This is a genomic window from Bradyrhizobium sp. Leo170 (genome assembly GCF_004296405.1).
Classification (GTDB): Bacteria; Pseudomonadota; Alphaproteobacteria; order Rhizobiales; family Xanthobacteraceae; genus Bradyrhizobium.
Window position 1 is genome coordinate 1 of sequence record NZ_PSRR01000018.1, and the last position, 50946, is coordinate 50946.

49 protein-coding genes, 1 tRNA gene, 1 pseudogene and 1 riboswitch are annotated in these 50946 nt (G+C 64.2%); of the genes and pseudogenes, 23 read left to right on the forward strand and 28 right to left on the reverse strand.

Annotation, left to right across the window (positions count from 1 at the left end; translation table 11 throughout):
* Window positions 1-165: 165 nt before the first annotated feature.
* A complete protein-coding gene (locus CWO89_RS05555; RefSeq protein WP_130577639.1) occupies window positions 166-1164 on the forward strand; it encodes an Hsp33 family molecular chaperone in 999 nt (332 codons plus the stop codon).
* A gap of 136 nt (window positions 1165-1300) precedes the next feature.
* Here the strand turns inward: CWO89_RS05555 and apaG are convergent, their stop codons facing one another.
* Complete coding sequence (apaG, locus tag CWO89_RS05560) at window positions 1301-1693, reverse strand: Co2+/Mg2+ efflux facilitator ApaG/CorD (protein ID WP_130577640.1); 393 nt, start codon at window positions 1691-1693, stop codon at window positions 1301-1303.
* Between the two features lie 228 nt (window positions 1694-1921).
* On the opposite strand from apaG, the gene CWO89_RS05565 reads away from it, so the two are divergent.
* From CWO89_RS05565 to CWO89_RS05575, 3 genes are read left to right on the forward strand one after another with little or no spacing between them, the layout of a single operon-like run.
* Window positions 1922-3172, forward strand: a complete 1251-nt coding sequence (locus tag CWO89_RS05565; RefSeq protein WP_130577641.1) for an OpgC domain-containing protein — start codon at window positions 1922-1924, stop codon at window positions 3170-3172.
* Window positions 3169-3927: an SGNH/GDSL hydrolase family protein gene (locus tag CWO89_RS05570; protein WP_130577642.1), complete on the forward strand. Its 759-nt coding sequence runs from the start codon at window positions 3169-3171 to the stop codon at window positions 3925-3927. Before CWO89_RS05565 ends, CWO89_RS05570 begins: the two co-directional genes overlap by 4 nt.
* 15 nt (window positions 3928-3942) lie before the next feature.
* Window positions 3943-4959: an SGNH/GDSL hydrolase family protein gene (locus CWO89_RS05575; protein ID WP_130577643.1), complete on the forward strand. Its 1017-nt coding sequence runs from the start codon at window positions 3943-3945 to the stop codon at window positions 4957-4959.
* A gap of 80 nt (window positions 4960-5039) precedes the next feature.
* On the opposite strand, the gene CWO89_RS05580 is transcribed toward CWO89_RS05575, so the two are convergent.
* On the reverse strand, window positions 5040-6233 hold the full coding sequence (locus CWO89_RS05580; RefSeq protein ID WP_130577644.1) for an O-succinylhomoserine sulfhydrylase: 1194 nt from the start codon (window positions 6231-6233) through the stop codon (window positions 5040-5042).
* 64 nt (window positions 6234-6297) lie between these two features.
* Window positions 6298-6377, reverse strand: a riboswitch (SAM riboswitch).
* A 108-nt stretch (window positions 6378-6485) separates the two neighbouring features.
* On the opposite strand from CWO89_RS05580, the gene CWO89_RS05585 reads away from it, so the two are divergent.
* A complete protein-coding gene (locus CWO89_RS05585) occupies window positions 6486-7592 on the forward strand; it encodes a 2'-deoxycytidine 5'-triphosphate deaminase (protein WP_130577645.1) in 1107 nt (368 codons plus the stop codon).
* Between the two features lie 91 nt (window positions 7593-7683).
* Here CWO89_RS05585 and CWO89_RS05590 read toward each other — a convergent pair whose 3' ends face one another.
* Window positions 7684-8424, reverse strand: a complete 741-nt coding sequence (locus CWO89_RS05590) for an SDR family NAD(P)-dependent oxidoreductase (protein WP_130577646.1) — start codon at window positions 8422-8424, stop codon at window positions 7684-7686.
* A gap of 102 nt (window positions 8425-8526) precedes the next feature.
* On the opposite strand from CWO89_RS05590, the gene CWO89_RS05595 reads away from it, so the two are divergent.
* On the forward strand, window positions 8527-9138 hold the full coding sequence (locus CWO89_RS05595; protein ID WP_130577647.1) for a TetR/AcrR family transcriptional regulator: 612 nt from the start codon (window positions 8527-8529) through the stop codon (window positions 9136-9138).
* 38 nt (window positions 9139-9176) lie between these two features.
* Here the strand turns inward: CWO89_RS05595 and CWO89_RS05600 are convergent, their stop codons facing one another.
* Window positions 9177-9410: a hypothetical protein gene (locus CWO89_RS05600; protein WP_130577648.1), complete on the reverse strand. Its 234-nt coding sequence runs from the start codon at window positions 9408-9410 to the stop codon at window positions 9177-9179.
* 473 nt (window positions 9411-9883) lie between these two features.
* Here CWO89_RS05600 and CWO89_RS05605 point away from each other — a divergent pair, with 473 nt between their 5' ends.
* Window positions 9884-11329, forward strand: coding sequence for an MATE family efflux transporter (locus tag CWO89_RS05605; protein ID WP_130577649.1), 1446 nt, complete (start codon window positions 9884-9886; stop codon window positions 11327-11329).
* A 28-nt stretch (window positions 11330-11357) separates the two neighbouring features.
* Here CWO89_RS05605 and CWO89_RS05610 read toward each other — a convergent pair whose 3' ends face one another.
* From CWO89_RS05610 to CWO89_RS05625, 4 genes are all read right to left on the reverse strand, one after another.
* On the reverse strand, window positions 11358-11888 hold the full coding sequence (locus CWO89_RS05610; protein WP_130577650.1) for a hypothetical protein: 531 nt from the start codon (window positions 11886-11888) through the stop codon (window positions 11358-11360).
* On the reverse strand, window positions 11888-12289 hold the full coding sequence (locus CWO89_RS05615; RefSeq protein ID WP_130577651.1) for an SRPBCC family protein: 402 nt from the start codon (window positions 12287-12289) through the stop codon (window positions 11888-11890). Before CWO89_RS05615 ends, CWO89_RS05610 begins: the two co-directional genes overlap by 1 nt.
* Before the next feature lie 60 nt (window positions 12290-12349).
* Window positions 12350-12709, reverse strand: coding sequence for a VOC family protein (locus tag CWO89_RS05620; RefSeq protein ID WP_130577652.1), 360 nt, complete (start codon window positions 12707-12709; stop codon window positions 12350-12352).
* 61 nt (window positions 12710-12770) lie between these two features.
* Window positions 12771-13610 carry a helix-turn-helix transcriptional regulator gene (locus CWO89_RS05625; RefSeq protein ID WP_130577653.1) on the reverse strand — a complete coding sequence of 280 codons (840 nt, stop codon included), beginning with the start codon at window positions 13608-13610 and terminating at the stop codon, window positions 12771-12773.
* A gap of 144 nt (window positions 13611-13754) precedes the next feature.
* Between CWO89_RS05625 and CWO89_RS05630 the strand changes: the two genes are divergently transcribed.
* A tRNA-Gly gene (locus CWO89_RS05630) sits at window positions 13755-13828 on the forward strand.
* A 10-nt stretch (window positions 13829-13838) separates the two neighbouring features.
* Here the strand turns inward: CWO89_RS05630 and amaB are convergent.
* The 4 genes from amaB to CWO89_RS49075 all read right to left on the reverse strand — a co-directional run bounded on the left by amaB (window position 13839) and on the right by CWO89_RS49075 (window position 17668).
* Window positions 13839-15371: an L-piperidine-6-carboxylate dehydrogenase gene (amaB, locus tag CWO89_RS05635; protein ID WP_130577654.1), complete on the reverse strand. Its 1533-nt coding sequence runs from the start codon at window positions 15369-15371 to the stop codon at window positions 13839-13841.
* Window positions 15372-15614: 243 nt separating this feature from the next.
* Entirely contained in the window at window positions 15615-16673 is a 1059-nt protein-coding gene (locus CWO89_RS05645) for a class I SAM-dependent methyltransferase (protein ID WP_130577655.1), read from the reverse strand.
* Between the two features lie 279 nt (window positions 16674-16952).
* Window positions 16953-17318: a nuclear transport factor 2 family protein gene (locus CWO89_RS05650; protein ID WP_130577656.1), complete on the reverse strand. Its 366-nt coding sequence runs from the start codon at window positions 17316-17318 to the stop codon at window positions 16953-16955.
* Between the two features lie 185 nt (window positions 17319-17503).
* Complete coding sequence (locus CWO89_RS49075; protein WP_130577680.1) at window positions 17504-17668, reverse strand: ChaB family protein; 165 nt, start codon at window positions 17666-17668, stop codon at window positions 17504-17506.
* A gap of 96 nt (window positions 17669-17764) precedes the next feature.
* Between CWO89_RS49075 and CWO89_RS05660 the strand changes: the two genes are divergently transcribed.
* Complete coding sequence (locus tag CWO89_RS05660; protein WP_245475752.1) at window positions 17765-18919, forward strand: alpha/beta fold hydrolase; 1155 nt, start codon at window positions 17765-17767, stop codon at window positions 18917-18919.
* Window positions 18920-18946: 27 nt separating this feature from the next.
* Here CWO89_RS05660 and CWO89_RS05665 read toward each other — a convergent pair whose 3' ends face one another.
* The 3 genes from CWO89_RS05665 to CWO89_RS05675 all read right to left on the reverse strand — a co-directional run bounded on the left by CWO89_RS05665 (window position 18947) and on the right by CWO89_RS05675 (window position 21017).
* Entirely contained in the window at window positions 18947-19138 is a 192-nt protein-coding gene (locus CWO89_RS05665; protein ID WP_130577657.1) for a hypothetical protein, read from the reverse strand.
* A gap of 39 nt (window positions 19139-19177) precedes the next feature.
* On the reverse strand, window positions 19178-19852 hold the full coding sequence (locus tag CWO89_RS05670) for a helix-turn-helix domain-containing protein (protein WP_207234407.1): 675 nt from the start codon (window positions 19850-19852) through the stop codon (window positions 19178-19180).
* A 328-nt stretch (window positions 19853-20180) separates the two neighbouring features.
* Entirely contained in the window at window positions 20181-21017 is an 837-nt protein-coding gene (locus CWO89_RS05675; RefSeq protein ID WP_130577658.1) for a universal stress protein, read from the reverse strand.
* Between the two features lie 178 nt (window positions 21018-21195).
* On the opposite strand from CWO89_RS05675, the gene CWO89_RS05680 reads away from it, so the two are divergent.
* Together CWO89_RS05680 and glk are read left to right on the forward strand one after the other, a co-directional pair.
* Window positions 21196-21651 carry a CBS domain-containing protein gene (locus CWO89_RS05680; RefSeq protein WP_130577659.1) on the forward strand — a complete coding sequence of 152 codons (456 nt, stop codon included), beginning with the start codon at window positions 21196-21198 and terminating at the stop codon, window positions 21649-21651.
* A 196-nt stretch (window positions 21652-21847) separates the two neighbouring features.
* Window positions 21848-22816, forward strand: a complete 969-nt coding sequence (gene glk, locus CWO89_RS05685; RefSeq protein WP_130577660.1) for a glucokinase — start codon at window positions 21848-21850, stop codon at window positions 22814-22816.
* A gap of 98 nt (window positions 22817-22914) precedes the next feature.
* On the opposite strand, the gene CWO89_RS05690 is transcribed toward glk, so the two are convergent.
* The gene (locus tag CWO89_RS05690) at window positions 22915-23265 is read right to left on the reverse strand and encodes a RidA family protein (RefSeq protein WP_130577661.1); all 351 of its coding nucleotides are present in this window, start codon (window positions 23263-23265) and stop codon (window positions 22915-22917) included.
* Window positions 23266-23475: 210 nt separating this feature from the next.
* Complete coding sequence (locus CWO89_RS05695) at window positions 23476-25134, reverse strand: FAD-binding dehydrogenase (protein WP_130577662.1); 1659 nt, start codon at window positions 25132-25134, stop codon at window positions 23476-23478.
* A gap of 278 nt (window positions 25135-25412) precedes the next feature.
* Between CWO89_RS05695 and CWO89_RS05700 the strand changes: the two genes are divergently transcribed.
* The 5 genes from CWO89_RS05700 (at window position 25413) to CWO89_RS05715 (ending at window position 29751) form a co-directional block, all read left to right on the forward strand.
* The gene (locus CWO89_RS05700; protein WP_130577663.1) at window positions 25413-25877 is read left to right on the forward strand and encodes a hypothetical protein; all 465 of its coding nucleotides are present in this window, start codon (window positions 25413-25415) and stop codon (window positions 25875-25877) included.
* A 225-nt stretch (window positions 25878-26102) separates the two neighbouring features.
* Window positions 26103-26267, forward strand: a complete 165-nt coding sequence (locus CWO89_RS45710) for a hypothetical protein (RefSeq protein ID WP_245475753.1) — start codon at window positions 26103-26105, stop codon at window positions 26265-26267.
* A 99-nt stretch (window positions 26268-26366) separates the two neighbouring features.
* Window positions 26367-26957 carry an SCO family protein gene (locus tag CWO89_RS05705; RefSeq protein WP_130577664.1) on the forward strand — a complete coding sequence of 197 codons (591 nt, stop codon included), beginning with the start codon at window positions 26367-26369 and terminating at the stop codon, window positions 26955-26957.
* Window positions 26958-27079: 122 nt separating this feature from the next.
* Window positions 27080-27952, forward strand: coding sequence for an ABC transporter substrate-binding protein (locus CWO89_RS05710; RefSeq protein ID WP_130577683.1), 873 nt, complete (start codon window positions 27080-27082; stop codon window positions 27950-27952).
* Window positions 27953-28110: 158 nt separating this feature from the next.
* Window positions 28111-29751: a lysine--tRNA ligase gene (locus CWO89_RS05715; RefSeq protein ID WP_130577665.1), complete on the forward strand. Its 1641-nt coding sequence runs from the start codon at window positions 28111-28113 to the stop codon at window positions 29749-29751.
* A gap of 109 nt (window positions 29752-29860) precedes the next feature.
* On the opposite strand, the gene CWO89_RS05720 is transcribed toward CWO89_RS05715, so the two are convergent.
* Both CWO89_RS05720 and CWO89_RS05725 read right to left on the reverse strand, forming a co-directional pair.
* Window positions 29861-30616: a carbonic anhydrase gene (locus CWO89_RS05720; protein ID WP_130577666.1), complete on the reverse strand. Its 756-nt coding sequence runs from the start codon at window positions 30614-30616 to the stop codon at window positions 29861-29863.
* A gap of 288 nt (window positions 30617-30904) precedes the next feature.
* Window positions 30905-31843 (reverse strand): 2-dehydropantoate 2-reductase, encoded by a 939-nt coding sequence (locus tag CWO89_RS05725; RefSeq protein WP_130577667.1) that lies wholly within the window; start codon window positions 31841-31843, stop codon window positions 30905-30907.
* Between the two features lie 368 nt (window positions 31844-32211).
* Here CWO89_RS05725 and CWO89_RS05730 point away from each other — a divergent pair, with 368 nt between their 5' ends.
* Window positions 32212-32994 carry a class II aldolase/adducin family protein gene (locus CWO89_RS05730; RefSeq protein ID WP_245475754.1) on the forward strand — a complete coding sequence of 261 codons (783 nt, stop codon included), beginning with the start codon at window positions 32212-32214 and terminating at the stop codon, window positions 32992-32994.
* Window positions 32995-33169: 175 nt separating this feature from the next.
* On the opposite strand, the gene CWO89_RS05735 is transcribed toward CWO89_RS05730, so the two are convergent.
* The 4 genes from CWO89_RS05735 to CWO89_RS05745 form a co-directional block, all read right to left on the reverse strand.
* On the reverse strand, window positions 33170-34381 hold the full coding sequence (locus CWO89_RS05735; protein ID WP_130577669.1) for an NAD(P)/FAD-dependent oxidoreductase: 1212 nt from the start codon (window positions 34379-34381) through the stop codon (window positions 33170-33172).
* Between the two features lie 341 nt (window positions 34382-34722).
* Window positions 34723-35757, reverse strand: coding sequence for a Spy/CpxP family protein refolding chaperone (locus tag CWO89_RS05740; protein ID WP_349644863.1), 1035 nt, complete (start codon window positions 35755-35757; stop codon window positions 34723-34725).
* Window positions 35744-36016: a hypothetical protein gene (locus CWO89_RS49080; RefSeq protein ID WP_349644864.1), complete on the reverse strand. Its 273-nt coding sequence runs from the start codon at window positions 36014-36016 to the stop codon at window positions 35744-35746. Before CWO89_RS49080 ends, CWO89_RS05740 begins: the two co-directional genes overlap by 14 nt.
* 706 nt (window positions 36017-36722) lie before the next feature.
* Window positions 36723-37379: a S24 family peptidase gene (locus CWO89_RS05745; protein WP_207234408.1), complete on the reverse strand. Its 657-nt coding sequence runs from the start codon at window positions 37377-37379 to the stop codon at window positions 36723-36725.
* A 183-nt stretch (window positions 37380-37562) separates the two neighbouring features.
* Here CWO89_RS05745 and CWO89_RS05750 point away from each other — a divergent pair, with 183 nt between their 5' ends.
* Both CWO89_RS05750 and CWO89_RS05755 read left to right on the forward strand, forming a co-directional pair.
* Window positions 37563-37907: a DUF952 domain-containing protein gene (locus CWO89_RS05750; RefSeq protein ID WP_130577670.1), complete on the forward strand. Its 345-nt coding sequence runs from the start codon at window positions 37563-37565 to the stop codon at window positions 37905-37907.
* Window positions 37904-39001 (forward strand): quinone-dependent dihydroorotate dehydrogenase, encoded by a 1098-nt coding sequence (locus tag CWO89_RS05755; protein ID WP_130577671.1) that lies wholly within the window; start codon window positions 37904-37906, stop codon window positions 38999-39001. The genes CWO89_RS05750 and CWO89_RS05755 overlap by 4 nt, the downstream gene beginning before the upstream one ends.
* Before the next feature lie 91 nt (window positions 39002-39092).
* Here CWO89_RS05755 and CWO89_RS05760 read toward each other — a convergent pair whose 3' ends face one another.
* The 5 genes from CWO89_RS05760 to CWO89_RS05780 all read right to left on the reverse strand — a co-directional run bounded on the left by CWO89_RS05760 (window position 39093) and on the right by CWO89_RS05780 (window position 44282).
* Window positions 39093-40430, reverse strand: a complete 1338-nt coding sequence (locus CWO89_RS05760) for an MATE family efflux transporter (RefSeq protein WP_130577672.1) — start codon at window positions 40428-40430, stop codon at window positions 39093-39095.
* A gap of 3 nt (window positions 40431-40433) precedes the next feature.
* Window positions 40434-41168 (reverse strand): MBL fold metallo-hydrolase, encoded by a 735-nt coding sequence (locus tag CWO89_RS05765; RefSeq protein WP_130577673.1) that lies wholly within the window; start codon window positions 41166-41168, stop codon window positions 40434-40436.
* An 18-nt stretch (window positions 41169-41186) separates the two neighbouring features.
* On the reverse strand, window positions 41187-41492 hold the full coding sequence (locus CWO89_RS05770; protein WP_165421018.1) for a DUF6460 domain-containing protein: 306 nt from the start codon (window positions 41490-41492) through the stop codon (window positions 41187-41189).
* Window positions 41493-41592: 100 nt separating this feature from the next.
* Window positions 41593-43245, reverse strand: a complete 1653-nt coding sequence (locus CWO89_RS05775) for an ATP-dependent DNA ligase (RefSeq protein ID WP_130577675.1) — start codon at window positions 43243-43245, stop codon at window positions 41593-41595.
* Entirely contained in the window at window positions 43242-44282 is a 1041-nt protein-coding gene (locus CWO89_RS05780) for a ligase-associated DNA damage response exonuclease (RefSeq protein WP_130577676.1), read from the reverse strand. The genes CWO89_RS05775 and CWO89_RS05780 overlap by 4 nt, the downstream gene beginning before the upstream one ends.
* A gap of 135 nt (window positions 44283-44417) precedes the next feature.
* Between CWO89_RS05780 and CWO89_RS05785 the strand changes: the two genes are divergently transcribed.
* From CWO89_RS05785 to pdeM, 4 genes and pseudogenes are all read left to right on the forward strand, one after another.
* Window positions 44418-45344, forward strand: a complete 927-nt coding sequence (locus tag CWO89_RS05785) for a class I SAM-dependent DNA methyltransferase (RefSeq protein WP_130577677.1) — start codon at window positions 44418-44420, stop codon at window positions 45342-45344.
* Between the two features lie 239 nt (window positions 45345-45583).
* A complete protein-coding gene (locus tag CWO89_RS05790) occupies window positions 45584-46810 on the forward strand; it encodes an ABC transporter substrate-binding protein (protein WP_130577678.1) in 1227 nt (408 codons plus the stop codon).
* Window positions 46811-47030: 220 nt separating this feature from the next.
* Window positions 47031-49726, forward strand: a pseudogene (locus CWO89_RS46835) (ligase-associated DNA damage response DEXH box helicase).
* 134 nt (window positions 49727-49860) lie between these two features.
* A complete protein-coding gene (gene pdeM / locus CWO89_RS05800; protein ID WP_245475755.1) occupies window positions 49861-50559 on the forward strand; it encodes a ligase-associated DNA damage response endonuclease PdeM in 699 nt (232 codons plus the stop codon).
* Window positions 50560-50946: the final 387 nt, after the last annotated feature.

Consider the following 50946-nt stretch of genomic DNA (forward strand, 5'->3'; position numbering starts at 1 on the left):
CCACCCCATCAACCACAGGCTTTCGTGGTGGGCTCCGCTGCAACCGCTTGCTCGTGCCACGACCGTAGCCTGTGGTTATGGATTCCTGCTTTCGCAGGGACGACAAACAAAACGACGAATGTGAACCCCTTTCGTTTCGCCTCTCAAGACCCCAGATAGAGCGCCATGGTTTCACAATCCCCCGACATCAAGATCACGGAAACGCCGACCCGCGCGCCATCGGCCGTGCCGGTCGACGACGCGGTGTTGCCGTTCGAGATCGATGCACTCGATCTGCGTGGGCGGCTGACGCGGCTCGGTCCCACCCTCGACGACATCCTGCACAAGCACGATTATCCGCCTCCCGTCGGCAAATTGCTCGGTGAGGCGATCGTGCTGACGACGCTGCTCGGTTCATCCCTGAAGTTCGATGGCCGTTTCATCCTGCAGACCCGGACCGATGGCCCGGTCTCGTTCCTGATCGTCGATTTCAAGGCGCCCGATCGGCTGCGGGCCTATGCGCGCTACGATGCGACGCGGCTGCACGACGGGCTCGATTCCGGCGCGCTGCTCGGCAAGGGCCATCTCGCGATGACCATCGACCAGGGGCCGGACATGAGCCGCTACCAGGGCCTGGTCGCGCTCCATGGCGGCAGCCTCGAAGACGCAGCCCATGAGTATTTCCTGCGCTCGGAGCAGATCCCGACGCGCGTGCGCCTTGCGGTCGGCGAGGAATGGCGCGGCGGCGACGGCGGCAAGGTTCGCTGGCGCGCCGGCGGCATGCTGCTGCAGTTCCTGCCGAAGGCGCCGGAGCGCGCGCGGCAGGCTGATCTGCATCCCGGCGATGCGCCCGAAGGCACCGCCGCCCATGAGGTTCCGGAAGACGATGCCTGGGTCGAGGGGCAGTCGCTGATCGGAACGGTCGAGGACGTCGAACTGCTCGACCCTGATCTGTCGGGCGAGCGGCTATTGTATCGCCTGTTCCACGAACGCGGCGTGCGTGTGTTCGCGCCGCTGCCGCTGCGCGCGCAATGCTCCTGCTCGCGCGAGGCGGTGTCCTCGATGCTGAAAAGCTTTACGGCGAAGGATCGCGCCGACATGGTCAAGGACGGCAAGGTCGTCGTCACCTGCGAGTTCTGCTCGTCGGTCTACGAATTCACGCCGCAAGAAGCGGGCGTGGAGTAGGGCTATCGAACTTAGAATTGTAGGGTGGGCAAAGCGTAGCGTGCCCACCATCGCGAGCGGGATCTGGATGGTGGGCACGGCGCGAAGACGCGCCTTTGCCCACCCTACGATTTCCCCGTGAGGGCACACGCGCTCGTCAATTCAACACTCTCTTCCCGTCCGGGCTGTCGAGCGAAAATGTCGGCACGTCGATCTCGAACCGTTCGCCGCTTTCGCTCACCATCTGGTAGCGCCCGCTCATGATGCCGGAGGCGGTCGGCAGCGGCACGCCGGAGGTGTATTCGAAGCGCTCGCCCGGCGCGAGCACCGGCTGCTCGCCGACCACGCCCTCGCCGCGCACTTCCTGCTGGCGGCCGGTGGCGTCGGTGATGATCCAGTGTCGGGTGCGCAGTTGCACTGTCTCCGTGCCGGAATTGGTGATGACGATGGTGTAGGACCAGAAATATTGCCGGTTCTCGATCGACGAACGTTCCGGCAGGAAGTTCGGCTCGACGGTGACTTCGATGTCGCGGGTGACGGCGCGGTACACGTTTCAGTCTCCTTAAGTCGCATCATAGCCAATAAGTCCGTCGGAACCAATCGTTGGGCCGGGTGACGAAAGTTTGCTCAGCTAGTGTTTTTCATCGCCGTTTGACCATAGTTCCGCTCTAAAGGCGCGAGCATCCGCGTCAATTCCGTATCTTGTCCGCAAGCGGTGGGCGGATATTATCTTTTTCGAGTCGGGGCGGCGCAAAACTTCGCACGGTCATGGTGCCCGATGACGTCGATTGCCGATCCAATTTCCGGAACGCAGCTTGCCGACGCCAAGGATGCAAGCGGAGCGGTCGCCGCCGCGCCCGCGATCACGATGCCGGCGACCTCCGAGCGCGAATTGCGGCTGGATTTGTTCCGCGGGCTCGCGCTGTGGCTGATCTTCATCGACCATTTGCCGACGAACATCCTGACCTGGCTCACGATCCGCAACTACGGCTTCTCCGACGCGACCGAGATCTTCATCTTCATCTCCGGCTACACCGCGGCCTTCGTCTATGGCCGCGCAATGCTTCAGGCCGGCTTTGTGGTGGCGACCGCGCGCATCCTGCGCCGCGTCTGGCAGATCTATGTCGCCCACGTGTTCCTGTTCACGATCTTTCTTGCGGAAATCTCCTACGTCGCCACCCGCTTCGAGAACCCGCTCTACACCGAAGAGATGGGGATCATGGATTTCCTCAAGCAGCCCGATGTCACCATCGTGCAGGCGCTGCTGTTGCGCTTCCGTCCCGTCAACATGGACGTGCTGCCGCTCTACATCGTGCTGATGCTGTTCCTGCCCTTGATCCTGTGGCTGATGAAATGGCGGACCGACGTGACGCTGGCGCTCTCGGCCGGCCTCTACGTCCTGACCTGGCATTTCGATCTCTATCTCAGCGCCTATCCGAACGGCGTCTGGGCGTTCAATCCGTTCGCCTGGCAATTATTGTTCGTGTTCGGCGCCTGGTGCGCGCTCGGCGGCGCAAGAAGGATGTCGCGTATCCTGGCCTCCCCGATCACGCTCTGGATCTGCATCGCCTATCTGTTCGCGGCGTTCCTGGTCACGCTGTCCTGGTATCTGCCGCAGCTCGGCCACATCGTGCCGCGCCGCATCGAGCAGTGGATGTACCCGATCAACAAGACCGATCTGGACGTATTGCGCTTTGCCCATTTCCTGGCGCTGGCGGCCATTACCGTCCGCGTCCTGCCCCGGGATTGGCCGGGCCTGAAATCCCCGTGGCTGCGACCTTTGATCCTCTGCGGCCAGCACTCCCTTGAGATATTCTGCCTTGGCGTGTTCCTGGCATTTGCCGGGCACTTCATCTTGGCCGAGGTGTCCGGCAGCGCCGGGATGCACTTCCTGGTCAGCGTCACTGGGATTGTCATCATGTGCGCCATGGCGTGGGTGATTTCGTGGTACAAACACTCCGCCGACAAAGGCGCCGCGCGATACAAGAGCGCCGGCGGCAATGCCGACCTGGCGGGAGGGGCGGTATGAAGTCTGGCTTATGGACTGTGCTGGGCCTGACATTGCTGGCCGGTTCTCTGTCCGCGGCCCCGGCACGCGCCGGCGATCCCGAGCAGATTTGCGACGTCCCGGCCAATCTGCTGTCCACCGAAAGCTCGTTGTCCAAGGTGGCCGAGGCGGTGAGGAGCGGCCAGCCCCTGAACGTGCTCGTGGTCGGCAGCCGTTCCTCCACCATTTCCTCCTTCGAGGCCAGCGCCTACCCGGCAAAGTTGCAGGCGGCGCTCAAGGAAAGCCTGCCCAGCACCACCGTTAACCTGTCCGTGGAAGCACAGTCCGCCAAGACCGCGGAGGATATGGCGGCCGGCTTTGTTAAGCTGGTGGAAGCAAAACGGCCTACTTTAGTGGTCTGGCAGACGGGAACCGTCGATGCTATCCGGTCGATCGATCCTGACGATTTTCGTAATGCCCTCGATGCGGGGATTACTGCGTTGCAACAGGCGGGAACCAATGTGGTCCTGGTCAATCTTCAGTACAGCCCCCGCACCGAAAGCATGATTTCCGGCTCACCATACCTAGATAATATGCGGGTGTCGGCGCAAGAACATGATGTCCCGCTGTTTGATCGTTTCGCCATCATGCATCACTGGAACGATGCCGGTGATTTCGACCTGTTCAGCTCCGCCCACGGCGTGGAACTGGCCAAGCGGGTGCATGCCTGTCTCGGCCGCGCGCTGTCGAAATTCGTGATCGACGCGGCCCACCTCGGACCGGCGCAGCAGAACTAAAGGGAACCAGCGTTAATGAGGACCTACCGCCCTTTTTGTCGAAGCGCATGGCTGGTCGCAGCCGCTGTCGCGGCAGCCGTGCTCGCGACCTCGCCGCTGCGCGCGCAAGTTGCGCAAGGCGACCAGCATGCGACGCTTTCTGAGGGCGCGAAATCCCACCCCTCATCCGACAAATCGGGACCATCCACGCCGGCCATCCTGTCCGGTGCTACGGGTGCCACCGAGGCCGATGCCGCCAAGAAGGGCATCGCCGGCAAGGCGATCGACAAGGTGAAGGAGGTCGCGAAGTCGGCCAGCGACATCTTCCGCCGTGTGCCCTGCCTGCCGCCGAAGGGCGTGTCGAAGACGATGGGCTCGCTGCCCCACGTCGCGAGCAAGCTTGCCGCGGGCCAGCCGGTCACGATCATCGCGTTCGGCTCGTCCTCGACCCAGGGCTATGGCTCGTCGGCGCCGGAATTCACCTATCCGAACCGCCTCGCGGCGCAACTGCACCGGCAATATCCCGGCGCCGACATCCGTGTCGTCAACCGCGGCAGGGGCGGCGAAGACGCGCCCGAAATGATGCGGCGCCTGCAGACCGAGGTGATCGATGCGCATCCGGACCTCGTGATCTGGCAGGTCGGCACCAATGCGGTATTGCGCGACCTCGACCCGAGCGAGACCGAAAAGATGGTCGAGGATGGCGTGGCGCGCATCCAGACGGCCGGCGCGGACGTCGTGCTGGTCGATCCCCAATACTCGCCGCGCGTCACCGAGCGCGCCGCCAGCGCCAACAAAATGATCCGGCTGCTCAACCACATCGCCGAGCTCCGCCATGTCAGCATCTTCCCGCGCTTTGAGGTGATGCGTGAATGGCACGAGAAGCAGTCGATCCCGATCGACAGCTTCGTGATCGCCGACGGCCTGCACATGAATGATTGGGGCTATGCCTGCTTCGCCCAGTTGCTCGGCGACGACATCATCAAGTCGGTCGGCCAGATCAAGCTCGGCGTCAACGTGCCGGCGGATGTGCGGACGTACAGGCCGATGTAAGCTGAAAGCGAATGGCGAGTGGCGAATAGCGAATGGGGCTTGACCCTACTCGCTACTCCCTATTCGCCATTCGCCTTGGATCACACCGTCTCCAGCGCCTCGACAAAATCCTCGATCAGATCATCGGCGTGCTCGAGGCCGGCGGAGAAGCGGATGAAGCCTTCGCTGATGCCGAGCTCGGCGCGCGCGTCCGGCCCTAGGCGCTGATGCGTCGTGGTGGCGGGATGGGTGACGAGGCTCTTGGCATCGCCGAGATTGTTGGAGATGCGCGAGATCTTGAGCCCGTTGAGGCAGCGGAATGCGCCGGCCTTGCCGCCTTTGACCTCGAACCCGATCAGCGTCGATCCCGACCGCATCTGCTTCTTCACGGTGGCCGCCTGCGGATGATCGGCGCGGCCGGGATAGATCAGTCGCGTGATCTTCGGATGACTTGCCAGTACGTCCGCGATCTTCGCCGCCGTCTCGGTCTGCGCGCGGACACGCACCGCCAGTGTCTCCAGCCCCTTCAGCAGCACCCAGGCGTTGAACGGCGACATCGACGGTCCGGTCTGGCGCAGGAAGTTATGGATGTGCTCGGTGATGAAAGCCTCGGAGGAAAGGATGATGCCGCCCAGGCAGCGTCCCTGGCCGTCGATATGCTTGGTCGCAGAATAGACCACGACGTCGGCGCCGAGCGACAGCGGGCTCTGCCAGATCGGGGTCGCGAACACATTGTCGACGATCAATCGCGCGCCGCCCTGATGCGCGATTTCCGCGATGGCGCCGATGTCGAGCACGTCGAGCGTCGGATTGGTCGGGCTTTCGAGGAAACACGTCTTCGTGTTCGGCCGGATCGCCTTTTTCCATTGGTCGAGGTCTAGCCCGTCGACCAGCGTCGACTGGATGCCGTAGCGCGGCAAGAGATCCTCCACCACGTAGCGGCACGAGCCGAACATCGCCTTGGAGGCCACCACGTGATCGCCGGCCTTCAGCGGCGCGAGGATCGCGGTCGTCACCGCCGCCATGCCGGTCGCGGTCGCGCGCGCAGCTTCCGCGCCTTCGAGCTCGATCATGCGGCGCTCGAACATGGACACGTCGGGGTTGGAGAACCGCGAATAGAGGAAGCCGGGATCCTCGCCCTTGAACCGCGCCTCGCATTCCTCGGCGGTCGCGTAGACGAACCCTTGGGTCAGGAATATTGCCTCGGACGTCTCGCCGAATTGTGAGCGTAGCGTGCCGGAATGAACCAGCCGGGTTTCGGGGCGGTAGCGGGCGGATGATTTGGACTCGGACATAGGACCTCCAACGTGACCATCCTTTCGAAAATGGTCACAAAAAAACCGGCCTAAAGGGCCGGGATCGCTGAGGTCCCCGGCCTGTTTAGCGACTTATTTAACGTGGCTGCAAGCCGGCCGGCTCAAATCACCACGGGATAAGTCATGCTGATATTCGTTCCCGCTCTTTCCGTCAAGGCGGGCATCGGCTAACCGGTAAAATCCATTTTTTGGGCCTTTTGTGGCTCTAAGCCGTCTTGAGGGACCGCGTCCGTGTCGTTCGTGCTGCAAGACGATGCCAATGGGATCCTGCCCGACCGCATGATCGCGGCGATGGCGGATGCAGGCCTGATCCTGCCGGTCTATCCCTTTGTCGAGAGCCAGATCCAGCCCGCGAGCCTCGATCTTCGCCTCGGCGACATCGCCTATCGCGTGCGCGCGAGCTTTCTCCCCGGTCCCGGCGCCACCGTTGCCGAGCGCATCGATGAGTTGAAGCTGCACGAGATCGATCTCGCCGACGACGCGGTGCTGGAGACAAATTGCGTCTACATCGTGCCGCTGCTCGAGAGCCTCGCGTTGCCGCCGGAGATCATCGCGGCCGCGAACCCCAAGAGCTCGACCGGACGGCTCGACGTCTTCACCCGCGTGATCGCCGATGGCACGCGTCGTTTCGACGTGATCGGTGCCGGCTATCACGGCCCGCTCTATGCCGAGATCAGCCCCAAGACGTTTCCGATCCTGGTGCGCGAGGGCTCGCGGCTGTCCCAGGTGCGCTTCCGCACCGGCGATGCCGTCCTCACCGCCGACGAGCTCGACGCGCTGCACAACGCCGAACGCCTGGTCGATATCGACGATGCCGATCTCACCGATGGCGTCGCGGTTTCGGTCGATCTCTCGGGCGAGAATTCCGGCGGCTTCGTCGGCTATCGCGCCAAACGCCATACCGGCGTGGTCGACGTCGATCGCCGCGGCGGTTATCCGGTCGATGATTTCTGGGAGCCGATCCGCGCGCGCCCCGACGGCAGCCTGATCCTCGATCCCGGCGAGTTCTATATCCTCGCGTCGAAGGAAGCTGTGCAGGTGCCGCCGGACTACGCCGCCGAGATGGTGCCGTTCGATCCTTTGGTCGGCGAATTCCGCGTGCACTATGCCGGCTTCTTCGATCCCGGCTTCGGCTATGCCGGCGCCGGCGGGCAGGGCGCGCGCGCCGTGCTGGAAGTGCGCTCGCGCGAGGTGCCGTTCATCCTCGAGCACGGCCAGATCGTCGGCCGCCTGGTCTATGAGAAGATGCTGGCCCGGCCCGATGCAATGTACGGCCAGCGCATCGGCTCGAACTACCAGGCCCAGGGCCTGAAGCTCTCCAAGCATTTCAGGGTGTGATCAAGCGCACTCACCTGGAGCGCGCTGCGAGGATCATGACAAAGGCCGGGGCGCTACGCCCCGGCCAGCATGGTGCACGAAGTCCAGCCGTTCACGCGTTGGCGCCGCCGTCGATGGTGAACTCCGCGCCATTGATCGAGCGCGCCTCCGGGCCCGCCACGAATGCGACCAGCGCTGCGACGTCGTCGGCCTTGCCGTAGCGGGGGATCGCCATCCGCGCCAGCTGGAAGGCCGCCTGTTCGCCTTCAGCGGGATTCATGTCGGTGTCGGTCGAGCCCGGATGAACGATGTTGACGGTGATGCCGCGGCTGCCGAGATCGCGCGCCAGGCCCTTTGTCCAGGCGATCAGCGCCGATTTGCTCATCGAGTACAGGCTCAGGCCGGGACCCGGCACCTGGGTCGCGAGATTGCTGCCGATCGAGATGATGCGGCCGCCTTCGCCCATATGCGCTGCCGCGGCCTGCGATCCGACCACCACCGCCCGGACGTTGACCGCAAGCGTCGCATCGATGTCTTCAAGGCTCAGTTGGTCGATCGGTCCGGTCCTGAGGATGCCGGCATTGTTGACGAGAATATCGAGCCCGCCGAATGCCTTGGCGGCCTGATCCACGGCCGCCTTGACCGCGGCGGCATCGGCGCTGTCGGCCTTGATCGCAAGTCCCCGCCGGCCCAAGCGTTCGATCTCGGCCACCACCGCCTGCGCCTTGTCGGCCGAACGTTCATAGGTGATTGCAACATTGGCGCCATCGGCGGCGAGCCGCCTTGCAATCGCAGCGCCAATCCCGCGGCTTGCGCCCGTCACCAACGCCCGCTTTCCCTGCAATGCGCTCATGATCCATCTCCATTTATGTGTCGATCGATACAGAAATAGGTCCGTTGCGCTGGGACGTCAAGCGCATTAATTTAGTGAACGACACAGAAATCGGGTGGACGGATGGTGGAACGAGGTCGCCCCAGGGGCTTTGACAAGGATGCTGCGCTCGTACGCGCCATGGAGGTGTTTTGGGTCAAGGGCTACGAAGGGGCCTCGATGGCTGATCTCACCACGGCGATGGGGATCGCTTCGCCAAGCCTCTATGCAGCCTTCGGCTGCAAGGAAGAATTGTTCCGGCAAGCGCTGCAATTGTACGGCGCGACCCAGGGGCCGGAGATATGGGGTGGCATCGCTCGCGCGCCTACCGCTTATGAGGCCGTGGAAAGCTATCTTATGCAGACGGCGAAGGCGTTCACGCGACGGAACCGGCCGCCGGGATGCCTGGTGGTGCTGTCGGCGCTGCATACGACTGAGCAGTCCGAAACGGTGCGGCGCGAGCTGATCGCGATGCGCGCGAAGAATGTCGAGGATTTACGGCAGCGCCTGCAGGAGGGCGTGGCATCAGGCGAGATATCAGCAAGTGCCGATCTCGCGGCGATCGCGCGATACTACGTCACCGTGCAACAGGGCATGTCGATCCAGGCACGCGACGGCGCGACACGGCGGGAGCTGGAACGCGTCGCGCGCGCGGCGCTCGCCGCATGGGAGCCTCTGACCAGCGCGCCCGGCTGAGCCTCAGAGCGTTGCCGCTGTTCTTGTGGTCCTGCGACCTACTTCGCGAGCAGTTCGGTCAGGTCGGTCGAGCTCGAACAGCGCAGCTCATCGATTTGCCGGGCCAGCAGCAACGCGCTCGCCCTCAGCGCCTCCAGCTTTGAAGCCTCGGGATGCTGTTTTTCAAGTTCGGTGATTCGCTCATTGAACCCGGCCAGCTCATGCTGAAGCCGCTCGATCTCTGCCGTGGCGCCTGTGGACACCACTGGCGCAGATAGTCTGGTCGCCCGCATAACCATCTCCCCAAGTATGGTCGAGGCTTCGTGGACCGAATTCGTGGCGGCACGGAGAAGCTTTTTTGGCGAGGATGCGACTGCCGCGAGTAATGTTTGCGTTCGCGTGCAGCAAAGCCACAGTAGGAACCTAGGCTGACCGTGCGCTTCGCCACGGTCGTTGCGGTATTCCGTCGGCGCGAATTTCGTGCGAGTCAAAGCGGCCAACCTCGCAGCAACCGGAACGGGAGCGGACATGCCGGCAGGCAGGCCTGCGCCAGCGTGCCGATCGGCTTGGTCGAGGGGCTGGTGACGGGCCGTGGCCGCACATCCCGGTGCATCTAAAGCCTGCGGGCTGTGCCAGGGCGCGATTCGTCCGGGCGATCGGCCAATCGCGCAGGGGGCCCCTGCGCCGGACGCACGTGGAATTGATCGCCGCCGTGATAGGGAAACACCCGCGCCGCGGCATTCAGACCGCGGGCGTCGGAGTGGAAATGCCCGATATTGCGGTTGCCGAAATACCTGTCGACGAGGAAGAGCGCCCGCTGCCGCCGCCGGTGACGGCGCCGGCCCGCAACCGCCTGCTCGACGGGCCGATCCTGCGCACGCTGCTGTGGCTTGCCTGGCCGAACGTGATCGCGCTCTCGGCCGGCACCTGCGTGGTGATCGCGGAGACCTCCTATATCGGCCGGCTTGGCGTGGAATCGCTGGCCGCGATGGCGCTAGTGTTTCCCTGCGTGATCCTGACCATGACGATGTCCGGCGGCGCCATGGGCGGCGGAGTGGCCTCCGCGATCGCGCGGGCGCTCGGCGCCGGCGAGGTCGAGCGCGCCTCCACGCTCGCGGCCCATGCGCTTCTGATCGGCATCACCTTCGGGCTCGTCTTCATGCTGGGCATGCTGATCTTCGGCCCGCATCTGTTGGAATTGCTCGGCGGCCGCGGCAACGTGCTGGCGCAGGCGATCGCCTACAGCCAGATCTTCTTCGGCGGCGCCGTGCTGCCGTGGCTGATGAACACCATGGCGGGCGTATTGCGCGGCACCGGCAACATGAAACTGCCGTCGACCATGATCCTTTCGTCCGCGATCTGGCAGATCATTTTGGGCGGCACACTGGGCCTCGGGCTCGGGCCTATCCCGCAATTCGGCATGCGCGGCGTCGCGGCGGGCTCGCTGATCGCCTATTCGATCAGTATTGCCGTGATGGGCTGGTACCTGTTTTCCGGCCGCGCCCGCGTGGTGCCGAAGCTCAGGGGATTGCGCGTCCAATGGGCGATGTTCATCGATATCCTAAGGGTCGGCGCCATCGCCTGCTTCTCGCCGCTGCAGTCGGTTCTGACGATCAGCATCTTCACCCACATGCTGGCGAATTTCGGCACCGCGATCCTGGCCGGCTATGGCATCGGCGCGCGGCTCGAATTCATGCTGACGTCGCTCGCGTTCGCGACCGGCATCGCCTCAGTGCCGATGATCGGCATGGCCGTCGGCGCCGACCGCATCGCGCGGGCGCGGCGGATCGCCTGGACCGCGGGCACGGTGTCGTTCGTCTCGGTCGGTACGATCGGCACCTTCCTCGCCATCTTCCCCGACCTGTGGGTCAACATCTTCACCGATGATCCCGCCGTGCGCCTGGCCAGCCATCAATATCTGTCGACGGCGGCGCCGATGTACGCCTTCATCGGGCTGGCGATGTCGATGTTTTTCTCCTCGCAAGGCGCGGCGAAGGTGCTGGGCCCGGTACTGGCGCAGACCGCGCGCCTTGCCTTCATCGCTGCCGGCGGCTGGTGGCTGTCGACGCATGAGGCGACCGCGCAGAACTTCTTCATGCTCGCCGCCGCCTCGATGGTCGTGCTCGGCGTGCTCTCATGCGCAAGCGTGGTGCTGACGCGCTGGGGGCCAAAGCGCGCACCGATTGCGAAGGTAAGTCCCGCGCTGTCCTGACGCCCCGTCGTGCCTTCCGTGAGAAAGATCACGGAGAGGGCACGCGCCGAGCCGTGAACTCCACGTTGACACGCCATGTCGCGCCCTGGTCGGCGGAGACTTCGCCGCGCCAGAGAAAGGAATTTGGCGTGATCTCAGAAAAGCCCCACCGCACCAGCCGTCCGTCCGGCCGCGTGCCCAACTGCACGATGTCGGCGCCCTCGGCGCGGCCGATCATCTGCAGGAAGGTGCGCGTGACCGGATCGGTCCACTGTATCAGCCAGGCGTCGAGCTCTCCATCGTAGACCCTGAGCGTGGTGCCGTAGGAATTGGCGTTGGCGGTGGCATCGGCCTCGCGCAACTCGCCGCGCGGCGGCACGATCCAGACATCCTGGATCGCGCGGCCTTCGAGCGCCCAGCCGAAGTGCCATTCGCCCTTTCGCTCTCGCCTGGTGCCGTCCTCGGCAATGTGGGTGACATCGAGATCCCAGGAGCCGACGAAGCGGCCATAGAGATCCATTTTGCCGGCGCGGTCGGCTGCAGCACCGTCCGCGCCGAGCGCTTCGAGGAACGGGTTCATCACGCCGCTTCCCGCCCGAGCTTGTTCTGCATTGCGCCGACGCCAAGATCCATCTGGGAGGAGATGTAGGGCGCGATCTCGTTCGGCAGCACATCGGCGATCCACGTCACGCGGCTGCGGCAGTCGCCGTCGGCGAACGCCTGGATGGATGCGCTGTGCTGCTTCAGCCGCTCGCTGACGACGGCATAGACCAGCCGCCGCCGTGCGTCGTCGCAGTCGACCAGCAATTCACGCGCCACCGTGCCGTTGGAGAAGGTGACGATACGCGCGTCGCCGTCGAGCTTGGTGTCGAGCACGAAGCCCGGCACCAGCCGCGTATGCAGCGCGCCGAAATCGCGCAAGGCATCCCAGACCTGGTCGGGATGCGCGTCGATGATGAATTCCTTGTGGATGGAAGCCATGGGGTGAGTCCTTCTTGAAAGCCTTTGAATGACGGCAGTCGCAATGATGAAGATGGCGTCTCACGTACACACCGCCTCGACATTGTTGCCGTCGGGGTCGATCAGAAACGCCGCGTAATAGGTCGGGCTGTAATCCTTGCGATGGCCGGCTGCGCCGTTGTCGCGGCAACCGGCTTTCAATCCTTCGCTGTGGAATGTCTTGATCGCGTCGTGGTCCGGCGCGCGGAATGCGACATGGGCGCCGCCATTGCTCTGGCCCTTGTGCAGATGCAGCCACAGCGCCGGCTCGCCCTTCGGGCCGAAGCCGGCGCCACTGTCATCGCGCGAGCACAGGACATAGCCGAGCGGGGCGAGCGCTGCGGTGTAGAAACGCACGCTGGCGTCGAGATCGCCGACGCGCAGGCCGATATGGTCATACATGATTGTTCTCCAGTGCTAGTCTAGGGCGCGCCTGACGACGCGCGGGACTGGAGGAGGTTAGCTAGTGCAGCGCCAGCCGTTCTTGGAAAATCTTGCGGTCGCCGCGCGACGCTTTTCGGAACGCATGCGGTGAGACGCCGGCGGCGCGGTGGAACGTGCGCACGAAATTGGAGAGATCGCCGAAACCGACGTCGTAGGAGATCTCGGTGATCGGGCTGTCGTCGTCGGCCAGTCGCCGCGCCGCGTGGCGCAGCCGCGAGCGCACGAGATATTGATGCGGCGTCACGCCGAGGACTTCCGAGAACAGCCTGAGGAAATGGAACGTGCTGATGCCGGCCTGATCCGCCGCATCATCCAGCCCGATATCCCGCTGTGAGTGTGCATCGATCCACAGCGCCGCCTCGACCGCGCGGCGGCGATCGCGTAAGGCGGCCGTCACCGGCCTCGCCGCGCGTCCCGAGACCATCTCGATGAAGCGGCTGGCCAGGAGATGGCCGGCCTCGTCGAGGCCGATGTCGCTGTTGCCATCTGCTGCCGTTTGCGCGAGCTCGCCCAGCACCATCAATTCCGGCAGCGGCGGCACCGATCCGATCTGCCAGACCGCGCGGCTGTCGCCGATCGCCTGCACCAGCTCCGGATGCAGGTAGAACGACAGGCATTCGTCGCCGCCGACATGGTCATGGGTGCAGGTATATTCGTCGCCGGGATGGCCGACCAGGATCGCGCCGGTCACCAGCTCATGGAAACGGCCGCGGCAATGGCAGCCGAAGCTGCCCTTGCGGACGTAGGAAATCGAATGCGCATCATATTGTTCGGCAAACGGTTTCTCGCCGGGCACCGCGGTGCAGCGGAACTCGTTCACGGTAATGCGCTCACGCTGCAACAGCGGCCTTCGGATCATGCCTTAAGACTTAGCGATGCGCCCGCGGCGGCGCAACGCCCCAAGCAGCACATCCGGAATCCTGACGTTTTCCGTTAAGGAGAACGCGAGAGGCGACTTGGCGAAAGCCTCGGTCTCGGCTAATCAGGAGCGGCAACGCGATCCGCGGGCGTAGTTCAATGGTAGAACGGCAGCTTCCCAAGCTGCATACGAGGGTTCGATTCCCTTCGCCCGCTCCAGCCCTTTGCGTCACCCGACGTCGAATTTGACGCCCTGCGCCAACGGCAGTTCGCGCGAATAGTTGATGGTGTTGGTCGCCTGTCTCATGTAGCCGCGCCACGCGTCGGATCCGGATTCGCGGCCGCCGCCGGTTTCCTTTTCGCCGCCGAACGCGCCGCCGATTTCGGCGCCTGATGGGCCGATATTGACGTTGGCGATGCCGCAATCCGAGCCGACCGCGGAGATGAAGGTCTCGGCCTCGCGGATGTCGGTCGTGAAGATCGATGATGCGAGCCCCTGAGGCACCGCATTGTGGCTGGCGATCGCCTCGGCAAGATCGTGGTAGCGCATCACGTACAGGATCGGCGCAAACGTCTCGCGCGGCACTGGCCCCGTTTGGGACGGCATCTCGACCAAAGCGGGGGCGACGTAATAGGCGCCAGAGGATTGATGGTCCACGCGGGTCCCGCCATGCACCTTGCCGCCGAGCGAGGTGGCTTCATCCAGCGCGCGGCCCATCGCCTCGAAGGCGGCCGCATCGATCAGCGGGCCGACCAAAGTGAGCGGCTCGCGCGGGTCGCCGATCGTCACGGAACGATAGACGCGGCTGAGCCTCGAGACGAAATCATCGGCGATATCTTCGTGCACGAACAGGCGGCGCAGCGAGGTGCAGCGCTGTCCGGCGGTACCCATCGCGGAAAACGCGATGCTGCGCAAGGCAAGATCCTGATCGGCGGACGGCGTGACGATCGCGGCGTTGTTGCCGCCGAGCTCGAGAATGGCGCGGCCAAAGCGCGCGGCGACGCGCGGGCCCACCTGCTTGCCCATCCGCGTCGATCCGGTGGCCGACAGGATGGCAACTTCGGGGTGATCGACCAGGACTTCGCCGACCGTGCGGTCGCCCTGCACGAGTTCGGCCAGACCCTGCGGCGCGTCACCGAAACGTGCAAGCGCGCGTTCGACGATCGCCTGCACCGCGCACGCAGTCAGCGGCGTTTTCTCCGAAGGCTTCCACACCACAGCGTTGCCGCACACCAGCGCAAGCGCTGCATTCCAGCACCACACGGCAACCGGAAAGTTGAACGCCGTGATGATGCCGCACACGCCGGCCGGATGCCAGGTCTCCATCATCCGATGACCGGGGCGTTCGGATGCGATCGTCAATCCATAAAGCTGGCGCGACAGGCCGACGGCGAAGTCGCAGATGTCGATCATCTCCTGCACCTCTCCGAGCCCTTCGGAGAGAATCTTGCCAGCCTCGATCGTCACCAGCCGCCCGAGCAGTTCTTTCGAGCTGCGCAATTCCTCGCCGAGCAGGCGGACCAGTTCGCCCCGGCGCGGGGCGGGGACGGTTCGCCATGTCAGGAACGCAGTCCGCGCGCGAGCAATCGCTGCGCGCGTGTCGTCGTCGCTTCCGGGCTTGAGACGCCCGATGACCTTGCCGTCGATCGGCGAGCGGGCGATCAGACTGCCGTCGGCGACGAAGGCCGGCAGAGCCCCCAGCTTCGTCAGGAGATCGATGGCTTCGTTGGCAACAGTGGAGCTTGGCGTGGAGGTGCTCATGGCGGATGTCCTCGGATCAGCGGTCGCGCATGCAAGCGCCCGCTCGATTTGCTATAGCGTTTTCGAGCGAAGTGGACACCGGTTCGCGTGAAGAAAACGCGTCAAAACAAGAATCTAGAGCTTCGGTTCTGATTCAATCAGAACCGAAAATGCTCTAGCAAGTCTCGCAAGCACTCGTCCGCGTCAAGTCCACCCGCCGCCACGCGAAGAATCTTCGCGCGGCGGCGCTCAGTGCCGGGGGTGTTATGGCCGTGCTTCCAGGATCAGGTTGAACGGCGTTTCGGTGGCGCGCCGGAACCGGGTGAAGCCGGCCTCGCGGGCAATCTCGCGAAGCCTGGCCTCGCCGGCCTGCGCGCCCAGGGCGAGCCCGACCTCCTGGTCCAGGGAGGCCGGCGTGCAGACCATGGTCGAAGCCGCATAGTAGACCCGCCCGATCGGATTGAGATTATCCTCCAGCCGGTCGTTGGCGAAGGGCTCGACCAGCATGCAGGTGCCGTCCTTGGCCATGGTGCTGCGGGTATGCTTGAGCGCGCCGACCGGGTCGCCCATGTCGTGCAGGCAGTCGAAGAAGCACACGAGATCGTAGCCGTTTGCCGGAAAAGTCTTCGCGGTGTGGGTCTCGAACGTCATGCGATCGGACAGTCCCGCATCCCGCGTCAGCTCGCGCGCGGCCTGGATCGAGCCCTCGTGATAGTCGAACCCGAAGAATTTGGATTTCGGGAACGCCTCCGCCATCAGCCGGGTCGATATGCCGTGTCCGCAACCGACATCGGCGACCTTCGCGCCCCGCTTCAGCTTGTCGACGACGCCCTCCAGCGCCGGCAGCCATTCCTGCACCAAATGATGCTTGTAGCCGGTGCGGAAGAAGCGCGCCGTTCCGCAGAACAGGCATTCGCTGCGCTTGTTCCAGCCGACGCCCTTGCCGGTCTTGAATGCGTCGGAGATCTTCGGCTCGTCGAGGAATGTCGCCGCCACGAGGTTGCCGACCGCGCCCAGGAAAACCGGGCTCTCGTCGTCCGCCAGCGCCATGGCCTGCTCCGGCAGCATCGAGAACTTTCCGGATTTGGTGTCATATTCGACGTAGCCGGAGGCCGCTTGCGCCGACAACCACTCGCGCACATAGCGCTCCGCGGTGCCTGTCGCTTTCGCCAGCTCTGCGGAGTTCATCGGTCCCTTCTCGGCCAACGCCTTGTAGAGGCCGAGCCTGTCGCCGATCAGCATCAGCGACGCGTTCATCGCGGCGCCGATGTCACCAATCATCTTGCCCATGAAAGAGTTCAGGCGGTCATTATCAACTTCCATGATATGCCTCCATCGAAATTGTCTTTCGCCAAAATGTCACGTCGACGCTGCGGAAGCGGACCTTGCAGGACGCAAGACCGCTCCATCGCAGCGCCTGGATGATGGTAAGGCCGTTTCGGTGTGGGGAGCGAGGCGTTACGCCTCACGACAGCGAGATCGCCGTCACAAGCGCGCGAGCGGTAACGCGAACTTGCTCTGCTCTCTTCTTTCATCGCGGCAGTGCATGGCAGCGAGGCTGACGGATGTTACGTCAGCAACACCGCCATGCACCGCGTCGTATCACGCGCCCTGCGGCACCTGGTCGAGGAAACCGGTGATGCTCTTGATGCGGCCGTCCTTCAGCACCGCGAAGTCCGTGCCCTTGATCGGGCTGTCGGTGCCATCGGGACCGAGGCCCCAGGAAAAGCGGAGATGGTCGCCGAAACCGTTGGGTTCGCCGATCAGTTTGAACTTGAACGCCGGAAATTTTTCCTGGACGCCTGATATCAGCGCATCGACGCCTTCGTGGCCGTCGCCGCTCATCAGCGGATCGACATAGCGTGCGTCGGCGGTCCAGTTCTCGGCCAGCATCTCGCGGCGCCGGCTCGGCGTGCGCTCGTTCCACAGTTCGACATAGCGGCTTGCGATGGTGTTGTGGTCGGTCATCTTGCTCTCCTTCGCGTATCGCCGAATGGATCGGCTGCTGCGGACTATCGGATTTTGGCGTGAGCTGATCGATTACCTCCGAGGTCATCGCCAGCAGCTTGGAAATCTGCGGTGGTGCGCGAAACCGGATCACGTGCCTGTCGTTGGTTTCGCGCTGGAGCAGTTCGAACAAAACTCTTCGAGTTCTAGATTCCGGGTCTCTGGATCCAATGATCGCCGACCTTCGCATAGGATCGCTTCACCGCCGCCGAGGCGGTCCGGTGTGCGATCTCCTCTTGCCTGATGTCGCCCGCTTGGGCCGGCGCCGCAATTCCTTGTGCGGGTGCGTTCCTCGCCGAAATGGAGCTAATATAGCAGTCCTGCGTTTCGTTGGTGCTTGATCGAGGTCAAACCTTTCGCCGATGCCTGTCCGACCATGGCGCCGGCGAGCAAAAGGGGGAGTGAGCTTGGGCGAGAAGAACAGACCACCGGAAGAGAAGCCGAGCGCCGACACTGATTGGGCGGTGCAGACGCTGCTATGGCCAATGGCGGCCACGCGATTGGCGCTGGAGGCCTATCTGCATTGGTTCGCTGGTCGCGAGCCCACGCCGTCCGAGCCGGAGAGCGAGACTCCGCTATCCTGGACCATGCCGAACGTGATCGCGCTGCAGCTCGCCTCGATGCGGCTGCGGGATTTTTCGCGCAAGGCGACGGGCCAGCCGCTTCTGATCTGCGCTCCCTTTTCGCTGCACGAGGCCTTGGTCGCTGATTTCGCACCTGGCCATAGCCTGGTGCAGGCGCTGCTGCAGGGCGGCATGGATCGCATCTATGTCACCGACTGGTGCTCGGCGACATCAGAGATGCGCCATTTGTCGATCGACAGCTATCTCGCCGACCTCAACGTGGCGGTCGATGACATCGGCGCACCGGTCGATCTCATCGGCTTGTGCCAGGGCGGGTGGCTGTCGCTGGTCTATGCCGCCCGTTTTCCACACAAGGTGCGACGGCTCGTGCTCGCCGGTGCGCCGGTCGACGTCTCCGTGCCCTCAGATCTGTCGCGGATGGTGGCAAGTATGCCAAAGCAAGCGTTCGACGAGCTGGTGCACCAGGGAGAGGGCATCATAAGCGGCAAGCATACGCTTCGCTTCTGGAGCATGCCGCTTACCCTCCATGACGTCGAAGCGACCTTGCAGCGGGATGTCGGCGATGGATCGGAGCAGGGCGCGGCCCTGCTGGCGCGCTTCGAGCGCTGGGATCGCAAGCTGCTGGATTTGCCGGGAACCTTTTATCTCGAGGCGACCAACTGGATCTTCCGCGAGAACCGGATCGCCGAGGGACGCTTCGTCGCGCTCGGTCGCCAGATCGATCTCGCCGAGGTGACGGTTCCGGTCTTTCTGCTGGCAGCAGAGAAGGACATTGTCGTGCCGCTCGAGCAGGCACTCGCCACGGCGCGCCTGCTCGGCACGCCGCCGCATTGGCTGGAACAGGCCTCCGAGCCGTGCGGTCACCTCGGTCTTTTCATGGGGCGCGAGAGCTTGGGCCGTTCGTGGCACCGGATCATCCGCTGGCTCCAGGCGGGTGGTGACGATGTTGCGCAGCCAAGGCCCAGGATCAGGGCGTGAGACGAAAGCCTTCAGCGGGAAGTCGCGTTATCTCAACTCGGCCACGGTGAGTGGGCGCGTCGCATTGGACACGGCAATATGCTGAACGGTGGGCTGCCGGCGCGAAGCTTCAGTTTGGTCGCTGCTTCGGCCGTGAACCGCCAGCAGCATGATCGCGACCGCGGCGGCAACACCAAGCGCAATGATCTTGCGATGGGTGCCACGATCCGCGCTGATCAATGGATGGTTCATGGCACATCTCGGTCAATTCTATCCTGGTCAGGCGTTCAGGCGGTTCAGCGCGGCGCGGTTCCGCAATTCGATCCGGCGCGAGGTCGCCAGCGCGATGGCGCCGGACTGCTCCAACTGGGTGAAGGTGCGTGACACGGTCTCGATGGTGAGGCCGAGGTAATCGGCAATGTCCTGGCGCGACATCGCAAGTTCGATCGATGTCGTGCTGGCGGTGCGGCGGGCGATATCGAGCAGGAATCCCGCGACCCGCTCCCCGGCGGTCTTGATCAGGAGCAGCATGTGATTGCGGAAGCGCTGCAGTTCACGCGTGGTGGCATCCCAAAGCTGCTGCGCGAGATCCTTCTCGCGCTCGGCACGCAGCATCACCGCGCTGCGCTTGACGATCAGGACCTGCGCCCCGTTCACAGCCTCGGCGGAAGACGAGTGCGTCTCGCCCGCCTCAAAGCCGAAGATGTCGCCCGGCAGATAAAACCCACCGATCTGGCGCCTGCCGTCCTCCAGCATCTTGTAGGTGCGGACAGTACCTGACACCACCTGATAGAGATATTCGGCCTCGTCACCTTCGCCGTAGATCTCGACATTGCGTGCGTATTGAAAGGGCGTGCCCATCAGCGCAAGCGGACCCTGCATGGCCGGGCTTCCGAGACGGTGCGGCGTGCTCGCGGCCTGGCGGAGGACGGGGCGGGAAGCGTCGGTGTGCATGGCGGGCTCCTTCAAATCATCTGATGGAACCAGAGTGCCTGCTTGCACCGCGCCTGAAAATTCGGAGTCCTTCCCTAAGGAAGATTACGGAGGGTAGGTCTCCCGAGATGTCGTAGCCCGGGTGGAGCGCAGCGTAACCCGGGACGGTGCGCGCTGGGGCCACACAAGGCCCCGGATTGCGCTGCGCTCCATCCGGGCTACGTACGGTCGCAGAAACTGCGTCATTGCGAGCGCAGCGAAGCAATCCATGCCTCCGCGCGCGGAACCATGGATTGCTTCGCTGCGCTCGCAATGACGGGCGTTAGGACGGAGGACGCTGCCCTAAAGCTCAATGCGACATCAGCGTCGGCACCGTCATGCACTGGAGCATCTCGCGGGTGACGCCGCCGAGCAGGCGTTCCTGCAGCCGCGAATGCCCGTAGCCGCCCATCACCAGCAGGTCGAGGCTTTCGTCGGCCGCAACGGACAGGATGGTGGGCTGGATTTCGGAGTGCGCGGCCGGGAAGGCCACGATCTTGGCCGGCAGCCCAAGCCGCGCCAAATGCTCAACGAGGCGCTGCGGGCTCGCTTCGTCCGGAATCGCCCCTGGATTGCCGATGGAAATGATGGTGAGCGCGTCAGCGTGCCGCAGCAGCGGCATGGCATCCCGCAGCGCGCGGCCGGCGAGGCGGCTTCCGTCCCAGCAAATCCCGATACGCCGCGCGGTAAACGCGCCGCGGAAGGTATAGGGCATGAACAATACCGGGCCGCCTGACTGGAACAGGATTTCCTGCGGCATGTCGTTGTCGAACGTATCGCGTTCGGGTTCCGGCTGCAGGACGACGGTGAGATCATGCAGCCGAGCGCTGGCGCCGGCGATCGCTAGCGCCTCACGCGGTGTCGCGCTCATCGTGCGGCAGGTATACGATATCCCTGCGTGCTTCGCCTCGACCTCGAAAACGCGCATCGCGGCCTCTGCGCGCTCGAGTGCGCGCTGCCGGGTCTCTTCGACGATCATGGCGACCGCAGCGCCGCCTGCCGCGGCGATCGGAACATTGGCGGTCTCGTAGGCGACGGACAGCGCGTCGAGGTGAGCGCCGTACGCCATGGTCAGCAGCACGGCACCGTCAATCACCGGCCGCGCGGGACGTTCGGAAGGGATAAGCACCAGCAGGTTCTTGAACATCGTCATTCTCCCCCACAATTGGTGGCGATCGGCACAAATTGCACATCGCTATAAGAGCACAACGGCCGATCGACGTATTGATCCAGGTCAGTGGGCGCCGTCGTCATTTTGACGCATATCAAGGCCCGGCCCGCTTCCCAGTGCACGCTACCGGACCCGAGCCTGTTGGAGAGAAACAATGCTGGCAACGGATGTCATGCGAACCTGGTTCGCCACCATAAAGCCGAACGCGCCGCTGCTCGATGCCGTCCACCTGCTCCTGGAAACCAGTCAGCGTGGCTTGCCTGTGATCGACGACGATGGATCTTTGGTCGGCATCATCTCCGAGGGCGATTTCCTGCACCGTCAGGAGCTTGGCGTGACCGGCCCTGCCGGGTTCTTGCTGGAATGGCTGCTCGGACGAGCCGAGGGACAACACATGCACGAGCAGACGCAGGCGCTGCGGGTCGACGCCGTCATGACGCAGAATCCCGTGTGCGTGGATGAAACGGCAACCGTCGACGATATCGTCACGCGAATGGACGCACATCAGATCTCGCAGGTGCTGGTGGTCCGCGACGGCAAGCCCATCGGAATCGTTGGCCGTACGCAGTTGCTCATCGCGCTCGAACGCTGTTTGAGCCGACAACACTGACGAAAGCGCGGCCGCGGCCATACGCAGCATTCCAGCCTGGTTAATGTTGATCAACCCATGCAGCGGCCGATTCCCAAAGCTGCCGCTCGGTGATACTTGGATATCATCGCCGCCAACCGGCGGACGCGGATCGGAACCGGCAAACGACTGATGGACGCATCCGCGCACCGACCGCAGCTTGACAGGAACGGAGGCAATGACCGGGATCAGCCAAGCATTGCTCGCCGATATCGGCGGCACCAATGCGCGTTTCGCGCTCGTCAGGGGTCGTCAGATCGGCCCCATCGAACATGTCAAGGTCGCCGACTATCCGACCTCGGCGGAGGCGATCGCCGCCTTCCTTGCCCGCCACGCGACGGGCGGCGTTGCCACTGCGGCGATCTTCGGCATCGCGGGCCCGATCGAGAACAACCGCGTGGTGCTGACCAACAGCCCGTGGATGTTCGATGCGGCCAGCCTGCGCCAACAATTCGCCTTCGCGGCCGCGCATTTCCTCAATGATTTCGAGGCGCTGGCCTGGTCGCTGCCGGCTCTGGGAGCTTCCGACCTGGTGTCGCTCGGCAGCCCCACTCCGGTCGCCGGCGCTCCCATGCTCGTGGTTGGGCCGGGGACCGGCTTTGGCGCGTCCTGTCTGGTTCCGTCGAGCAAGCCGCCCGTGGCGATCATCACCGAAGCCGGCCATGCCACCTTGCCGGCGACTTCGGAACGGGAGGAGCGGGTGATCGATCACCTGCGTGGGCGCTTCGGCCACGTTTCGATTGAACGTGCGCTATCCGGGTCCGGCCTCACCCACCTCTATGACGCCTTGAACGCCATCGACGGCGCCGGCGCGCCCGCGCGCGATGCGGCCTCGATCACGCAGGCCGCGCTTGACGGGAGCTGCGCGACGAGCCGGGCGGCGCTCGACATGTTCTGCGCGATGCTCGGCATGGTCTGCGGCAATCTGGCGCTGACCTTCGGCGCCCGCGGCGGCGTCTATATCGCCGGCGGCATCGTGCCTCGTTTCGTCGATCATCTGGCGGGATCGGATTTTGGTCCGTGCTTCACCAGCAAGGGGCGGTTCGATTCCTATCTGCGGGAGATTCCAGTCCATGTCATCACCCGGCCCGATGTGACTTTTGTCGGGCTCAAGGCGTTCTTCGAGACGAACGTCATGGCCGCATAGGCTGCCTCGACAATGGAAGTCGCTCGATCAGGCTCAACGAAGTGCGCGATGCCGGCCGCACGTAACGATCGGCATCGCCATTCTCGTGCAATGGGCGCTTACTTCGCCGCGGTCACCATGATCTCGACAGTGTATTGGGGCGCCGCCAGCTTGGCCTCGACGGTAGCGCGCGCCGGCGTGTTGCCTGGCGACACCCAACGGTCCCACACCGCGTTCATCTCGCCGAACGTCTTCATGTCGGTGATGTAGATCGTCGTCGTCAGCAGTTTCGATTTGTCGGTGCCGGCCTTTGCCAGATGGCCGTCGATGATCGAGAGGATCTCCTCCGTCTGCTTCGTCACGCTTTCACCGGCCGTCTTGTTGGCGACGATGCCGGCCAGATACACCGTGTTGCCATGCACGACGACCTGGCTCATCCGCGGCCCGGTTTCAAAACGCTGAATGGTCATATTGTTCTCCCGTTGATTGGCGGTGACTACCTAGCGCAGCGGTCAAGCTCTGGCGAGTCGTCTCTTATGGTCTCTTGTAGCCCGGATGGAGCCAACGGGTCGCGCGAATGCGCGCCCGATGACAGGCTCCGCGTAATCCGGGGCAACTCGATGTGTGGATCGAAGAATCCCGGATTGCGCTTCGCTCCATCCGGACTACGGGACTGCGATTTATCGCACGGCTTTCGCCGCGGCGCGTCCCGCGTTTCGTCCGGAGAACAGGCAGCCGCCCAGAAAGGTCCCCTCCAGCGAGCGATAGCCGTGCATGCCGCCGCCGCCGAAGCCAGCGGCTTCGCCGACGGCGTAGAGTCCCCTGATGATCTCGCCGTCACTCCCGAACACCCGCGCATCGAGATCGGTCTCGAATCCGCCGAGCGTCTTGCGGGTCAGGATGTTGAGCTTCACCGCGATCAGCGGTCCATGCGCGGGATCGAGGATGCGATGCGGCGCGGCGGTGCGGATCAGGCGGTCGCCGATATATTTGCGCGCATTGTGCAGGTTCATCACCTGCGCGTCCTTGACGTAAGCGTTTGCGATCTCGCGGTCGCGCGCCTCGATCTGCGTTCGGATGTGATCGAGCTTCAAAAGGTTCTCGCCGGAAAGCTGGTTCATCGCCGCGATGAGATCCTCGAGCCTGTCGCGCACGATGAAGTCGACGCCGTTTGTCTTGAACGCTTCCACCGGCGCCGGCGCGCCCTTGTTGGCGGCGCGCTTGATCGTCATGCGCCAGCTCTTGCCGGTGAGGTCCGGGTTCTGCTCGGAGCCCGAGAGCGCGAACTCCTTCTTGATGATGCTCTGGGTCAGGATGAACCAGGAATAATCATGGCCGGTGCTCATGATGTATTGCAGTTGCCCGAGCGTGTCGGAGCCGGGAAACAGCGGTGCCGGCAGCCGCCGTCCGGTCGCATCGAACCACATCGATGATGGCCCGGGCAGGATGCGGATGCCGTGCTTCGGCCAGATTGGTGACCAGTTCTGGATGCCCTCGACGTAGTGCCACATCCGGTCGCGGTTGATCAGCCGCGCGCCGCTCGCCTCGGTGATCCCGATCATGCGGCCGTCGACATGTTCGGGCACGCCGGAGATCATGTGCTTCGGCGGCTCGCCCAATCGCTTCGGCCAGTTCTGCCGCACGAGGTCATGATTGCCGCCGATGCCGCCGGACGCCACGATCACCGCTTGCGCGCGCAGCGAGAATTCGCCGACCACATTGCGTGACGAACTCTTGCCGCGCTCCACGTCGGTCGGCTCGAGGATCGCGCCGGTGACGCCGTCGATCGCGCCGTTCGTCACTTGTAGCGCATCGACACGATGGCGGAATTTGAAGATCAGCCGGCCGCTCTTCTCGGCCTCGCGCGCGCGGCGCGCGAACGGCTCGACGATGCCGGGCCCGGTGCCCCAGGTGACGTGAAAGCGCGGCACTGAATTGCCGTGGCCCATTGCGTCATAGCCGCCGCGCTCGGCCCAGCCGACGATCGGAAACAATCGATGGCCCATCGCGCGCAGCCAGTCGCGCTTCTCGGTGGCGGCGAAAGCGACGTAAGCTTCCGCCCAGCGCCGCGGCCAATGGTCTTCATCGCGATCGAAGCCCGCCGTTCCCATCCAGTCCTGCAGCGCGAGCTCGTGAGAGTCCTTGATGCCGAGCCGGCGCTGCTCCGGCGAATCGACCAGGAACAATCCGCCGAACGACCAGAACGCCTGGCCACCGAGCGATTGTTCGCCTTCCTGCTCGACCACGATGACGCGTTTTCCCGCATCGGTAATCTCTGTGGCGGCAACAAGGCCTGCCAAACCTGCGCCGACCACAATGACGTCTACATCCTCAGCCATTTCTTTCCTCCCCCGAGTTCCCTGTGAATGAGACCTGTGCGTACGCGCGCGGTCAACGGCGAATCGGGCTCGCTTGTGGCGGCTGTTCCGCGAGGACACGGTAAGGTTGTTCCAGTATGGGATCTTTCATCCGCAAACTGCAGCGTGCGCGCAACACTCGATTTGAATTTGTTTTGACCGACCCGTGACGGCTGGACAAAAATCCGGCCTCGCAACACGCTGGCCGAAGTCTTGCATCACTGAAAACCAACAGATTCGATATTCGACTGGGGCAGGCCATGAAGTTGATGACGGGGTTGCTCGCGGCGGTACTCCTGCTGGCGGGCATGGGGGTTTCGCATGCGGTGGTACGGATCGCCGACGATCGGGGCGGCAGGATCGGCACTTACGTCGACAGATATCAAGGCCTTCGCAGTTCCGGCGAAACCGTCATCATCGACGGCCTCTGCGCGTCGGCCTGCACCATCGTGCTCGGCGCGGTTCCCCATAGTCGGATCTGCGTCACCTCGCATGCCAATCTCGGTTTCCACGCCGCCTGGGATTTCGGCGCCAACGGCCGCGCCATCACCAATCCCGAAGCGACCCAGATGCTGTACTCGATGTACCCGGCTTCGATCCGCCGCTGGATCGCCTCGCGCGGCGGCCTCACCCCGCGGATGATCTTCCTGCGCGGCAAGGCCCTGCAGGCCATGTTCCGGCCCTGCTACCTCGACGCCCAGGCCTCCGCGAACCGATCGCGCTAGGGGCGCGGTCGTCCTCTGCCTCATGGCCGGGCTTGACCCGGCCATCCACGTTTTTGATGTGAAGGAAGACGTGGATGCCCGGGTCAAGCCCGGGCATGACGAGTGGCGATAGCTCCGTAATTCCCTCCGCACGATGTGACGGCGCGCCGCAGCATTGCGCTTGCCGGGCGGCGGAACCGAGCTTATTTCAATGAGATGGTTCAGCCGGTTTCCGCCTCGCATGGAATGACCGCGTCTGCCTCGGCACAGGGCAAGGTGGCGTCCGCCATTGCCTGGGGCGCTGCGGGCTTGGGCGCGCTCATGGTGCTGGGCGCGGGCGCGCTCTGGTTCCATTACGGCACGGCGGTGTTCTTCGAGACCATCGCGGCCGGCGTGTCGGCTTGTTTCTGAGCATGACCCGGACCCGGAGGGCTGCGCCAGCGCAAAGTGGGCACCGGTTTTCCCGGTAAGGTGATGCTCAAACAATAAACGGCCGAAAGGATTTTTTTCATGGATCGGACCTCCCGCCCGCTTGTGATCGTGGCCGCCTTCGCCGGCAGCCTGGCGGTCGGGCTATTGCTGTTGTTCTGGACCATGGGCGGCCTGCGCAGCATGACCGCGCCGTCGGCGATCGGCGGCCCATTCCAGCTCACCGACCAGGCCGGCCAGACCGTCACCGACAAGAGCCTGAAGGGCAAGCCGACCCTGATCTTCTTCGGCTTCACCCATTGCCCCGACGTCTGCCCGACCTCGCTGTTCGAGATTTCCGAAGTGCTGCGGGCGATGGGCCAGGACGCCGACAGAGTGAACGCCTATTTCGTCTCGGTCGATCCGGAGCGCGACACCGCGGCGGCGATGAAGGATTATCTCTCCAGCTTCGACCCGCATTTGAAGGGCCTCACCGGCGCCCCTGATGCCATCGCCAAGGTGCTGTCGTCCTACCGCGTCTATGCCAAGAAGGTCCCGCTGAAAGACGGCGACTATACCATGGACCACACCGCGCTGATCTATCTGATGGATCGCGACGGCAAGTTCGTCTCCCCCTTCAACCTCAAGCGCACGCCGGAAGAGGCCGCGGCCGACCTCAAGCGCTATCTTTGAATTGCCACTAGGCCCTCGCATCATGCCCCGGATGGTCTATAAGGCCGTCCAATTCCGCAACATTGCCCGGCCAAATGTCCGATCAGACCGCCCCGCTCGACATCTCCCGTGCTATCCGCGCCATGGCCGGATGGCTCGTCGTAGCGGCTTTGGCTGTCTGTAGCGGCGCGGCGAATGCACAAACCCCACAGCAGCAAACTCCGCCGCCGAAGCCGCCTGTCGAGGCGGCGCCGCAGGCCGTGCCCGGCTTCTGGGATCCGCGGCGGCGGCCGGAGCGGCCGGACCTGTCGCGCATCACTGTGATCCGGTTCCTGACTGAGACCGATTATCCGCCGTTCAACTTCACCGGTCCGGACGGCAATCCGGCCGGCTTCAACGTCGACCTGGCGCGGGCGATCTGCGAGGAGATCAAGGTCACCTGCACCATCCAGATGCGCCGTTTCGAGACGTTGGTGGATGCGCTCGCCACCAACCGGGGGGATGCCATCATCGCCTCGATGGCGGTGACGCCGCAATTGCGCACAAGGGTCGATTTCTCCGATCCCTATTACCGCGCGCCGGCCCGCTTCGCGTCGCGGCGCGACGCCGTGCTGCCGGAAGTGCGGCCGGAATATCTCGAAGGCAAGAAGGTCGGCGTCATCGGCGGCACTGCGCATGAAGCCTATCTGAAGGCGATGTTCACCGACGCCGAGCTCCACGCCTACCCCAATGACGATGCGCTCAGGCAAGCGCTTCGCCGCGGCGAGGTCGATTTCATCTTCGGCGACGCGATCGCGCTCGCGTTCTGGATCAACGGCACGGATTCGGCCGAATGCTGCGCCTTCTCCGGCGGCCCGTTCGTCGAGAGCCGCTTCTTCGGCGAGGGCATCGGCATTGCTGTCCGCAAGGGCAACGACCTGCTCCGGCAGGCGTTGAACTGGGCCCTGTTCCGGCTCTGGGAAAAAGGCCGCTACACCGACCTGTGGCTGCGCTATTTTTCCGTCAGCCCGTTCTAGCGGCTGAAAACACACCGCTTCTCGTCATTGCGAGGAGCGAAGCGACGAAGCAATCCACTGTCTCAGCAAGCGGAGAAATGGATTGCTTCGCTTCGCTCGCAATGACGATTATGCTATCAAACCGGCCGTTTTCCTTATCTCGGAGAAAGTTCGTTTAAATGTCCGTGACCGACCTTGCCGCAAGCCCGAGCGATCTGCGTGCGCTCGCCGAACAATCCAATGCCTGGCCGTTCGAGCAGGCGAAAGCGATTGTCGCGCGGCTGAAAAAAAATCCGAAGGACGAGGTGCTGTTCGAGACCGGCTACGGCCCGTCCGGCCTGCCCCATATCGGGACCTTCGGCGAGGTCGCGCGCACCACCATGGTGCGCCACGCCTTCCGCGTGCTCACCGAGGACAAGATCAAGACGCGCCTGCTCGCCTTCTCCGACGACATGGATGGCCTGCGCAAGGTGCCGGACAATGTCCCGAACAAGGAGCTGCTGGAGCAGCACATCGGCATGCCGCTGACGAAGGTGCCCGATCCCTTCGGCACGCATCCGAGCTTCGGCGAGCACAATAATGCGCGGCTGCGCGCTTTCCTCGATCAGTTCGGCTTCGATTACGAATTCGCCAGCTCGACCGACTACTACACCTCGGGCCGCTTCGATGCCGCGCTGCTGCGGATGCTGGAGCGGATCGAGAAGGTGATGGCGATCATGCTGCCCTCCTTGCGCGAGGAGCGCGCCGCGAGCTATTCGCCGTTCCTCCCGATCTGCCCGCGCACCGGGCTCGTGCTCTATGTGCCGGTCACGGCGCACGACGCCAAGGCCGGCACCATCTCCTATGAAGACCCCGAGACCAAGGAGAGCGTCACGGTCCCCGTCACCGGTGGGCGCTGCAAATTGCAGTGGAAGCCGGACTGGGCGATGCGCTGGTATGCGCTCGGCGTCGACTATGAGATGGCCGGCAAGGACCTGATCGATTCGGTGAAGCTGTCGGGCAAGATCTGCACCGCGCTCGGCGGCACGCCCCCGGAAGGCTTCAACTACGAGCTGTTCCTCGACGAGAAGGGCCAGAAGATCTCGAAGTCGAAGGGCAACGGCCTGACCATCGACGAATGGCTGCGCTACGCCTCGCCGGAATCGCTGTCGCTGTTCATGTACCGCGAGCCCAAGGCGGCCAAGCGGCTTTACTTCGACGTGATCCCGCGCAATGTCGACGAATACCAGCAGTTCGTCGACGCCTTCCCGCGCCAGGAAGGCCGGCAGCAATTGCAGAATCCGGTCTGGCACATCCACTCCGGCCATCCGCCGAAGGTGGACATGCCCGTCACCTTCCAGCTTCTCTTGACGCTGGTGTCGTCGTCGAATGCGGAGAATGCCGAGACGTTGTGGGGCTTCATCGGCCGCTATCGCCCGGGCGTGACGCCCGAGAGCCATCCAAAACTGGATGCGATGGTCGGCTATGCCATCAACTACTACCGCGACTTCGTCGCGCCCTCGAAGCAATTCCGCGAACCGACCGAGAGCGAGCGTGCGGCGTTGCAGGACCTGCGTGATGCGCTGTCCAACATGCCGGCGGACTCGACCGCGGAGGACATCCAGAACGTGGTCTACGAGATCGGCCGCCGCGAGCCGTTCCTCGATCCCGTGAAGAAGGGCAAGGACGGCCGCCCCGGCGTCTCGCTCGACTGGTTCAACATGCTCTACCAGGTCCTGCTCGGCCAGGAGAAAGGCCCGCGCTTCGGCTCCTTCGTCGCGGTCTACGGCATCCAGAACGCCGTCGACATGATCGACGGCGCATTGGCGCGCTCGTCGTAGAATGGCACGCCTGCCGTAGCCCGGGTGGAGCGAAGCGCAACCCGGGGACCTTCACGGGCCGCAACTTCTTCTGTCCCGGATTACGCTTCGCTCCATCCGGGCTACGGACTCAGCTCGACTGCAGCACGTAGCGGCGATTGTCGTTCTGTACCGGGCGCGCGTTCATCGGATAGAGCTTGGCGAAGGCCGCGACATCGGCGGCCGCGACCTGGATCGGGTCGGTCAGCACCAGCCATTCGACAACTTCCGAGCAGGGCGGCGTCGTCAACGAGCCGGGGTAGCGGTAATAGCCGAGCTTCGCCGGCAACAGCGCGTTCGGATTGATGCTGCTATCCGCTTTCACCGCCGGCCCTTCCTTCGTGGGCATGGTGGCGACGATCTTGCCGAAGGTCGCATTCGCCTTGCCTTCCTTCATCAGCACGCCGATCACCGCCAGCGCGCCGGAATCGGCGCGATGGACGAAATGCGCTTCCATCGGAAAATTCTTGCCGCCGACCAGATGTTCGCTCGGCCGGTGGAAATGAACCTGCACCAGCTTGTAGGTGGTGTCGCCGAGCTTGAGCGTAGAGCCCTCGGCAAAATTGAGCTGAATGGTGTGCCCGTTGTTGACGATGGTGTCGGCGGTCTTGCCCCAGGCAAGCTTCAGCGCCGCCAACTGCGATTTGATGGTTGAAGTAATATTGATCGGCGATTGCTGCGATCCAAGGGCGCACGCCTTGCTGCCGGTGTCCAGCTCGCCCCACTTGCCGGGCCCTGCCTCTCCCTCATAACCCCAGTGTCCGCCTTCCGCGGCAACGCCGGTGGCCGTGCAGAGCGGACAAACGGCAAGTCCGGCCAGTGCTTTCAATAAATGTCGACGGTCCAAGTGAGCCCCCAAGGGTTTGAAGAAGGGCTCTGCAATATCCGATTCCAGGTAAACGTGAGGTTGCAAATGATGGCGCGGCAATGACAGCCGAAATCGTAGGGGTGGGCAAAGCGCAGCGTGCCCACCATCACGAGCGATGCAAGAAGAGGTGGGCACGCTTCGCTTTGCCCACCCTACAACTCGCTGCAGTAGTAGTCCGGGTGAAGCGAAGCGCAACCCGGGGACCCCTGCACCAGATGACGTCGGCTGTCCCGGATTGCGCTGCGCTTCATCCGGGCTACGATAACTTCACCGGGTCATCGGCGCATCACGCAATCCATCGCTGGTCGCGCGCAACAGCGTCAGCAGGAGGCCGTTAAGCGGCGTCGCCACGCCCTGTCGTTCGCCCGCCGCGACGATCGCGCCGGTGAGCGCGTCGGCTTCGAACGGCCGGCCGGCGAGGCGATCGAAATACATCGAGGTGCCGGCGTCGGGTGGATAGGTGAGCAGCGTCGCCAGCGTTCGCTCGGCTTCGTCCGCATCCAGGCGTGCGCCATCGGCGCGCCCGACGGCAACGGCCTCTTCGAGGATGGCAAGGCACAGCGTCTTGACGTCTTCGCGTCGGAACACCGCCTGCCGCAGCAACGTCAGCGCAGTGATCGGATTGGCGACCGCGTTGATCAGGAGCTTTCGCCAGGCGCGCGTGGCGAAATCCTCGCTGCGTAGCACCCGCATATCCGTTCCTTCGAGCAGAGCTTCGAACGCTCGCCCGTCCGCATCGTCCGCGACCGTGAACTCATAGTCGCCGGCACGCCGGAAGCGAACGCGGTCCACCGCCAATCGCTCGCCATTGTAATAGACGAGAGTAGGAACGATGGTCGCGGGCCCGGCCAGCGGCGCCAGCCGCTCCTTGTGCCCGATGCCGTTTTGCAGGACCGCGACCCGCGTGCCGGCGCCGCAGAGTTTTGCAAGCCACGGCGCGCTTGAAGGCGTGTCCTGCGCCTTGGTGCAGAACAACACCCAGTCCACCGGGTTGGCCTGCTGCGGATCAGTCAGGGCGCGAAGCGGAACATCGATTGTGCCTTCCGCGCGCTCGACCACGAGACGATCGAGCGGCCGCCTGACGCAGGCGATCACATCGTGCCGGTCGGCCGCGCGCAACAGGCCGGCGATGATGCCGCCGATGCTTCCGAGGCCGACGATGGCAATGGTCTTGCGATCGGGGTTTCTTTCAGTGCCAGCAGTCATCCGAGACAGATCTCCTCATCCTCACTGTAGGGCGAACGTCGCCGGCTTTGCCAACGCAAACTGTGTCTTGCCGCGTTGTTCTATCGAAAACATGCTGCCAACTGCCGCCAATACACCGCGCGCGTCCCGCGAAATCGGGATGAATCGCGTAGGGTTGGCAAAGCGCAGCGTGCCCACCCTCAAGAGCGGTGCAAGAAGAGGTGGGCACGCTACGCATTGCCCACCCTACTGCTTCGCATCGCGCAGCCCGTCGCGCCCTGCGAAATCGGGATAGTTGGTGCACGGTAATTTCAAGCGGAGCGACGGCGATTTGAGCTAGACTGCGCCAATAACAAGCCGCCAGCAGAGGGGCGCAAGGGAGGATCAACATGCAGTTCAGGGTTTCACCGGACACGCTCACCGATCAAGGCGCCGCAGAGTGGCAGGCGCGCGTCGATCTTGCCGCCGCGCACCGGCTCGCTTTCATCCAGGGCTTCAGCGAAGGCATCTTCAACCATCTGACCTTCGTGGTGCCCGGCCGCAGCGATCGCTACTACCAGATTCCGTTCGGCACGCACTGGTCGGAGGTCACCGCTTCCTGCTTCATGGAAGTCGGCATCGACGATGCCGAGATCAAGCGCGGCGAGGGTGAGGTCGAGCGCTCCTGTTTTTGCATCCACGCCCCGATCCACAAGGCGCTGCCGCAGGCGAAGGCGGTGTTCCACACCCACATGCCGTTTGCCAGCGCGCTGACGCGGCTCGAGGATCCCCGCATCAAGGAGATCGGGCAGACCGAAGTCGGCATGGCCGGCGAGATCGCCTATGACGATGAATATACCGGCCCGGCGCTCGATCCGGCCGAAGGCGCGCGGCTCGCGAAGGTGATCGGCGACAAGACGATCCTGTTCATGGCCAATCATGGCATCTCGACCGTCGGCGCGACCGTCGCGGAGGCCTATGACCGGCTCTATTACATCGAGCGCGCAGCGCAGGTGCAGATCTACGCGATGTGGACCGGACAGCTATTGAAGAAGCTGCCTGCTCCCGTGGTCGAAAAGACCATGCGCGATATCGGCGGTAGCAGTCTCTACAAGGGCCCAAGCCCGGCGCAGCGCCACTTCGATGCGCTGAAGCGCATGCTGGACCGCAAGGAGCCGGACTACGCGACGTAGTTTTGTTCGCGCCTGCATCTAGCCGTCATTGCGAGGAGCGAAGCGACGAAGCAATCCATGTTTCCGCAAGTGGAGGCATGGATTGCTTCGCGGAGCCTGTCATCGGGCGGCGCTACGCGCCGACCCGTTGGCTCGCAATGACGGCATCATCGCGCGATGCGTCCGAGTCCGAGGCTTACGATCGCACGGCCGGCGGCGCCTGCAGTGTTGGCGCCGCAGCCGCGAGAATCTCCGCACGATCACCTGTCCGTGGCGGATAGATCCGCACGTGATTGATGGTCTGCTTGGTCAATTTGGCGGCGGCCCCGCTGGTGCGCACCTGGCGATCCCATCCTTCCGTGTACAAGGCCCCCCATGCGCCGAGATCGAGCACGGTGACATACCAATCGATATGTAGCGGCAGCATCGTCCGCCCGAACAGGTCGGCGACGACATTGTGGCCTGCGAAGCGGCCCATCGGCCGGGCGAACTGGCAGGACATCACGGAGCAGTGGACGCCGTCCACGAAACTGCAAGCCACGTCGCCGGCGGCAAAGACATTCGTTGCACCAGTTGCGCGCATGAATTGATCGACGATGACGCGACCATATCGGTCCCGTTCGACATCCAGCGTCTCAGCCAGCGGACTTGCGCGCATGCCCGCGCACCACACGACTGTTTGTGTGGGAATGATCTCCCCCGAACTGAGCGTGATGGCATTTGCGTCGAGCGCGGCAACCGTCACGCCCAGCCGCGTTTCGACGCCGAGCGCCGAGAGCGCCTCATTGATGACCGGGCGGGCGTTATCGCCGATCGTGACGCCAACCGCGGGATTGGGGTCGATGAGGATGATGCGTCGATCGCCGGTGATGGCGGCGCGATCGAGCTTGCTCGGCATCTCGGTTGCGACTTCAATCCCGGTGAAACCGGCGCCGACCACGACCACCGTGGAGCGCGCTTCCGATGGCGCCGCTGCGCCGAGCGCTGCGAGGTGTGCGTCGAGCCGGACGGCAGCCGCATAGGTGTCCACGTCGAAGCTGTTGGCGGCGAGGCCCGGAATCGCCGGACGCGCCAGTTCGCTGCCAAGCGCCAATACCAGCCGATCGTAAGTCAAAACCTCCGGGCCGTCGCGCGTTATAACGCTCACCTGCTGTTTGACCGCATCGATCGCTTGCACCTCGGCAACCCCATGAGCGACGCCGATAGGGTCCAGCACCTCGGCAAGCGGGATCGCCGCCTTGGTCAGGTCGACTTCATAATTGCGAACGCGAATGTTGTGATAGGGATTGCGGTCGATCACGAGGATCTCGACCTCGGCCATCCGGCCGATCTCATCGCGCTTGCGCGCAGCGCCGATGGCAGCCCAGAGGCCGGCGAATCCCGCACCGATGACAATAATGCGCGCCATTTCCTCTCCGAGCGCCCTCGCTTCTCCGAGCTCCGTCAGTGAGCTTGTCCTGAACCGACGCGGCAATCAAGCCGGGCGAGCCGGCGCATTTCACGTACTCGCGCATGATCCGGAAAAGTGGAGACCGGTTTTCCCTCGCGACAAACGCGAAGCGTTTGCGCGGAGATCATGCTCAAACAAAAAGCTAGAGCGAGATGATGATTCGAAGAAAAATCATCACGCTCTAGCGCACGCTCGCATGTCCAGCCCAGCTATTCCGCTTCTTAACGGACGACTAGCAAATGCGACAGGGGATGCGAAGTGCTGCCTTAGCCGATCAGCGCCGCTTGACGATGGAAAAATCACACCCCCTGCTTCTTCGGCCCGAGCCCCTCGAACTGCGTCTTCTGCTCGTCACTCAGGTACCAATAGAAATCGTCGACCGCGTCGTTCACGCTTCCGATCGCCTCTCGCATTGCTTCCAACCGCGCCTTTGCGGCCTTAAGGCGGGCCGGCGGGGTGAGCGCGTCCTTTGGCGGACATGCGCTTAAGGCTTCCATGGTGCCCATCGTGGTGTCCTGCACCAATTCGAGCGCGGCGCGTTGGGTATCGTTCAGTTTCAGGCTGGCGGCGATGTCGTCGAGGGGCCATTGCTGGGCGACGAGCTGGCGGTATTGCTTTTCGGCCTGTTGCTCGTCCTGCGGTTCGCGGCTCGCCTGGCAGGCGGCGTCCTGCATCTCCTTCAGCTTCGCGGCCGCAGCGTTAGCGCGGCGGTCGCGTTGGGGCGCGTTGAGCCGCGCCTTCTGCTCATCGCTCAGGAGATCGTAGAACTTTTGGAATGCCGGCTGAACGGCCTCAACTCCGCTCAGCATCGCGTTGACGCGGCTCTGCATGGCCGCGAGCCGTTCCAGCGCGGTGGTTGCGGCCTGTGCTGGACAGGAGGCGCGGATGGTGTCGCCGGCGGAAGTCCAGGCGCTCGCGAGCTCGTCGAAGGCTGTGCGTTGCGCCTCGTTCGCCGCGACCACCCGGCCGATCCGCTCGAGGGCAACGCCGGTCGTCTCGGCGGTGTCGCCGCCACAGAGCTCCTCCTGCACGGAGGGCGCTTTGCGATGCCGCCTCCCGGCGGGGCGCTCGGCCGCAAACGCTGAGAGATCGCTCGCAGCGTAAGGCGAGAAGATCGCGGCGTAGAGATCGCCGTAGCCATAGGCCCAGAAGCCGCTGCCATCACTGAGAAGCGCGTAGTCATAGAGATCGCTATAGGCGAACGGCCAGAACAGCGGACCGACCCAGCCGTATGAACCGTCGGCGTGCTGCCACCAGCCTTGCGCAGCTCGGCCGCCCTGCCAGCCGGCCAGCGCCGCGACGGCAGTGAGCTGCGCGCGCTCACTCGGGCGCATCGACTCGGCGGCGGAGCGAAGATCTTGCGGTCTGAAGATCTTGCGGTCTTAAGGCAGCCATTCGGACGCGGCTGTGGCGCGCCGCCATGCGTGCGCGCCGGAGACCTGCGACCGACATCATGCCGGCCATCGCGAAGCGCGCGACACCGACGGGGCCGCCAACGCGCAGGCGGAGGCCCGCCTCGGCCGCGCTCGGCAGCGCTCCCAGAACGACCAGGGCAAGGCCGGCCGCAGCCATTCCAAGGCGGGACTTTGGCATGATCTCTCCCTTGGCTTCCCTCCTCAGCGGCCAGGCCGCATCGCGTCACAAATATGACTCGGAGCGAAACCGAAAGTTCCCCCCGCGGTCGTTTTCATTCGGGTGAATCTGCGGTCAGGTGACGATGTCAAACCGCTGAGGTTACATCGTGGCGCTTTTTTTTAACGGATATCTTCTTAGAGCGTGATGATTTTTCTTCGAATCGTCATCCCGCTCTATCTTTTTGTTTGAGCATGATCTCCGCGCAAACGCTTCGCGTTTGTCGCGAGGGAAAACCGGTTTCCACTTTTCCGGATCATGCTCTAGAGATCGCTGATGCATTTTACGCGCGTCGACGCGAGGGACGTTTCATCCAAAATCGATCGCGGACGTCCGTAGTGGCAATGAAAAGCTACGCTGAAGCAGAGAAGTCCAGAGACCACCTTTCGCGAGATTTTTAGGGTTATTCGATTTTCGACTTTTGCAACAATATCCCTTCTATAGCGGCACAAGACGGGAAATCGCCTGATGTCTGGGTCGGGTCATTTGCTACGAGGGCGAGCCACCGGCAGACGCGGCTATGGCCACTATCTCGCCGAAAGCGGAAGCAAATCTAGTGCATTGGCGGATCCGTTACGGATATGATTCAAGCTTCGAAGTCGTAGCCCTCGAAACCTGGTTCGAGGTATCAAGCATGTGCGGAGCGGTATCTTCGCCCGCGCTGCCCTCACTGCCTCACCCACACGATCCGCGCGATCCAGGCCACATCCTCGGCTGCGAGCGTGCGATCCGGCTCCGCCGGATTGAACGACTGCAATTCGAGCGTCTTTGCCGTGCGGCGTTTGCACTCCTTCACCAGCATCTCACCGTCCTTCGTCCGCAGCACCACGCGGTCACCGCGGCGGATCGGGGTTGAGGGCGACACCAGGATGATGTCGCCCTCGCGGAAAACCGGCCGCAGCGTATCGCCGGAGATTTCGAGCGCGTAGGCGTGCTCGTCCGGGATCGTCGGCAGCGCCACCTCGTCCCAGCCTTTGCCGGTCGGAAAGCCGTTGTCGTCGAAAGCATCGCTTGCCGCCGCCTCGGCGAGGCCGATCAGCGGCACCGAGGGGCCGCCGCGGCCGCCGCCATCGCCGATCAACTGCACGAAGGCGTCGATGGACACATTGGTCGCGGCGAGCGCCTTGGCGACCGATTCGGTCGATGGCCAGCGCTCGCGGCCGTCGGCGGTGATGCGTTTGGACTTGTTGAAGGTCGTGGGGTCCAGCCCGGCGCGCCGGGCAAGCCCGGACGGCGACATTCCGGCGCGCTCCGCAAGCCGGTCCAGCGCGGCCCAGACCTGGCCGTGGGTGAGCAGGCGCGATTGCTTGGGCGGTCTGACCATCGGAATTCCGCCGTTCGGATTTAGGAATTATTGCCGGAACCCGCGGCTTTCCGCAAATGTCCCCAATCGGCCCTGCTGTGGCGCTTGAGTTGCGCCACGGGCGTCGATACGTTCCCTCACTGACCCGACCAGTTTCGGGAAAACCCCAACAGACTCAAGCGACAAGCAGGGGACACCGGAAAGGTGCGCACGATCTATAAAATCAGCCCTGCCTCGGCCTGGCGCGAGGCCGAGCGGGCCGGGGTGTATCGGGGTAGTGCCGACGATCTGCGCGACGGTTTCATCCACTTCTCCACCGCATCCCAACTCGCCGGGACCGCGCGGAAGCACTTTTTCGGTCAGACCGGCCTGTTCCTGATCGCGGTTGACGCTGATGCACTTGGTGACACCCTCCGCTGGGAGCCTTCCCGTAACGATGAATTGTTTCCGCATCTCTATGGCGAGCTCGATCTCGGTGCGGTCACCGCGGTCTACGACCTGCCGGCACGCGCCGACGGCACCCATGTGATCCCGGAGCAGCTCCCGTGATCCGCGCCTTCGATGCCGTCTCGCTGCCGCTGCTGCGCTGGCTCGATCCGGAGGACGCCCACCGGCTGGCGATCCAGGGCCTGCGCTTCCTGCCGCCGATCCGCCAGCGGCTGGATGACCCGAAGCTCGCGGTGCGAGCGTTCGGCTTGAATTTTCCCAATCCGATCGGCATGGCCGCGGGCTTCGACAAGAACGCGGAGGCGCCCGATGCGCTGCTCAAGCTCGGCTTCGGCTTTGTCGAGATTGGCTCGGTGACGCCGCTGCCGCAGGCCGGCAATGCCAGGCCGCGGCTGTTCCGGCTCGAGCGGGATGAGGCCGTCATCAACCGCATGGGCTTCAACAATGACGGCGCGGCGGTGGTGCTGCGGCGGCTCGCCAGCCGCGCGCATCTTTCCGGCATCGTCGGCGTCAATGTCGGCGCCAACAAGGATTCGCCTGATCGTACCGCCGACTATGTGAAGCTGATCGAGACCTTTGCGCCGGTCGCGAGCTACTTCACCATCAACGTGTCCTCGCCGAACACGCCGGGCTTGCGCAATCTGCAGCAATCGGCGGCGCTCGACGACCTCCTGGCGCGGGTCATCGATACCCGCGAGCGGGTGCGGAAGAATGCCGGCGACTCGCCGGTGCTCTTGAAGATCGCGCCGGATCTGAGCCTCGCCGAGCTCGACGACGTCGTCCACATTGCGCGCTCGCGGCGCGTCGACGGCATGATCGTCGCCAACACCACGCTGGCGCGGCCCTCGATCTTGCGCGAGCAGGCCCGCGCGAAAGAGCAGGGCGGTCTCTCAGGCCGGCCGCTGTTCCGCCTGTCGACGCGGATGGTGGCGGAGACCTACGTGCGCGCGGAGGGTGCGTTTCCTCTGATCGGCGTCGGCGGCATCGATTCCGGCGGCGCCGCGCTGACAAAAATCCGCGCCGGCGCCAGCCTGATCCAGCTTTACTCCGCGCTGGTCTATAAGGGCCTCGGTCTCGTCGACGACATCAAGCGCGATCTCTCCTCGACGCTCCTGCGCACCGGCCGCGACTCGCTGTCCGAAATCGTCGGCGCTGATGCCGCGACCATCACGGCCGAGGACTGGCCGGTGCGGTAGAGTCTTCGTAGCCCGGATGGAGCGAAGCGCAATCCGGGAAGCCGCTCTCCGCAACACTGAAGGCCCCGGATTGCGCTGCGCTCCATCCGGGCTACGGCATCTCCGGCTTGAGAAATGACGCCCTGAACAGCGCCGGATAGCGCAGCGCTTCCAATCCGCCGCGCGCGGCGTAGTGCACCAGCAGCGCGGTCCACAGCCCGGCATTGCCGAAGGGGCGCAGCAGGAACCAAGCGGCGAGGAAGATCACGAGCGACAGCACCATCAGATTGCGCATGTCGCGCGCCCAGGTCGCGCCGATATAGACGCCGTCATAGGCGAAGGCGAACACCGCCAGCAGCGGCGACAGGATCACGAACAGCAGGAACGCGCGTGCAGCCTGCCGCACCTCCGTGTTCGCGGTCATGATATCGATCAGCGCCGGCCCGAACAGCGCGAACGCCGCCATCACCGCGAGCGCGAACACAAAGCCCCAGACAATGACCAGCCGGACCGCACCGGCAAACGCATAGCGGTCGCGCGCGCCATAGGCGCGGCCGCAAAGCTGCTCGGCGGCATTGGCGAGGCCGTCGAGGAAGAAGGCGCTGACCAGCAGGAAATTGTTCAACACCGCATTCGCCGCCAGCGTGACGTCGCCGGCGCGGGCGCCTTGCGCGGTGAAGAACAAAAACGCCGTGATCAGCGCTGCGGTGCGGATCATGATGTCGCGGTTGACCGCGAGCATCCGCATCAGTTTTTCGCGCGCAAACAGCGTGCCGGGCGGGATGTCGAGCTGTCCGCCGGTGAGATGCCGCGCGATGAGGATGCCGAGCACCAGCCCGGCCGCTTCCGCGATCACAGCGGCGACCGCCGCGCCGGCGATGCCGAGATTGAACACCAGCACCAGCAGCATGGTCGCCGCCATGTTGACGACGTTGATCGCGATCTGCGTCGACAGCGCCAACGTCGCCCGCGCCTGGCCGATCAGCCAGCCGAGCACGACGTAATTGGCGAGCGCGAGCGGCGCCGACCAGATGCGGATCAGGAAATAGGTCTTCGCGGCTGCCGTCACGCCCTCGCTGCCGCCCATCGCGCTGAGCAGGATCGCCGAGAGCGGCACCTGCAGCACGATCAGCGCGGCGCCGATGACTGCCGCGACGATGAAGCCGCGCACCAGGATCGCACGCAGTTCCTGCGTCTCGCCGGCGCCGAGCGACTGGGCGGTGAAGGCGACCGTGCTCATGCGCAGGAATGCGAACAGCCAGAACATGCAGTCGAACAGCACGGAGGCCATCGCGACCCCACCGAGCAGCGCCGCGTCATCCAATCGTCCGATCGCGGTGGTGGAGACGATCCCGATCAGCGGCGTCGTCAGGTTCGCGATCATCGCGGGACCCGCGATGGCGAACACCTGCCTGCTCGTGACCTCGGCGGATGGGTTTGGTGCGTGCATCTGCTAGAACACCACCACCATGCCGTCGCTGGCAGTGGTGTAGGGCAGCTCGTCCACGCGGCCGAGCATATCATCGCTCATATGGGTCAGCACCAGCCGCTTGGCGCCGATCTCGGGCAGATGCGATTCCAGCGTCGTCAGGCTGAGATGGTTCTTGACGATCTTGTCGTAGGTATAGGCTTCCGCGATGAACAGGTCGGCGTTGCGCGCCGCCGGGATCAGCGCCTCCGTCCATTCGGTGTCGGCGCTGTAGGCGATGACGCGGCCCTCGGCCTCGATGCGAAGGCTAAGGAACGGCCCGCCGGATTCGCCGTGCACCACCGGATAGGGCGTCACCTTCACCGCGCCGAAGCTGCGGCTTTGTTCCGGCACCAGCGGTACGACGGAGAGATCGAAGCGCTGCTTTGTCTTCGACGAATGCTCGAACAGCGCTTCCATCACCTGTGGCAGCCGCGTCTCGATACCCTCAGGCCCCGCGATCACAAGCGGCCGGCTGCGTCGCGAGAACTGCGCATCGAGCAGGAAGAACGGCAGGCCGGCGAAATGATCGCCGTGGAAATGCGTGATCAGGATCAGATCGATCTCATCGCGCGCGATCTCGAGCCGCTTCATGGCCGGCAGCGAGGACGCGCCGCAATCGATCAGGAAATTGACGCTTCTGCCGGTGACGTGGAAGCAGGTGTTCGCGCGGCCGCCGGAGCCGAAGGCGTCACCGCAGCCGACAAATCGCAGTTGCATCGCCCCGGTCCGCGACAGCTAGCGGCCGCGCGGCGTGCCGAACAGCCGCGACAACAGCCAGACCGGGATCACGATCACGGCGCCAAGCAGGAAATAGCGCCACAGCCAGTTGATGGTGTCGAACCCCAGGTCCCACAGCCGCTGGAACAGCAGGCGGATGCTGTGGATGATGTTCCAGGGATCGAATCCAACAGCCGCGAGCACCACGCCGACCAGGATCGACAAGAGGATCAGCCGGAAGGCGACCGACAGCGGCGAGCCGCCGAGAAAGCGGTACAAACCGTCATTCTGGCTGGCCGGCAAGTCACGGACGTCGTCAGGCATTGCTGTCTCCTCGCGGGTCTGCATCCGCATTATAGGCAAGGCGGAGCACATGGGGAACCCGCGCCGCGCCGTCAATGCTTATCATACATGCCTGGAACCTTTAATTTGCCGTCACACTCTTCAGCATCCGCTCCAGCGTCTCCAGCCGGTCGGCCTCGCGCGGCGGCTTGTCCCAGCGCAATCGGTTGATGCGCGGAAAGCGCATCGCGACGCCGGATTTGTGACGTGGTGAGCGCTGCAGACCCTCGAACGCGACTTCCAGCACCAGCCCCTGGTCCGGCTCGTGCACGACGTGGCGGACGGGTCCGAATTTCTCGGTGGTGTTGCGGCGGACGAAGCGGTCGATCTGCAACAATTCCTCATCTGTAAAGCCGAAATAGGCCTTGCCGACCGGCACCAGCTCGTCGCCAGCATCGCCATTGGTCCAGACGCCGAAGGTATAATCAGAATAATAGGACGAGCGCTTGCCGTGGCCGCGCTGCGCATACATCAGGACCGCGTCGATGATGTGCGGATCGCGCTTCCACTTCCACCATTGCCCCTTCGGCCGGCCCGGCAGATAGGGCGCATCGCGCCGTTTCAGCATCACGCCCTCGACCGCTTCCGCATCGAGCCCCGCGCCGGCGCCGGCCGGATCAGCGCGCGCCGCGGTCAGCGCGGGCCAATCGGCGAAGGGGACGGTCGGCGACAGGTCGATGCGCGGATCGGCGAGCTTCTTGATGAAGCTTTCCAGATGCGCGCGGCGTTCCTCGAACGGCAGTTCGCGCAGATCGTTCTCGTCGTCGCCGAGCAGATCATAGGCGCGCAGATGGATCGGATAATCCTTGATCAGTTTCGGCGACACGACTTTGCGGTTCAGCCGCTGCTGCAGCACGTTGAAGGTCTGCACCCGCCCGTCGCGCAGCACCAGCAGCTCGCCATCGATCGCGCCAGGCAGATGCAGCGAGGGCAGCAAATCCGGAAAGCTCTTGGTGATGTCTTCGCCGGTCCGCGAATAGAGCCGCGCCTGCAAGTGCCCGCGCTCGTCGCGGCCGGAGACCGCCTGCACGCGGATGCCGTCCCACTTCCATTCGGCGATGAAATCGGCCGGATCGAGATTCACAAAATCCGCATCCTCGATCGCATGCGCCAGCATCACCGGGCGGAACGGCGCCGGGTCGCGGTTGACAGGTTTTTCGGCCCGGCCCTCCAGCCAGGCGAACAGATCGAGATAGGGCGGCGCCAGCCCCGGCCACATCAATTCGATCTCGTGCGGGTCTTTCTCGCCAAGTGCCGCGGCCGCGGTCTTCGCCAGCCGCGCCGAAATCCCGATCCGCATCGCGCCGGTGACGAGCTTTAGCAGCGCCCAGCGTCCGGTCTCGTCGAGTTCGTCCAGCCAGCGCGCAAGCTGCGTCGGCAGTTCGGTCTTGCCGAGCGTGCGCAGCCGGGTGACGACCTCGGTCAGTGTCGGGGGCGGGGGATTATTGTGGCCCGCCAGCGCCACTTTCGGCCACATCAGCGCCACCGTTTCCGAAAGGTCGCCGACGTAGTCATAGGAGAATCCGAACAGCACCGGATCGGTGCGCTCCATGATCAGGTCGCGGATCAGGCCCGGCTTGGCGTGTTTGAACGACAGCGCGCCGGTGAGCGCCGCCAGCGCATAGCCGCGGTCGGGATCTTCGGTGTCGCGCAGATAGGCCGTGAGCAGTTTGAGTTTATTGTTGCGGCCGGGCTCATAGGCGAGGCGATCCAGCAGTTCGGCGAAACGGTTCATGCCCCGCCTTCCTCGCCCTCGAGCACGGCCTCGGTCTCCTCCTCGTCGCCATAGCCGACGAGGTCGAGCGGACGCGCGGCAAGACCCTTGGTCTTGCACCAATGCACCAGCGCGTCTTCCTGGCCGTGCGTCACCCACACTTCGCCGGCGCCGGTTAAGCCGATCGTCGCGGTCAGCCCGTCCCAGTCGGCATGGTCAGAGATCACCAAGGGCAGTTCGACGCCGCGCTGCCGCGCGCGGGCGCGCACTCGCATCCAGCCCGAGGCAAAGGCCGTGACCGGGTCGAGAAAGCGCCGGGTCCAGATGTCGGAGGTTGCCGTCGGCGGCGCCAGCGTGATGGTGCCGGCAAGCTCGGCCTTCTTCATGCCGCGAACCGGGCGCAAGTCGCCGAGCGCAATCCCGCGGCTCTCGTAATACCGCGTGATCTTCTCCATCGCGCCATGCAGATAGATCGGCGCGTCATAGCCGGCCTCGCGGAGCAGCGCGATCACGCGCTGCGCCTTGCCGAGCGAATAGGCGCCGACCAGATGCGCGCGCTCCGGAAACAGCGCCACCGATGCCAATAGCTTCTTCACCTCGTCCGCCGCATTGCCGTGCCGGAACACCGGCAAGCCGAAGGTCGCCTCCGTGATGAAGACATCGCAGGGCACGATCTCGAACGGCGCGCAGGTCGGGTCGCGCGCATCCTTGTAGTCGCCGGAGGCGACGATGCAGAGATCCTTGCAGGAGACCGCGATCTGCGCCGAGCCCAGCACATGGCCGGCGGGATGCAATTTCACCTTGATGTCGCCGAGCCTGATCTCCTCGCCGTAACGAACCGCCTGTGTGGAGCCGGCAAAATTGTCGCCATAGCGCAGCCGCATCATGTCGAGCGTCTCCTGGGTGGCCAGCACCGCGCCATGGCCGGCCCGCGCATGGTCGGAATGGCCATGGGTGATGATCGCGCGCTCGACCGGGCGGACCGGATCGATATGAAAGCCACCCGGCTTGCAGCAGAGACCGGCGGCAACTGGCATCAGGATGTCTTGGGGACGCATGCCGCCTATATAGGCAGTATGGTCGCGATGTTTAGCTACCCATGCGCCTCTTGACCCGCGCTTCCATCTCCCGGAAAAAGCGTTGTTTTCGGTGCCGGGTCCGAGCCCGGCCATGACGATATGGTTCCTTGACGTATGCCTAGACGTCTCTTCCTGTCCTCCGGCGATCTCGTTGCCGACCGCCGCTATGGATTCGCGCGCGACCTGCAAATGCGGGGCGATCTCGCCGCCGCCGCCGACCTGCTCGAGCAGGCGATCGAGCTCGCACCGCATTTCGTCTCCGCCTGGTTCGTGCTCGGCGAGATCCGACAAAAGCTCGGCGAACGCGAGGCGGCGATCGCAGCTTTCCGCCGGGCCCGCGATGGCGATCCACAGGACCATCACGGCGCCAGCCTGCATCTGATGCAACTCGGCGCGGAAGGACTGTCCGACATGCCGAAGGCGTATGTGCAGGCGTTGTTCGATCAATACGCGCCGCGCTTCGACGAGGCCTTGATGCGCGATCTCGGCTATCGCGGCCCGTCGCTATTGTACCAGGCGGTGCTCTCGGCGCGCGCCGCCGCGAACAAGCCCGCCTCTTTCAAGCGCGGCATCGATCTCGGCTGCGGCACCGGGCTCGGGGCGGCAGCCTTTGCCAAGAACGTCGATCGCTTCATCGGCATCGACCTGTCGCCGGGCATGATCGAGCAGGCGCGCGCCACGGGCCTCTATGCCAATCTCGAGGTCCAGGACATGCTGAACGGCCTGCGCGACAAGGATGACGCCAGCGCCGACCTCATCCTCGCGGCCGACGCCATGGTCTATGTCTGCGACCTCGCACCCGTGCTGTCCGAGGCCGGGCGTGTGCTCGCATCCGGTGGCGTCGTCGCCTTCACCGCCGAGACGCATGATGGCGAAGGCGTCGTGATTGGCGACGGGCTGCGTTATGCGCACGGCGAGTCTTACATCGGTGCCGCGATCGAGGCCGCAGGCCTGAACTTATCCGCGCTGCAGCCCGCCTCCACCCGCAACGAAGGCAAGGTGCCCGTCCCCAGCCTGGTGGTTGTCGCGAGCAAGACGTAAGTGCCGTAGCCCGGGTGAAGCGAAGCGTAACCCGGGACGGCTCGCAGACGCGGAGGCAGATGCCGGGTTGCGCTGCGCTCCACCCGCGCTACGACATCGGGCAAAACTTGAGTCTACACGCTATCTTTTCCGCGCCGCGGAACTGCTCAAGCGGCATTGCGTCGCAAACGCAAAAGTTCGGTATTGCCGAGCCAGGCGGAATCTTGATCATTGTTGTCGTCTAGGGAGAGACAACAACAATGAAAAAGCAAACTAGGCGCGAGTTCTGCGCCACCGCCATCAGTGCGTTCGCCGCATCCACCTTGCCCGCGCCCTATGTCTGGGCCGCCGAGAAGAAATATGATCCGGGCGCGAGCGACACCGAGATCAAGCTCGGCCAGACCGTGCCGCATTCCGGCTCCGGCTCGCTGTACGGCGTGCTCGGGCGCGTCGGCGAAGCCTATTTCCAGATGCTGAACGAGAAGGGCGGCATCAATGGGCGCAAGGTCAAATTCTTGACCATGGACGATGCCTATAGCGCGCCGAAATGCGTCGAGGCCACGCGTCGGCTGGTGGAGCAGGAGGAAGTGCTCGCGCTCTATGGTTCGCTCGGCACCGCGCCGCAGACCGCCGTGCACAAATATCTCAATTCCAAGGGCGTGCCGCAATTGCTGCTGAACACCGGCGCATCGAAATGGAATGATCCGAAGAATTTCAAATGGACCATGGCTGGCCTGCCGCTCTACCCGACCGAAGCGCGCATTCTGGCCAAGCACGTCGTCGGCGTGAAGCCGGACGCCAAGGTCGGCATCCTCTACCAGAACGACGATTTCGGCCGCGATTTCCTGGGGCCGTTCAAGAAGGTGTTGGCGGATGCCGGCGGCAAGGCGCAGGTGATCATGGAGCAGACCTATGATCTCACCGATCCGACCGTCGACTCGCAGCTCATCAATCTCTCGAAATCGGGCGCCGACGTCTTCTACAACATCACCACTGGCAAGGCGACGTCGCAGTCGATCCGCAAGGTCGCCGAGCTTGGCTGGAAGCCGCTGCATTTGCTCTCGGCGGGCTCGACCGGCCGCTCGATCCTCAACGCCGCGGGGCTGGAGAACGCCACCGGCATCGTCGCGATCCGCTACGCCAAGGAGGTCGGCGTGCCGCGCTTCGAGAAGGACCCGGACGTGCTCGCCTTCGAGGAATTGCGGAAGAAATATCTGCCCAATGTCGATCCCGACAACACCATCGCGTTCGCCGGCTACGGCCAGGTCGCGACCATGGCGGAAATCCTGCGCCGCTGCGGCGACGATCTCACCCGCGCCAATGTGCTGAAGCACGCCACCACGCTCGCCGGCTTCCACTCGCCCTATTTCCTCGACGGCGTCAATTTCAGCTACACGCCCGAGGACTACACGCCGATGAAGACACTCTACATCTCGATCTTCAACGGCAAGGACTGGGACATCTCCGACAAGCCCGTGACGGAGTAGGGCGGGGAACTGCTTCATCTCCCTCTCCCCGCCCTTCGCGGGGAGAGGGTTGGGGTGAGGGGCTCTCTCCGCGCAGGCGGTGAGAGACGCGTGTGCGGAGAGAGCCCCTCACCCGGATTGCTTCGCAATCCGACCTCTCCCCGCGGAAGGGCGGGGCGAGGTGAGGAGAGCGCCCCTCGACGAAGCGTCCTCGAGGGCATAGCTCTACCCTGTGCCAGTCCTGACCCAGCCCGTGGCCTCGACCAAGACCGAGCCCCTCCTGCCTCTCCGCTTCCAGAAATGGTTCGCGGCCCGCGGCTGGTCGCCGCGCGAGCATCAGCTCGCGCTGTTGGCGAAAGCGCGCGAAAACCGTTCTGCGCTGCTGATCGCGCCCACAGGCGCTGGCAAGACGCTGGCAGGATTCCTGCCGACGCTCGTGGAACTGAGCGCTGGTGCTCACCTCCCCCTGAAAGGGGGAGGTCGGCGCGTGCAACGCGACGGGTGGGGGGCAGCCACGAGCACGGAGCAAGCGGCGGACCCCCACCCCATCCCTCCCCCTTTCAGGGGGAGGGAGCTCAAACAGCTCGCAAGTGAAGAGAGCGCAAGACCGAACCTCATCTCCACCGGGCGCAGCGTTCGTCGCACCGGCGGCCTCCACACCCTCTACATCTCCCCGCTGAAGGCGCTCGCGGTCGACATCGCGCGCAATCTGGAAGCGCCGGTCGCCGAGATGGGACTGCCGATCAAGATCGAGACCCGCACCGGTGATACGCCGGTGTCGCGCCGACAGCGGCAGCGGCGTTATCCGCCGGATATCCTGCTCACCACGCCCGAACAGCTCGCGTTGTTATTGTCATCCGACGACGCGCCGTTCCTGTTCTCCTCCTTGAAGCGCATCGTGCTCGACGAATTGCACGCGCTGGTGACCTCCAAGAGAGGTGACCTGTTGTCGCTTGGGCTCGCGCGGCTATGGCGGCTCGCGCCGGAGATGCGCGCGATCGGCCTGTCGGCGACGGTCGCCGAGCCGGAACAACTCGCGCGCTTCCTGGTGCCGCAGCAACCGGCCACGCAAATCGCCGCTGATGTCGTCACCGCCGGCGGCGCTGCGCCGCCGATCGTCGAGATGCTGGATACGCGCGAGCGCCTGCCCTGGGCAGGCCACACCGCGCGCCATGCGCTCGGTGAGATCTATGAACTGATCAAGCAGAACAAGACCACGCTGGTCTTCGTCAACACGCGCAGCCAGGCCGAGATGCTGTTCCAGGATCTCTGGCGCATGAACGACGATGGGCTCGCGATCGCGCTGCATCACGGCTCGCTCGACGTCGCACAGCGCCGCAAGGTCGAGGATGCGATGGCGGCCGGCAGGCTGCGCGGCGTGGTCTGTACGTCCTCGCTCGATCTCGGCGTCGACTGGGGCGACGTCGACCTCGTCATCAATATCGGTGCGCCCAAGGGCTCGTCGCGATTGATGCAGCGCATCGGCCGCGCCAATCACCGTTTCGACGAAGCCTCGCGTGCCGTGCTGGTGCCGGCCAACCGCTTCGAGGTCCTGGAATGCCGTGTTGCGATCGATGCGATCGCCGAGAATGCGCAGGACACGCCGCCGCTGCGATCAGGCGCGCTCGACGTGCTGGCGCAGCATGTGCTCGGCTGCGCCTGCGGCGAGCCGTTCCTTGCCGACGAATTGTATGAGGAGGTGCTGACGTCGGCGCCGTACGCGTCGCTGACGCGGGCCGATTTCGACGACATCGTCGATTTCGTCGCCACCGGCGGCTATGCGCTGAAGACCTATGAACGCTTCGCGCGCATCAAGCAGGACAAGCAGGGCCGCTGGCGCGTCGCCAATCCCCGGGTGCGGCAGAGCTACCGTCTCAACGTCGGCACCATCGTCGAGGAAACCATGCTGAAGGTTCGGCTGGTGCGCTCACGCGCCGGCGGCACCGGCTCGACTGGCGCGCTTGGCCGAGCGGCCGCGTGCTGGGAGAGATCGAGGAAGTCTTCATCGAGGGCCTCGTGCCCGGCGACACTTTTGTCTTCGGTGGCGAGGTGGTGCGCTACGAGGCGCTGGTCGAAGACCAGGTCTATGTCTCTCGCGCCAATGACAAGGATGCCAAGGTGCCGTCCTATATGGGCGGCAAATTCCCGCTCTCCACCTATCTCGCCGAGCGGGTGCGCAAACTGCTCGACGATCGCCGTGCGTGGAATGCGCTGCCGGATCAGGTCCACGAATGGCTGTCGCTGCAGAAGGATTTTTCCCGTGTGCCCGCGGTGCGCGAGCTCCTGGTCGAAACTTTTCCACGTGGCAACAAGCATTACCTCGTCTGCTATCCCTTCGAGGGGCGGCTCGCGCACCAGACGCTCGGCATGCTCCTGACGCGGCGGATGGAGCGCGCCCGCACCCGGCCGCTCGGCTTCATGGCCAATGAATATGCGCTCGCGATCTGGGGGCTAGGCGATCTCTCTTTTCTGATCCGGCACGGCCAGCTCGATCTCAACGCGCTGTTCAACCCCGACATGCTCGGCGACGATCTCGAAGCGTGGCTCGCCGAATCGGCGCTGATGAAGCGCACCTTCCGCAATTGCGCCATCATCTCAGGGCTAATCGCGCGTCGCCATACCGGTGAGGAGAAATCGCGCCGCCAAGTACTGTTCTCGACCGACCTTGTCTATGACGTCCTGCGCAAGCATCAGGCCGATCATGTCCTGTTGCGCGCGGCGCGTGCCGATGCCGCAACTGGCCTGCTCGATCTGCGCCGGCTCGGCGACATGCTCGCGCGCATCCAGGGGCGAATCACTCATCGGGAACTGGAGCATGTTTCGCCGCTCGCAGTCCCGGTGATGCTGGAAATCGGCCGCGAGTCAGTTTATGGCGAAGCATCCGACGCGCTATTGGCGGAAGCCGCCGACGAGCTCGTGAAAGAGGCGATGTCATGAGACATCGTAGCAATGGAAATGAATTTTCGGGGCGTATCCCTCTCCACACCGTCATGCCCGGGCTTGTCCCGGGCATCCATGTCCTTTGCTTCAGCGTGTGTGGAAAGGCGTGGATGGCCGGGACGAGCCCGGCCATGACGGAGCAAGTGGCTCTTACTGCCGACCCTCCAAGTACTTTCGAGGTCGCCGGCGTTTCGTTCGCCGCCGATCTCTCCGGCGCTTTGTTCTGGGAAGAGCAGCGCCTGCTCGTCGTCTCCGACCTGCACCTGGAAAAAGGTTCGAGCTTCGCCACACGCGGCGTGCTGCTCCCGCCTTACGACACCGCGGCGACCCTGGGCGGCCTTGCCGCCGTCGTTGCCCGGCATGACCCGCGCATGGTGATTGCGCTCGGCGACAGTTTTCATGACCGGCGCGCGCATGAGCGGATGAGCGCGCAGGATCGCGACGCCATCACCGCGCTGCAGACGCGGCGTGAGTGGATCTGGATATCGGGCAATCACGATCCGGCCCTGCCGTCCGATCTCGGCGGCATGGTCGCTACCGAAGTCGCGATCGGCCGGATCAGATTCCGCCATGAGCCGACCGGCGCCATCGGCGAGATCGCCGGCCATTTGCATCCCAAGGCCCGCGTCTCGACCCGCGGCCGCGCAGTCGAACGCCGCTGCTTCGCCAGCGACGGCGAACGCGCCGTGATGCCCGCCTTCGGCGCCTACGCCGGCGGCCTCAGCATCCGCGACGCCGCGTTTGCAAAACTGTTCGGTACGCCGGCCTTCACCGCGCACCTTCTCGGCGACACCAAGCTGCACACCATCGCCGCTTCCCGCTGTTATTGATTGCTGCCACAAGCGCCGTCCTCATCCCGAGGAGCCGCGCAAGCGGCGTCTCGAGGGATGGGCCACGGGCTCCTCACTCTCCGTCATTCCGGGGCGCGCGCAGCGCGAGCCCGGAATCCATTTGTCTACTTGCGCAAGCGGTAAAATGGATTCCGGGCTCATCGCTTCGCGATGCCCCGGAATGACGGAGGAGAAAATTCGCCAGCGATTCCAACGTGATTTGGTCCGTCCAGCCCTCGTACAAAAAACATTCCGCTTCCGCCGTCGGGCAAATCAGTGATTTAACTCCGCGCGTCTCACCCGAATGAGGGGCGGCTCGCGATCGTCACGAACGTTGCGGTGAGATGCGGTGGACGTGAAGCGTATGACTGACGAGCACGCGCATCA

What these genes read in the sequence shown, in the direction of transcription:
- CWO89_RS05555 (WP_130577639.1), top strand. Translation starts at nt 166, where the DNA reads ATGGTTTCACAATCCCCCGACATCAAGATCACGGAAACGCCGACCCGC.
- CWO89_RS05565 (WP_130577641.1), top strand. Translation starts at nt 1,922, where the DNA reads ATGACGTCGATTGCCGATCCAATTTCCGGAACGCAGCTTGCCGACGCC.
- CWO89_RS05570 (WP_130577642.1), top strand. Translation starts at nt 3,169, where the DNA reads ATGAAGTCTGGCTTATGGACTGTGCTGGGCCTGACATTGCTGGCCGGT.
- CWO89_RS05575 (WP_130577643.1), top strand. Translation starts at nt 3,943, where the DNA reads ATGAGGACCTACCGCCCTTTTTGTCGAAGCGCATGGCTGGTCGCAGCC.
- CWO89_RS05580 (WP_130577644.1), bottom strand. Translation starts at nt 6,233, where the DNA reads ATGTCCGAGTCCAAATCATCCGCCCGCTACCGCCCCGAAACCCGGCTG.
- CWO89_RS05590 (WP_130577646.1), bottom strand. Translation starts at nt 8,424, where the DNA reads ATGAGCGCATTGCAGGGAAAGCGGGCGTTGGTGACGGGCGCAAGCCGC.
- CWO89_RS05595 (WP_130577647.1), top strand. Translation starts at nt 8,527, where the DNA reads ATGGTGGAACGAGGTCGCCCCAGGGGCTTTGACAAGGATGCTGCGCTC.
- CWO89_RS05600 (WP_130577648.1), bottom strand. Translation starts at nt 9,410, where the DNA reads ATGCGGGCGACCAGACTATCTGCGCCAGTGGTGTCCACAGGCGCCACG.
- CWO89_RS05605 (WP_130577649.1), top strand. Translation starts at nt 9,884, where the DNA reads ATGCCCGATATTGCGGTTGCCGAAATACCTGTCGACGAGGAAGAGCGC.
- CWO89_RS05610 (WP_130577650.1), bottom strand. Translation starts at nt 11,888, where the DNA reads ATGAACCCGTTCCTCGAAGCGCTCGGCGCGGACGGTGCTGCAGCCGAC.
- CWO89_RS05615 (WP_130577651.1), bottom strand. Translation starts at nt 12,289, where the DNA reads ATGGCTTCCATCCACAAGGAATTCATCATCGACGCGCATCCCGACCAG.
- CWO89_RS05620 (WP_130577652.1), bottom strand. Translation starts at nt 12,709, where the DNA reads ATGTATGACCATATCGGCCTGCGCGTCGGCGATCTCGACGCCAGCGTG.
- CWO89_RS05625 (WP_130577653.1), bottom strand. Translation starts at nt 13,610, where the DNA reads ATGATCCGAAGGCCGCTGTTGCAGCGTGAGCGCATTACCGTGAACGAG.
- amaB (WP_130577654.1), bottom strand. Translation starts at nt 15,371, where the DNA reads ATGAGCACCTCCACGCCAAGCTCCACTGTTGCCAACGAAGCCATCGAT.
- CWO89_RS05645 (WP_130577655.1), bottom strand. Translation starts at nt 16,673, where the DNA reads ATGGAAGTTGATAATGACCGCCTGAACTCTTTCATGGGCAAGATGATT.
- CWO89_RS05650 (WP_130577656.1), bottom strand. Translation starts at nt 17,318, where the DNA reads ATGACCGACCACAACACCATCGCAAGCCGCTATGTCGAACTGTGGAAC.
- CWO89_RS05670 (WP_207234407.1), bottom strand. Translation starts at nt 19,852, where the DNA reads ATGCACACCGACGCTTCCCGCCCCGTCCTCCGCCAGGCCGCGAGCACG.
- CWO89_RS05675 (WP_130577658.1), bottom strand. Translation starts at nt 21,017, where the DNA reads ATGTTCAAGAACCTGCTGGTGCTTATCCCTTCCGAACGTCCCGCGCGG.
- CWO89_RS05680 (WP_130577659.1), top strand. Translation starts at nt 21,196, where the DNA reads ATGCTGGCAACGGATGTCATGCGAACCTGGTTCGCCACCATAAAGCCG.
- glk (WP_130577660.1), top strand. Translation starts at nt 21,848, where the DNA reads ATGACCGGGATCAGCCAAGCATTGCTCGCCGATATCGGCGGCACCAAT.
- CWO89_RS05690 (WP_130577661.1), bottom strand. Translation starts at nt 23,265, where the DNA reads ATGACCATTCAGCGTTTTGAAACCGGGCCGCGGATGAGCCAGGTCGTC.
- CWO89_RS05695 (WP_130577662.1), bottom strand. Translation starts at nt 25,134, where the DNA reads ATGGCTGAGGATGTAGACGTCATTGTGGTCGGCGCAGGTTTGGCAGGC.
- CWO89_RS05700 (WP_130577663.1), top strand. Translation starts at nt 25,413, where the DNA reads ATGAAGTTGATGACGGGGTTGCTCGCGGCGGTACTCCTGCTGGCGGGC.
- CWO89_RS45710 (WP_245475753.1), top strand. Translation starts at nt 26,103, where the DNA reads ATGACCGCGTCTGCCTCGGCACAGGGCAAGGTGGCGTCCGCCATTGCC.
- CWO89_RS05705 (WP_130577664.1), top strand. Translation starts at nt 26,367, where the DNA reads ATGGATCGGACCTCCCGCCCGCTTGTGATCGTGGCCGCCTTCGCCGGC.
- CWO89_RS05710 (WP_130577683.1), top strand. Translation starts at nt 27,080, where the DNA reads ATGGCCGGATGGCTCGTCGTAGCGGCTTTGGCTGTCTGTAGCGGCGCG.
- CWO89_RS05715 (WP_130577665.1), top strand. Translation starts at nt 28,111, where the DNA reads ATGTCCGTGACCGACCTTGCCGCAAGCCCGAGCGATCTGCGTGCGCTC.
- CWO89_RS05725 (WP_130577667.1), bottom strand. Translation starts at nt 31,843, where the DNA reads ATGACTGCTGGCACTGAAAGAAACCCCGATCGCAAGACCATTGCCATC.
- CWO89_RS05730 (WP_245475754.1), top strand. Translation starts at nt 32,212, where the DNA reads ATGCAGTTCAGGGTTTCACCGGACACGCTCACCGATCAAGGCGCCGCA.
- CWO89_RS05735 (WP_130577669.1), bottom strand. Translation starts at nt 34,381, where the DNA reads ATGGCGCGCATTATTGTCATCGGTGCGGGATTCGCCGGCCTCTGGGCT.
- CWO89_RS05740 (WP_349644863.1), bottom strand. Translation starts at nt 35,757, where the DNA reads ATGCGCCCGAGTGAGCGCGCGCAGCTCACTGCCGTCGCGGCGCTGGCC.
- CWO89_RS49080 (WP_349644864.1), bottom strand. Translation starts at nt 36,016, where the DNA reads ATGCCAAAGTCCCGCCTTGGAATGGCTGCGGCCGGCCTTGCCCTGGTC.
- CWO89_RS05745 (WP_207234408.1), bottom strand. Translation starts at nt 37,379, where the DNA reads ATGGTCAGACCGCCCAAGCAATCGCGCCTGCTCACCCACGGCCAGGTC.
- CWO89_RS05760 (WP_130577672.1), bottom strand. Translation starts at nt 40,430, where the DNA reads ATGCACGCACCAAACCCATCCGCCGAGGTCACGAGCAGGCAGGTGTTC.
- CWO89_RS05765 (WP_130577673.1), bottom strand. Translation starts at nt 41,168, where the DNA reads ATGCAACTGCGATTTGTCGGCTGCGGTGACGCCTTCGGCTCCGGCGGC.
- CWO89_RS05770 (WP_165421018.1), bottom strand. Translation starts at nt 41,492, where the DNA reads ATGCCTGACGACGTCCGTGACTTGCCGGCCAGCCAGAATGACGGTTTG.
- CWO89_RS05775 (WP_130577675.1), bottom strand. Translation starts at nt 43,245, where the DNA reads ATGAACCGTTTCGCCGAACTGCTGGATCGCCTCGCCTATGAGCCCGGC.
- CWO89_RS05780 (WP_130577676.1), bottom strand. Translation starts at nt 44,282, where the DNA reads ATGCGTCCCCAAGACATCCTGATGCCAGTTGCCGCCGGTCTCTGCTGC.
- CWO89_RS05785 (WP_130577677.1), top strand. Translation starts at nt 44,418, where the DNA reads ATGCCTAGACGTCTCTTCCTGTCCTCCGGCGATCTCGTTGCCGACCGC.
- CWO89_RS05790 (WP_130577678.1), top strand. Translation starts at nt 45,584, where the DNA reads ATGAAAAAGCAAACTAGGCGCGAGTTCTGCGCCACCGCCATCAGTGCG.
- pdeM (WP_245475755.1), top strand. Translation starts at nt 49,861, where the DNA reads ATGACGGAGCAAGTGGCTCTTACTGCCGACCCTCCAAGTACTTTCGAG.